Annotated in this window: 51 protein-coding genes and 1 pseudogene (1 of these 52 cut by a window edge); 18 read left to right on the forward strand and 34 right to left on the reverse strand. The window is 67.1% G+C overall.

From position 1 onward, the window contains the following. Both CFB82_RS23690 and CFB82_RS23695 read right to left on the reverse strand, forming a co-directional pair. A partial coding sequence (locus tag CFB82_RS23690; protein WP_218829056.1) for a hypothetical protein occupies positions 1-234 on the reverse strand: 234 nt, incomplete at its 3' end. Positions 235-246: 12 nt separating this feature from the next. Beyond that, positions 247-1,266: pseudogene (locus CFB82_RS23695) on the reverse strand (MFS transporter); the annotation flags it as partial. A 229-nt stretch (positions 1,267-1,495) separates the two neighbouring features. Here CFB82_RS23695 and CFB82_RS23700 point away from each other — a divergent pair. After that, positions 1,496-3,055, forward strand: coding sequence for a methyl-accepting chemotaxis protein (locus CFB82_RS23700; RefSeq protein WP_089485516.1), 1,560 nt, complete (start codon positions 1,496-1,498; stop codon positions 3,053-3,055). Positions 3,056-3,111: 56 nt separating this feature from the next. Here the strand turns inward: CFB82_RS23700 and CFB82_RS23705 are convergent, their stop codons facing one another. Together CFB82_RS23705 and CFB82_RS23710 are read right to left on the reverse strand one after the other, a co-directional pair. Next, a complete protein-coding gene (locus tag CFB82_RS23705; protein WP_089485517.1) occupies positions 3,112-4,779 on the reverse strand; it encodes an ATP-binding domain-containing protein in 1,668 nt (555 codons plus the stop codon). A gap of 127 nt (positions 4,780-4,906) precedes the next feature. After that, entirely contained in the window at positions 4,907-5,761 is an 855-nt protein-coding gene (locus CFB82_RS23710) for a helix-turn-helix domain-containing protein (protein WP_006485970.1), read from the reverse strand. 223 nt (positions 5,762-5,984) lie between these two features. Between CFB82_RS23710 and CFB82_RS23715 the strand changes: the two genes are divergently transcribed. After that, entirely contained in the window at positions 5,985-7,319 is a 1,335-nt protein-coding gene (locus CFB82_RS23715; RefSeq protein ID WP_089485518.1) for an NAD(P)/FAD-dependent oxidoreductase, read from the forward strand. Positions 7,320-7,401: 82 nt separating this feature from the next. After that, positions 7,402-8,496, forward strand: a complete 1,095-nt coding sequence (locus CFB82_RS23720; RefSeq protein ID WP_069251854.1) for a potassium channel family protein — start codon at positions 7,402-7,404, stop codon at positions 8,494-8,496. A 228-nt stretch (positions 8,497-8,724) separates the two neighbouring features. Here the strand turns inward: CFB82_RS23720 and CFB82_RS23725 are convergent, their stop codons facing one another. Further along, positions 8,725-9,654: a LysR family transcriptional regulator gene (locus CFB82_RS23725; RefSeq protein ID WP_256990453.1), complete on the reverse strand. Its 930-nt coding sequence runs from the start codon at positions 9,652-9,654 to the stop codon at positions 8,725-8,727. An 86-nt stretch (positions 9,655-9,740) separates the two neighbouring features. Between CFB82_RS23725 and CFB82_RS23730 the strand changes: the two genes are divergently transcribed. After that, on the forward strand, positions 9,741-10,613 hold the full coding sequence (locus CFB82_RS23730) for an NmrA family NAD(P)-binding protein (RefSeq protein ID WP_089485520.1): 873 nt from the start codon (positions 9,741-9,743) through the stop codon (positions 10,611-10,613). 184 nt (positions 10,614-10,797) lie between these two features. Here CFB82_RS23730 and CFB82_RS23735 read toward each other — a convergent pair whose 3' ends face one another. Next, positions 10,798-11,424 (reverse strand): TetR/AcrR family transcriptional regulator, encoded by a 627-nt coding sequence (locus CFB82_RS23735; RefSeq protein WP_089485521.1) that lies wholly within the window; start codon positions 11,422-11,424, stop codon positions 10,798-10,800. A 332-nt stretch (positions 11,425-11,756) separates the two neighbouring features. On the opposite strand from CFB82_RS23735, the gene CFB82_RS23740 reads away from it, so the two are divergent. After that, complete coding sequence (locus CFB82_RS23740) at positions 11,757-12,092, forward strand: H-NS histone family protein (protein ID WP_240159214.1); 336 nt, start codon at positions 11,757-11,759, stop codon at positions 12,090-12,092. An 81-nt stretch (positions 12,093-12,173) separates the two neighbouring features. Here CFB82_RS23740 and CFB82_RS23745 read toward each other — a convergent pair whose 3' ends face one another. The 3 genes from CFB82_RS23745 to CFB82_RS23755 form a co-directional block, all read right to left on the reverse strand. Next, complete coding sequence (locus CFB82_RS23745; RefSeq protein WP_089485522.1) at positions 12,174-12,377, reverse strand: cupin domain-containing protein; 204 nt, start codon at positions 12,375-12,377, stop codon at positions 12,174-12,176. A 14-nt stretch (positions 12,378-12,391) separates the two neighbouring features. Beyond that, on the reverse strand, positions 12,392-13,150 hold the full coding sequence (locus CFB82_RS23750) for an SDR family oxidoreductase (RefSeq protein WP_089485523.1): 759 nt from the start codon (positions 13,148-13,150) through the stop codon (positions 12,392-12,394). 140 nt (positions 13,151-13,290) lie between these two features. Continuing rightward, complete coding sequence (locus CFB82_RS23755; protein WP_089485524.1) at positions 13,291-14,235, reverse strand: LysR family transcriptional regulator; 945 nt, start codon at positions 14,233-14,235, stop codon at positions 13,291-13,293. 166 nt (positions 14,236-14,401) lie between these two features. Between CFB82_RS23755 and CFB82_RS23760 the strand changes: the two genes are divergently transcribed. After that, positions 14,402-15,616, forward strand: coding sequence for an FAD-dependent monooxygenase (locus CFB82_RS23760; protein WP_089485525.1), 1,215 nt, complete (start codon positions 14,402-14,404; stop codon positions 15,614-15,616). A 140-nt stretch (positions 15,617-15,756) separates the two neighbouring features. On the opposite strand, the gene CFB82_RS23765 is transcribed toward CFB82_RS23760, so the two are convergent. Together CFB82_RS23765 and CFB82_RS23770 are read right to left on the reverse strand one after the other, a co-directional pair. Continuing rightward, entirely contained in the window at positions 15,757-16,692 is a 936-nt protein-coding gene (locus CFB82_RS23765) for an alpha/beta hydrolase (protein ID WP_089447907.1), read from the reverse strand. 61 nt (positions 16,693-16,753) lie between these two features. Beyond that, positions 16,754-17,851, reverse strand: coding sequence for an OpgC domain-containing protein (locus CFB82_RS23770; protein ID WP_089448440.1), 1,098 nt, complete (start codon positions 17,849-17,851; stop codon positions 16,754-16,756). Positions 17,852-18,233: 382 nt separating this feature from the next. On the opposite strand from CFB82_RS23770, the gene CFB82_RS23775 reads away from it, so the two are divergent. Next, the gene (locus CFB82_RS23775) at positions 18,234-19,388 is read left to right on the forward strand and encodes a porin (RefSeq protein ID WP_069251848.1); all 1,155 of its coding nucleotides are present in this window, start codon (positions 18,234-18,236) and stop codon (positions 19,386-19,388) included. 45 nt (positions 19,389-19,433) lie between these two features. On the opposite strand, the gene CFB82_RS23780 is transcribed toward CFB82_RS23775, so the two are convergent. Continuing rightward, positions 19,434-20,345 (reverse strand): LysR family transcriptional regulator, encoded by a 912-nt coding sequence (locus tag CFB82_RS23780; RefSeq protein WP_069251847.1) that lies wholly within the window; start codon positions 20,343-20,345, stop codon positions 19,434-19,436. 140 nt (positions 20,346-20,485) lie between these two features. On the opposite strand from CFB82_RS23780, the gene CFB82_RS23785 reads away from it, so the two are divergent. After that, entirely contained in the window at positions 20,486-21,502 is a 1,017-nt protein-coding gene (locus tag CFB82_RS23785) for an aldo/keto reductase (RefSeq protein WP_089485526.1), read from the forward strand. Between the two features lie 255 nt (positions 21,503-21,757). Beyond that, positions 21,758-22,498, forward strand: coding sequence for a sulfite exporter TauE/SafE family protein (locus CFB82_RS23790; protein WP_179255447.1), 741 nt, complete (start codon positions 21,758-21,760; stop codon positions 22,496-22,498). A gap of 112 nt (positions 22,499-22,610) precedes the next feature. Here CFB82_RS23790 and CFB82_RS23795 read toward each other — a convergent pair whose 3' ends face one another. From CFB82_RS23795 to CFB82_RS23805, 3 genes are all read right to left on the reverse strand, one after another. Next, the gene (locus tag CFB82_RS23795; protein WP_089485527.1) at positions 22,611-24,785 is read right to left on the reverse strand and encodes a hypothetical protein; all 2,175 of its coding nucleotides are present in this window, start codon (positions 24,783-24,785) and stop codon (positions 22,611-22,613) included. A gap of 496 nt (positions 24,786-25,281) precedes the next feature. Next, positions 25,282-25,668, reverse strand: coding sequence for an ester cyclase (locus CFB82_RS23800; RefSeq protein ID WP_089485528.1), 387 nt, complete (start codon positions 25,666-25,668; stop codon positions 25,282-25,284). 46 nt (positions 25,669-25,714) lie between these two features. Next, positions 25,715-26,611: a LysR family transcriptional regulator gene (locus CFB82_RS23805; RefSeq protein ID WP_089485529.1), complete on the reverse strand. Its 897-nt coding sequence runs from the start codon at positions 26,609-26,611 to the stop codon at positions 25,715-25,717. A 511-nt stretch (positions 26,612-27,122) separates the two neighbouring features. On the opposite strand from CFB82_RS23805, the gene CFB82_RS23810 reads away from it, so the two are divergent. From CFB82_RS23810 to CFB82_RS23820, 3 genes are all read left to right on the forward strand, one after another. Next, positions 27,123-27,983, forward strand: a complete 861-nt coding sequence (locus CFB82_RS23810; RefSeq protein ID WP_089485530.1) for a peptidoglycan DD-metalloendopeptidase family protein — start codon at positions 27,123-27,125, stop codon at positions 27,981-27,983. Between the two features lie 210 nt (positions 27,984-28,193). Beyond that, positions 28,194-29,093 (forward strand): class A beta-lactamase, encoded by a 900-nt coding sequence (bla, locus tag CFB82_RS23815; RefSeq protein ID WP_089485531.1) that lies wholly within the window; start codon positions 28,194-28,196, stop codon positions 29,091-29,093. A 106-nt stretch (positions 29,094-29,199) separates the two neighbouring features. Beyond that, entirely contained in the window at positions 29,200-30,072 is an 873-nt protein-coding gene (locus tag CFB82_RS23820) for a LysR substrate-binding domain-containing protein (RefSeq protein WP_069251840.1), read from the forward strand. A 34-nt stretch (positions 30,073-30,106) separates the two neighbouring features. Here the strand turns inward: CFB82_RS23820 and CFB82_RS23825 are convergent, their stop codons facing one another. After that, positions 30,107-30,442, reverse strand: coding sequence for a type 1 fimbrial protein (locus CFB82_RS23825; RefSeq protein ID WP_069251839.1), 336 nt, complete (start codon positions 30,440-30,442; stop codon positions 30,107-30,109). 391 nt (positions 30,443-30,833) lie between these two features. On the opposite strand from CFB82_RS23825, the gene CFB82_RS23830 reads away from it, so the two are divergent. After that, positions 30,834-31,442 carry a helix-turn-helix domain-containing protein gene (locus CFB82_RS23830; RefSeq protein WP_089485649.1) on the forward strand — a complete coding sequence of 203 codons (609 nt, stop codon included), beginning with the start codon at positions 30,834-30,836 and terminating at the stop codon, positions 31,440-31,442. A gap of 77 nt (positions 31,443-31,519) precedes the next feature. Here CFB82_RS23830 and CFB82_RS23835 read toward each other — a convergent pair whose 3' ends face one another. From CFB82_RS23835 to sapR, 12 genes are all read right to left on the reverse strand, one after another. Continuing rightward, a complete protein-coding gene (locus tag CFB82_RS23835; protein WP_089485532.1) occupies positions 31,520-31,774 on the reverse strand; it encodes a GlsB/YeaQ/YmgE family stress response membrane protein in 255 nt (84 codons plus the stop codon). 155 nt (positions 31,775-31,929) lie between these two features. Continuing rightward, positions 31,930-32,829, reverse strand: coding sequence for a fimbrial protein (locus CFB82_RS23840; RefSeq protein WP_256990455.1), 900 nt, complete (start codon positions 32,827-32,829; stop codon positions 31,930-31,932). 93 nt (positions 32,830-32,922) lie between these two features. Continuing rightward, positions 32,923-35,520 carry a fimbria/pilus outer membrane usher protein gene (locus CFB82_RS23845; RefSeq protein WP_089485534.1) on the reverse strand — a complete coding sequence of 866 codons (2,598 nt, stop codon included), beginning with the start codon at positions 35,518-35,520 and terminating at the stop codon, positions 32,923-32,925. Between the two features lie 197 nt (positions 35,521-35,717). Further along, positions 35,718-36,458: a fimbrial biogenesis chaperone gene (locus CFB82_RS23850; protein WP_089485535.1), complete on the reverse strand. Its 741-nt coding sequence runs from the start codon at positions 36,456-36,458 to the stop codon at positions 35,718-35,720. A 112-nt stretch (positions 36,459-36,570) separates the two neighbouring features. Then, positions 36,571-37,122 (reverse strand): fimbrial protein, encoded by a 552-nt coding sequence (locus tag CFB82_RS23855; protein WP_089485536.1) that lies wholly within the window; start codon positions 37,120-37,122, stop codon positions 36,571-36,573. A gap of 415 nt (positions 37,123-37,537) precedes the next feature. After that, a complete protein-coding gene (locus tag CFB82_RS23860) occupies positions 37,538-38,314 on the reverse strand; it encodes an ABC transporter ATP-binding protein (RefSeq protein WP_089485537.1) in 777 nt (258 codons plus the stop codon). After that, positions 38,311-39,225, reverse strand: coding sequence for an ABC transporter ATP-binding protein (locus tag CFB82_RS23865; protein WP_089485538.1), 915 nt, complete (start codon positions 39,223-39,225; stop codon positions 38,311-38,313). Before CFB82_RS23865 ends, CFB82_RS23860 begins: the two co-directional genes overlap by 4 nt. A gap of 1 nt (position 39,226) precedes the next feature. Beyond that, a complete protein-coding gene (nikC, locus tag CFB82_RS23870) occupies positions 39,227-40,141 on the reverse strand; it encodes a nickel transporter permease (RefSeq protein WP_006753506.1) in 915 nt (304 codons plus the stop codon). A 66-nt stretch (positions 40,142-40,207) separates the two neighbouring features. After that, a complete protein-coding gene (locus CFB82_RS23875; RefSeq protein WP_089485539.1) occupies positions 40,208-41,278 on the reverse strand; it encodes an ABC transporter permease in 1,071 nt (356 codons plus the stop codon). A 10-nt stretch (positions 41,279-41,288) separates the two neighbouring features. Continuing rightward, complete coding sequence (locus tag CFB82_RS23880; RefSeq protein WP_089485540.1) at positions 41,289-42,890, reverse strand: ABC transporter substrate-binding protein; 1,602 nt, start codon at positions 42,888-42,890, stop codon at positions 41,289-41,291. A gap of 46 nt (positions 42,891-42,936) precedes the next feature. Then, a complete protein-coding gene (gene ddpX, locus CFB82_RS23885; RefSeq protein ID WP_089485541.1) occupies positions 42,937-43,500 on the reverse strand; it encodes a D-alanyl-D-alanine dipeptidase in 564 nt (187 codons plus the stop codon). Positions 43,501-43,524: 24 nt separating this feature from the next. After that, a complete protein-coding gene (sapR, locus tag CFB82_RS23890) occupies positions 43,525-44,406 on the reverse strand; it encodes a sap1 transcriptional regulator SapR (RefSeq protein WP_089485542.1) in 882 nt (293 codons plus the stop codon). A 238-nt stretch (positions 44,407-44,644) separates the two neighbouring features. Here sapR and CFB82_RS23895 point away from each other — a divergent pair, with 238 nt between their 5' ends. From CFB82_RS23895 to CFB82_RS23910, 4 genes are all read left to right on the forward strand, one after another. After that, positions 44,645-44,893: a helix-turn-helix domain-containing protein gene (locus CFB82_RS23895; RefSeq protein WP_089442206.1), complete on the forward strand. Its 249-nt coding sequence runs from the start codon at positions 44,645-44,647 to the stop codon at positions 44,891-44,893. A gap of 3 nt (positions 44,894-44,896) precedes the next feature. Further along, complete coding sequence (locus CFB82_RS23900; RefSeq protein WP_089485543.1) at positions 44,897-46,228, forward strand: type II toxin-antitoxin system HipA family toxin; 1,332 nt, start codon at positions 44,897-44,899, stop codon at positions 46,226-46,228. 390 nt (positions 46,229-46,618) lie between these two features. After that, complete coding sequence (locus CFB82_RS23905) at positions 46,619-47,875, forward strand: oxalate decarboxylase family bicupin (protein WP_089485544.1); 1,257 nt, start codon at positions 46,619-46,621, stop codon at positions 47,873-47,875. An 84-nt stretch (positions 47,876-47,959) separates the two neighbouring features. After that, a complete protein-coding gene (locus CFB82_RS23910) occupies positions 47,960-49,267 on the forward strand; it encodes an Nramp family divalent metal transporter (RefSeq protein WP_089485545.1) in 1,308 nt (435 codons plus the stop codon). Positions 49,268-49,286: 19 nt separating this feature from the next. Here the strand turns inward: CFB82_RS23910 and CFB82_RS23915 are convergent, their stop codons facing one another. The 6 genes from CFB82_RS23915 to CFB82_RS23945 all read right to left on the reverse strand — a co-directional run bounded on the left by CFB82_RS23915 (position 49,287) and on the right by CFB82_RS23945 (position 55,444). Continuing rightward, positions 49,287-49,601, reverse strand: a complete 315-nt coding sequence (locus CFB82_RS23915) for a hypothetical protein (RefSeq protein WP_089485546.1) — start codon at positions 49,599-49,601, stop codon at positions 49,287-49,289. 157 nt (positions 49,602-49,758) lie between these two features. Further along, a complete protein-coding gene (locus CFB82_RS23920) occupies positions 49,759-51,348 on the reverse strand; it encodes an ABC transporter substrate-binding protein (protein ID WP_089485547.1) in 1,590 nt (529 codons plus the stop codon). 136 nt (positions 51,349-51,484) lie between these two features. Continuing rightward, positions 51,485-51,820 carry a sugar ABC transporter ATPase gene (locus CFB82_RS23925; protein WP_089447886.1) on the reverse strand — a complete coding sequence of 112 codons (336 nt, stop codon included), beginning with the start codon at positions 51,818-51,820 and terminating at the stop codon, positions 51,485-51,487. A 255-nt stretch (positions 51,821-52,075) separates the two neighbouring features. Next, entirely contained in the window at positions 52,076-52,405 is a 330-nt protein-coding gene (locus tag CFB82_RS23935) for a hypothetical protein (RefSeq protein WP_089485548.1), read from the reverse strand. A gap of 173 nt (positions 52,406-52,578) precedes the next feature. Then, positions 52,579-54,138 (reverse strand): DHA2 family efflux MFS transporter permease subunit, encoded by a 1,560-nt coding sequence (locus tag CFB82_RS23940; protein WP_089485549.1) that lies wholly within the window; start codon positions 54,136-54,138, stop codon positions 52,579-52,581. A 403-nt stretch (positions 54,139-54,541) separates the two neighbouring features. Then, a complete protein-coding gene (locus tag CFB82_RS23945) occupies positions 54,542-55,444 on the reverse strand; it encodes a LysR family transcriptional regulator (protein ID WP_089485550.1) in 903 nt (300 codons plus the stop codon). 145 nt (positions 55,445-55,589) lie between these two features. Here CFB82_RS23945 and CFB82_RS23950 point away from each other — a divergent pair, with 145 nt between their 5' ends. Next, positions 55,590-57,040: the 5' portion of an FUSC family protein gene (locus CFB82_RS23950; protein WP_089485551.1), read on the forward strand. Its footprint extends 610 nt past the window's final position; 1,451 of the gene's 2,061 nt are visible here — the first part of the coding sequence; its start codon is at positions 55,590-55,592; its stop codon lies off the right edge, out of view.

Consider the following 57,040-nt stretch of genomic DNA (forward strand, 5'->3'; position numbering starts at 1 on the left):
CTCATACACCGCCTCCAACGTCAGTTCCTGTCGTCTGGCGATCTCTTTCGCTCGCACGCCGTCGCTGAACATCAGAATCGTCCGCGACCGGTCTCGTATTCGCCAATCACGACGGCTTCTCGCCATCGCTTCAAGCTTTGTACGTTCTTCCTGCGTCAGTTCCAGCGCTTTCAATGCCATCAGCTTCGTTGCTCGTCCCGTCCAGTTCGAACCATGATTGTAGAGACATTTCATGTCGAAGGCTTACGAGCCGAGCCGCGAGATCAGCCGGCCGCTGACGATCGACGTCACGAGCATCCCGCCCATCATCGGCAGCAGCTGCATCCCGGCCTGCGACGGCGTCGAGCCCTTCACGACCTGCAGGTAGAGCGGGATGAACGTGACCGAGCCGAACAGCGCGATCCCGACGACGAAGCCGATCAGGCTGACCAGCACGAAGGTGCGATGACGGAACAGCGCGAGCGGCATGATCGGCTCGGCCGCGAGCCGTTCCTCGTAAATGAAGCCGCCGATCGCGACGACGCCGAGCACGAGCGTCATCCACAGCTGCGGCGACGTCCACGGCAGCAGCGAGCCGCCTTCGCTGGTGAAAAGGATCACGCAGGTGAGGGCGGTGGCGAGGAACGCGGCGCCCATGTAGTCGATCCGGTGCTTCACGTGCGCGGTGTGCGGCCGGGACGCGACGCCGATCACCGCAAGCGCGAGAAAGCCGAGCGGCAGGTTGATCGTGAAGATCCAGCGCCACGACAGGTGCTCGACCAGGAAGCCGCCGAGCAGCGGGCCGATGATCGTCGCGAGGCCGTACACGCCGCCGAACATCCCCTGGTAGCGCGCGCGGCGATCGGGCGGCACCAGATCGCCGATCGCGGCCATCGTGACGACCATCAGGCCGCCGCCACCCAGCCCCTGCAGCGCCCGCAGCACGATCAGCTGCGTCATGTCCTGCGCGACGCCGCACAGCGCGGAGCCCGCCAGGAACAGCACGATCGCGGCCTGCAGCACGATCTTGCGGCCGTACAGGTCGCCGAGCTTGCCGTACAGCGGCAGCACGACGGTGGAGGAGAGCAGGTACGCAGTGACGACCCACGACAACTGGTCGAGCCCGCCGAGCTCGCCGACGATCGTCGGCAGCGCGGTCGACACGATCGTCTGGTCGAGTGCGGACAGCAGCATGACGAGCAGCAGCGCGGCGACGATCAGCCCGGTCGGCGCGTCGCGGCGGGCCGTTTCGGCGGCCGGCGGAGTGAGGAGGGTGTCGGTTGTCATCGAGTTATCTGCCATGGCAGGGAATTGCGTCGAATATAGCCATGGATAGTTGACGGGTCAATTTCTGCCCAGCCTCGATGTGTTGCAGCCGTAACAGGAGATTGCCGGCCCGGAAAATTGACCGGGATCAGGGGAAAGCGGGGACGGACTCAAGTTTTTTGCAGGCAAACCGTAATCCAGAGTGCTGCGGACCGATTGCCGCGGCACTTTTCACCGCTCACGTCCCGTCATGAACCTGAACGCCCTGTTTTCCCGTTTCTCGATCCGCACGCGGATCTTCTCCACGCTCGGCCTCGTCGCCGTGCTGCTCATCGTGTCGGGGCTGATCGGCCTCGCCGGCATGCAGAGCTCGAACCGCGCACTCGACGAGGCTTATACGCAGCAACTGGCTGCGAAGACCGCGCTGTCGGCGGCCAGCCTGAACCTGACGATCGTGCGCACGACGCTCGACCGCGCGATGCTGCATCCGGAAGCGCCGGAAGTGCCCGATCTCGTCAAGAAGGCCGAGAGCTATCTCGGGAAGGCCGACGCCGCCTGGCGCGGCTACGCGTCGATGCCGCACGACGGCGACGAAGGCCCGCTCGCGAGCCGCCTCGACGCCGCGCGCCAGGCGCTGATCGGGCAGGCGCTGAAGCCGATGATCGACGCGGTCCGCGACGGCCGTCGCGACGAGGCCGACCGGCTGCTGATGTCGGTTGCGCCGCCGCTGTCGGTCGCGCTCACGCAGGCGACCGATGCGCTCGACGCATACCAGGTCGCACGCGGCAAGGATGTCTACGACACCGCGCAGACCTATTACGGCTGGATGCGCGCCGGCGCGATCGCCGGTATCGCGTTCGGCCTGGCCGCGTGCCTCGGCTGCGCGATCGGCCTGCATTACGCGATCACCCAGCCGGTGAACCGGCTGCTGTCGCATTTCCGCCGCCTGTCGGACGGCGACCTGACGTCGGAAGTGCACTGGTCGTCGCGTGACGAGATGGCCGAGTTGGTCAAGGGCGTGACCGGCATGCAGCGCAGCCTCGCGGATACGGTCCGCCAGGTCAGCCAGGGTTCCGAAGCGATCTCGACGGCGACGCACCAGATCGCGGCCGGCAATACCGACCTGTCGCAGCGCACCGAGGAACAGGCGTCCGCGCTGCAGGAGACGGCCGCGAGCATGGAGCAGCTCACCGCGACCGTGAAGCAGAACGCGGACAATGCGATGCAAGCGCAGGCCTGCGCGGATACCGCGAGCGAGATCGCCACGCGCGGCGCGACGGTGGTTGGCGAAGTGATCGGCACGATGAACGAGATCGACCAGAGCTCGCAGAAGGTCGCCGACATCATTGGCACGATCGAGGGCATCGCGTTCCAGACCAACATCCTCGCGCTGAATGCGGCAGTCGAAGCCGCGCGCGCGGGCGAGCAGGGCCGCGGCTTCGCGGTGGTCGCGGGCGAGGTGCGCACGCTCGCGCAACGCTCGGCGTCGGCGGCGAAGGAAATCCGCACGCTGATCGGCGAATCGGTGGAACGCGTCGCGACCGGCTCGCGGCTCGTCGGCACGGCGGGCGCGACGATGCAGGACATCCAGCAGGCGATCGGCCGCGTGACGGGCATCATGACCGAGATCGCGGCCGCGTCGAACGAGCAGCGCGACGGGATCGAGCAGGTGAACCGCGCGGTGTCGCAGATGGATCAGGTGTCGCAGCAGAACGCGGCGCTCGTCGAGCAGGCCGCGGCGGCCGCCGCATCGCTGGAAGAGCAGGCCGACGGGCTGCGCCGCGCGGTCGGCGCGTTCCGCGTCGCCTGATCGGCCGAGGGCGGCGACGGGGCGGGCGCGTGCCCGCCTGCCGTCCGCCCGTTACATCAGACGGCCGCGAGTTGCGCGGCCGCGCGCGACGACGCGACGATCAGCAGCTTCATCGTCGCGCGCGTCGCGCCGACGAACAGCTTGCGCGCGGCACGCGCGTCGAGCGTGTCGAAGTCGACCTCGGTGAGGATCACGCACGGCGCCGACTGGCCCTTGAAGCGGTAGATCGAATCGAGCAGCACGTCGCCTTCGCGATACTCCGGGTTGCCGAACAGGTCGTACTTGCCGGTGAAGCTCTTGAGCCGGTGCGGGCCGAGCTGGTCGAGCGGCGCGAGCACCGAGCCCTCGCGGCCGCGATACGACAGCACCGCGATGTCCTGCTTGCGGAAGCCGAGCGACAGCGCATGCGTGATGGCCCGCTTGGTCGCGTCGATGCAGGCGTCGGCCAGTGCGTCTCCCGACGCGCCTTCTTCCCCGTACGACGACACCGACGGATCCGAACCGTCGAACGGGCTGCCCGAGCGCAGCTCGGCCGCCAGCGGCTCGACCCGGCCGACGATGTCGCGCACGAATTCGAGCAGGTCGCGCGGGCTGCGGTAGTTCGTGAGCGCCTTCAGCGTGACCCAGCCCGGCAGCGCGACGGGCTCGCGCATGTACAGGTTCTGCAGCGGATCTTCCAGCCACCACCATGCGCCATCCGGCGCCAGCAGGCGTTCCAGGGCGGCCGCCCACGGCGCATGGAAATCCTGCCCTTCGTCGACGACCAGCACGTCGAAGCGCCAGTGCTCGGGAATCGGCGTTTCGGCGAAGCGCGCCTCGAGCCGCTCGAATTCGCCGGGCACCTGGAAGTCGGGCGTGTAGCCGCCGTCGCGCGCGACCCAGTCGCATAGCTGGTGGTAGTTCGCGATTTTCGCGCCGGGCGGCGCGATGCGCGCGATGTAGTCGGCGAGTGGCCGGTTGAAACACACGTAGAGCACGCGCTTGCCGGCCGCGACCGCATCGCGCATCGCCTGCACGGCGAGCTGCGTCTTGCCCGAGCCGGCCGTGCCGGTGACGCGCAGCCGGAACGGCGCGAATTCGAGCTGGCGCGCCCACGCGGCGAGCCCGCCCGACAGCCGCGTGACGAGCGTGCCGGCCTGCCCGACGAGCGCGCTCGTGTCGGGCGTGAGCGCGAGCTCGTCCGCGAGGAAATGGTGGAGCTTCGGCGCGTTCGGAAAGTGTTCGTCGTCCTCGGGCAGGATCTGCAGGATCACCTGCGCGAGCTGCGCCTTGCGCGACGCATCGACGATGCGGTCGGCCGCGACGCCGGCGATCGACGCGTCGCGGATCGAGTAGTCGGGGCAGTACAGCAGCGCCTCGACGCCGTAGACACCCGCGCCGAGCGCGGCCGTCAGGCGCCGATGCAGCGTTTCCTGCGTGCGCGCGAGCTGGATCGGGACATTGCGTTCCTTCTGCAGATAGACCTTCACGAGCCCCTTCGGCGTTTCGCGCAGGAAGCCGGCCTTCTGCTCGATCAGCAGCACGCGGCCGGCCGGGCTCACGACGACGAACGCGGCCTCGCCGAATACCGAGAACGCCTGGTCGGCGCGGGTCCAGTGCACGCCGTGATACACGGTGTAGCTGTCGGGCAGCGCGTGTTCGAGCGCGGCGAGCGTTTCGCGCTCGCGTTCGGCCGCGCCGGTCGCGGCGAGGCTTTTCCAGTCGTCGGGGATGAGGCGGGCCATGGCGTCGGGCGGCGGATGCCGGCGTGGGCGTGAACGGGTGCGGCTATTGTACTGAGCTATGCACCTGTTCACGACCGCCGTACCGCGCGGACGCCGGCCGTCCGGAGGAAGAACGGCCCCGGGGACGTTACCCGCGGGCGAGCCGTTTCGCGAGATCGGCGCTGAGGATCGCCATGCGCGCGGGCTTTTCGTAGCAGACGACGTCGAACGCGCGGATCACTTCGCTGATGTCGGCTTCGCTCGCGCGGCCGGTGAGCAGGTCGCCGGTCAGCACGAAGATCGGTGCGCCCGGGTTGTCGGACGTGCGCACCGCCTTGATCGCGGTGGCGGCCGTGCTGTCGTCGAACAGCCATTCGGTGAGGACCGCGTCGAACGCCTGGCCCTGCAGCGCGTCGACGAACGGCGCGAGGCCGTCGAATGCGGCGGTCGCGAAACCCTGGCGTTCGAGATAGCGGCACAGCTCGGTCGCGCTGACGCGATCGGGGTCGATCACCGCGACGACGAGCTTGTCGCTCTCCGCGCGGCGCGGATAGATCTCGATCTTGTGTACGTCGTACGCGTTCTGGTACAGCACGCCGGTGTGGCGCAGCACGCGCCAGCGGCCGTTTTGTTCATACGCGACGAATTCGGGGCGCGCGCCGGCTTCGAGCGGCGCGCCGATCCAGGCGGTGCACGGAATCTCGGCGACGCCCGCGTAGAGGACGGCTTCCTGTGAATAGGCGCCGACCATGCCGGGGTCGAGCGTTTGCGCGCCGAACAGCTGCGCGGCGGGTTCGCCGTACGCTTCGGCGACTTTCTTGATCTGCGCGAGCGTCCAGGGGCTGCTGCCGCGCAGTTTGCGGTGGCCTTGCGAGAAACTCAGGTCGAGGATGCGGCACAGCTCGGTGGTCTGCTGGCGCTTGCCGATGCCGTTGCGGGTCATCAGCTCGCGCACGCGCTCGGCAACCGCGAGGGAATCCGTGGTGATTGCTTCAGTGGTCATGCTACGGGAACGGATCGTGACGTTCAGAACGACGCCTTGCGGCAGTCTCGACGGACAGTCTTCATGACGTCCAGGGGCGAGCCGACCGGCCACGCGCGGAAAAGATAACTTTACCGCAAAATGGTCGTTATTCAGCGTGGTGGAACGTGCGTTTGTGTGAAAGGTGTGTCACGACGTTACCGCCGCCGCCGCATTCGGATGCATTAACGCCTGACAGGAAACAATGACGACAACCTATCCGCTGCATGATGCCCTGACCCTCGCCGACACGCCATTCCCGCACGAAGCCGACGTCGTGATCGCCGGCGCCGGCATCATGGGCTGCGCAGCCGCGTATTACCTGGGCCTGCGCGGCCTGAAGGCCGTCGTGCTCGACAAGTCGCGCATCGCCGGACAGCAGTCGACCCATGCGTGGGGCTTCGTGCGGCAGCAGGGTCGCGAAGCGGCCGAGGTGCCGCTGATGATGGCCGGCATCAAGATCTGGGAAGCGTTAGAGGAAACCCTCGATTTCGATCTCGAATGGCGGCAGGGCGGCTGTCTTTATATTGCGGACAACGAAACGGACTGGGCGTCGTTCAACGCGTGGCTCGCCGTCGCGCGCGAGCACGGGCTCGACACGCGCACGCTGACGCGCGCGCAGATCGACGAGCGCGTCAGCGGCCTTTCGCCGCAGGCACGCACGCTCGGCGGACTGTACACCGCGACCGACGGGCAGGCCGAGCCGCGTCGCGTGGCCGCCGCGTTCGCCGCGCGTGCCGCCGAGGCGGGGGCGCGCTTCTTCGAAGGCTGCGGCGTGACCGCGATCGAGACGGCCGGCGGTGCAGTGGTCGGCGTCGTGACCGAGCGCGGCACGATCCGCACGCGGCGCGTGATCTGCGCGGCCGGTGCGACCAGCTTCCGGCTGCTCGATGGCGTCGGCATCCGGCTCCCGCAACAGGCCGTGCGCGGCACCTGCATGCGCACCAACGTGGTGCCGCCGGTGTCGGCGTCGACGGTGTGGGGCCACGGCCTCGGTATCCGGCAGCGCAAGAACGGAGCGATCAATCTCGCCGACGACACGCAGGTCGACGTCGACCTGACGCTCGGCCACCTGCGCGGATTGAGCCTGTTCTGGCCGGAGTTCTGGTCGCAGCGCGACAAATTCCGGCTGCACGTGAACGGGGCCGCGTGGCGCGATGCGCTGGCCCGCATCAACGGGGCGGCCGGGCCGATCGAGCCGCGCGATCCGCAGCCGCAGCCGAATCGCGCGCATGCGCCGCGCGCGCTCGCGAAGCTCAAGGCGATCTTTCCCGCGCTGAAGAACGCGCAGATCGTCGAGGCCTGGGCCGGCCTGATCGACGTGCTGCCCGACGGCATTCCGGTGATCGATGCGCCGGGCGCGCCGTCCGGGCTCGCGATTGCGACGGGGTTCTGCGGGCACGGTTTCGCGATGGGGCCGATCGTCGGGCGGCTGCTGGCCGAATGGATCGACACGGGTGCGCCGTCGCTCGACCTGTCGGCGTTTCGCGCGCAGCGCTTCGTCGACGGCACGATGATGCGGCCGCGCAGCATGCTGTAACCGACGCATCGATGCGATGACGTCGGCCGGCCGCGACCGACCCATCGTAGAATCGAGCCCGCATCCTTCAGGAGATTCCCCGTTGGCTTCGCCCTCCGCCCAGCGCCGCTCGTTGCGCTCACGCCTGCGTCGTGCCCGCAACCCGTGGCAGGCGCCGCGTGCGCGCACGCTGTTCACGCGTCCCGCGACGTCGCCGCGGCGCACGCTGCTGTTCCGGATCGGCGCGGTCGTGCTGCTGTGCACGCTCGCGTTCCTCGTGCTGTATCTCGATCGCGACGGGTTGCGCGATTCGACCAAGAGCACGCCGATGACCGTCGCCGATCTCGTGTACTTCACGATGGTCACGGTCGCGACGGTCGGCTACGGCGACATCGTGCCCGTCACTGCGCGGGCGCGCCTGATCGATGCGTTCTTCATCGTGCCGATCCGCATCGTCATCTGGTTCATTTTCCTGGGCACGGCGTATCAGTTCGTGATCCAGCGCGTCATCGAGGAATTCCGCATGAAACGCCTGCAGAAGCAATTGTCCGATCACATCGTCGTCTGCGGCTATGGCCTGTCCGGCTCGATCGCGGTGCGCGAACTGCTCGAGAGCGGCGTCGATCCGGCGACGCTCATCGTGATCGATTCGCAGCAGCAGGCGATCGAGGCCGCGACGTCGCTCGGCGTGGCGGGATTGCTCGGCGATCCCGCGCACGAGGATCTGCTGCAGCAGGCACAGGTGCGTGAAGCGAAGGCCGTGATCATTTCGGTGACGGACGATCCGACCGCGATCCTGCTCACGTTGTCGGTGCGCAGCATCGCGCCCGATACGAAGATCGTCGTGCGGATCCAGGAGAACCTGTACCAGCGGCAACTGCGGCAGGCGGGCGCCGACGTGATCGTGTCGTCGACGAAGATCGGCGCGCTGCTGCTCGCGGATGCCGTGCATAGCCGCTACATCGTGCCGTTCGTGAACGACATGCTGTCGACGCGCGGCCGCGCGACGCTGCTGGAGCGCGAGGCGATGCCGCAGGAGGTCGGCTGCATGACGAACGTCGTGCCGGGCGCGATCGTCGTCGGGCTCGATCGATGCGGGAAGATCTTTTCGTTCTATGAAGATCCGCCGTGCCGGATCGAGAAGGGGGACACGCTGGTCGTGATTCAGTCGGCGCGGATACCGGATCCGGATGTTTGAGCTTTCGGTGTCGAGTAAAGGGGCATGTTTCCAAACGCTTGAGGATGTCTTGTCGCGCGAGTGTCGATGTGCTCCTTGTCGTGTAGGCGCGATGCAGGCAATCAGCGTCGGCCAGGTGTAACGCGCCGTAGGCACTTGATCGGACAACACGCAAGGAAATCGCCGCCGTTCGCGCACGCGTGGCGTGCATCGGTTGGGTGGTTTCCATACGCCATGAGCGGTCGAGCGTTACGGCGCCATGTCCTGCGCAATCTCCGCGATCTGCCGGCGCAGCCATCCGTACGCCGGGTCGTCGTGCGTGCGCTCGTGCCAGATCATCGTCAACGCGAACGGTGCGACCTCGACCGGCAATTCGGCAAGCGTGACCGGCATCGACTGCGCGACGTGCTGCGCGAGACGGCGCGGCACGACCACCGTCATGTCGCTCTTCGCGACGACCATCGGCGCCACCAGAAAATGCGGCAGCCGCATCGCGATGCGCCGGTGCAACCCTTGCCGCGCGAGGGCCGCGTCGACCAGTTCGCCGCCGCGGCCGCCGATCGTCACCAGCACGTGCGACAGCGCAGCGAAACGCTTCGGCGTCAGCCGCGCGGACAGCGCCGGATGTCCGTTGCGCATGATGCAGACCAGGCTGTCGTCGTAAAGCTTTCGACGATAGACGCCGGCGGGCAGGGTGTCGTCGTCGAACGCGCCGAGCGCGATACCGGCCGTGCCGTCCACCACGAGTTCGACGTTGTTGCCGCGTGACGGCGGCACGTCGAGATCCATTCCAGGCGCGTGCCGTTCCAGCCGCGCATTCACGCCAGGTATCAGCGTCAGCGCCATGTGATCGAGGCTCGCGATCGAGAACTGCCCGCGTGCGGTGGCCGGATCGAATTCGGCCGGCGCGACGATGCTGGCCGCTTCCGTCAGCACGCGCGACACGCGCAAGGCGAGCGACGCCGCGCGCGGCGTGAACTCCAGCCCCTTGGGCGTACGCACGACGATGCGATCGCCGAGCAGCGTGCGCAGCCGGCCCAGCGCGCGGCTTGCCGCCGGCTGCGTCAGGCCGAGTCGCACGCCGGCGCGTGTGACGCTGCGTTCCTTGAGCAATGCGTCGAGCAGCTTGAGCAGGTTGAGGTCGACGGCACGCAAATCCACTTCGTGCATGCTGGACATGATCGGTATGCATTTGAGTTATGTGAAGCCAGCGTACATCATCGAAGCCATCGCTCCAACGGGTGGAGCGGCTGTCGGGAGACCACATGTTCGTCGTTACGGGTGTTACCGGGCGCACGGGAGCCGTCGCGGCCCAGGCGCTGATCGATGCGGGCGTCACGGTGCGGGTGGTCGTGCGCGATCGCGCGAAGGCGGCGCGCTGGGCTGCGCAGGGCGCGGAAGTGGCGGTTGCCGATCTGGCCGACGCTGCCGCGTTGACGCGCGCATTCGTCGGCGCGCACGGCGCGTATCTGGTCAAACCGCCCAACTATGCACTGGAGAACCTGTTCGAACACGCGGACGTGACGGCGCGCGCTGTCGCCGAAGCGGTGCGCGCGGCGGGCTTGCCGAAACTCGTGCTGCTGTCGTCGGTTGGTGCCGATCGACTGGACGGCACCGGCGTGATCGGAACCAACCGCACGGCCGAGCAACGGCTGGCTGAACTGGGTATGCCGGTCGTGTTCCTGCGCGCGGCGTATTTCATGGAAAACTGGGCGCGCGTCGTCGATCCGGCGCGTACACAAGGCATCCTGCCGAGCCTGCTGGTGCCGGTCGAGCGCGCCATTCCAATGGTCGCGACCGAGGATATCGGCCGCATCGCGGCGGACCTCCTGCGTGAAGACTGGGCGGGCATCCGGAAGATCGGCCTGGAAGGGCCGGTTGCATATTCGCCCGCCGACATCGCGGCAATCTTTGCGCGCGCGCTGAATCGACCGGTGCGGCCGGTGGCGCTCGAGCCAGCGGAGTGGGCTGCGGTACTCGCGATGAATCCGTTCTCGAGCGTGGCGATCAACGGATTCATCGAACTTAATCACGGGCTGAACAGCGGCCACATCGACTTCGGGAGCGACGATACGGTCGAGCTTCGGCAAGGGCGCGTGCCGTTCGAAGAGGTCGCCGAGGCGATTCTGCGGGCGTGATGCCGCACGTCCGCAGGCGGCGAGCCGCCGTGACATCGCGGCGTTCGTGAGCGGTGCCGCGGCACTGCCCGGATATGGGCGCCATCGCGCATGTCGAACGGCCGCAACGGACCGAACGGCAACATGTGCGATCCGGCTCCATCGCGGAGCCGGTCATTTCCCTGTCGCCCGCGACCTTCCCCGGTCAACGCACGGGTTCGGCCACGGCCAGCAGGCTGCGCAGGAACACCATGATCATGTGCCCGATCGGCACCTCGGACAGGATCGACTGCTGCAGCGACAGGCCCTGCGAGAGACCCATGAACGCAACGGCCAGGACGGCCGGCGGTTCGGGCGGCACCTTCTTCAGCCGTGCGAAAATCTGTTCGATGCAATAGGCGAGGCCATCGCGATGGGCGTCCAGCAACGCCTGCGACGCGACGGCAAAAGCGGGGTTGCGTCGCCCCTGAAGCTTGAACTCGACGCCCAGCACCGACCACTCGGGCTCGGCATCGACGGTCCGCGACCAGACCTCCAGCGCATTCAATATGTCCTCCCCGGACGCGGACGGATCGCTCAGCGCCCGGGCGATGTCGGCCACTTGCGTCTTTGAACGCTCCCGTATCAGCTCGATGAACAACGCCTCCTTGCTTGCGAAGTTCGAATAGAACGCGCCCTGCGTATAGCCGGCCTCGGCCGCGATATCCCTGAGCGACGTGGCGCCGAACCCGCGGTCGACGAACAGCCGCTTCGCCGCGGCGAGCAAATGGGCGCGGGTCTGCAAGCGGCTTTCTTCGCGGGTCAGCCGCGGGGGACGGGAGGCCATGTTCATGGTCGCAAGGATATCAGTTGATATTTGAGATAGATACCATTACGATCGCGTTTCAAATATCACTCGATATTTGAAACGCAGGGCGCGATTGTGTCGCCGAATGTCTGCAACGGGGATCCCCGGGAGGACGTTCGTGTCGACGCGGGGCGCGCACTGTGTGCCGGTGCGTGGCGGCGTGTCGTTGCTCTCGTGTCGCGTGCTTCGATACGCCGACGCGAGCCGCTTGCCGATCGAGTGAATGTGGCCGTCACGGGGCGTCGTGAAACAGTCAGTTAGTCATGCGAATCATGTCGGTTCGCATGCAGATACGGATTCGGGGCAGGAAGCAGAAGATGAGCGCGAGCAAGACCTATGCGCAGCTCGTAGTCGAGCTGGCCGAACTGGACGAGGAAATCGAGCGCGCACGCGCGCGCGAACGCGTCGATGCGATCGCGGAGGTTCACTCGCTGATGGATACCTACGCGATCAAGCATCGCGACCTGGTCGGCCGCAACGGCAGCCGGGGTTCGTACATCGTGAAAGCGCTGCCGGCGCGCTATCGCGATCCGGCGAGCGGGAAGGAGTGGAGCGGGCGCGGCAATGCGCCGCTGTGGATCAGGGGCAAGGATCGTCGTCAGTTCGTCATCGTCAAGCCGCCGTCCACCGGCAAGAAAACCCGAACCCGTTGACGGACGGCGCCGGGCTACGGCGCCAGCGGCTTCGCCGGTGCCTGACCCGGCGGCGTCAGCATCACCAGCAGCGTCGCGCCTTCAGGCGATGGCGCCACGTACGCATGCCGCCGATGTGACGAGAAGAGCGCTTTCACCGGCGCGCAGCCGCCTCGGCTCGCCGTGCGCAAAGTGCAGTTCCAGTTCGCCCGACGGCACATGGCAGAACTCGTCGCCCTCGTGACCGGCGAGCCCGTCGGCTTCATCCACCGTGCGCACGTCGACCTGCATGCGCAGCGTGATCATCCGGCCGAACTGTCTTATCCCCGGCCGACGAACGGCATGGCCGTCGCCATGATCGTCATGTTCAGGATGTTCGTGTCCAGCGGCAGGTTCGCCATCTGGGCGATCGCGTTCGCGACATGCGTGACGTCCATGCGCGCTTCGGGCGCGAGGCTGCCGTCGGCCTGCGGGACGCCTTGCGTCATCCGTTCCGTGAGCGACGTCGCTGCGTTGCCGATGTCGATCTGGCCGCACGCGATGTTGTAGCGGCGGCCGTCGAGCGCCAGCGACTTGGTGATCCCGGTCACCGCATGCTTGGTGGCCGTGTACGCGATCGTGTCGGGGCGCGGCGCATGCGCCGAGATCGAGCCGTTGTTGATGATCCGGCCGCCCTGCGGCGTTTGCGCTTTCATCAGGCGCCACGCGGCCCGCGCACACAGGAAGACACCGGTCAGGTTCGTCGCGACGACGCTGTTCCACACGTCGAATTCGTATTCGTCGAGGGAAACCGGAGGCGCGTTGCGGCCGGCATTGTTGAACAGCACGTCGAGCCGGCCGAACTGCTGCGCGATCCGGGCGAACGCGTGGTCGACCGATGCTTCGTCGGTGACGTCCGCAGGAAACACGTGCGCGTCGCCGCCGGCGGTGCGGATCGCGTCCTGCGTGTCGCGCAACGATGCCTCGGTACGTCCGAGCAGCGCGACGGTGAAACCGGCCTGGGCGAGCGCGACGGCCGCCGCGCGACCGATGCCGGAGCCGGCGCCGGTGACGGCCGCGAATTTCGTGGAGACAGACATGGCTTGATTTCCTGCGGGTTGAAAGAGGGGCGAGGTGGCCGACGACCGGGATCATCGCCACTTCGGCAATGTAGTCGAAATGCGCGGTGCATGGATTCAATCGATAGCGTTAAGCACGCTCGATTGCGCGATCACGTCGACTACCTCTTCCGGCCAGGCATGGCCTTCCGCGCTCGCGTGCCTGACTCCGCAAACAGATCGACCACCACGCCGCGCAGCCACTTGTTCCCTTCGTCCTGATTGACCCGCGTATGCCAGAGCATGTGAATCGACGCGCCCGGCACTGTGACGGGCAATGCGCGCCAGCCCAGCGAAAACGGTGCGGCGAGCTGCTGCGCGAGATGCTCGGGCACCGTCGCGATCAGGTCGGTGCGCTGCAGGATATAGCCGACGCTCATGAAATGCGGCACCGTGAGCCGCACCTGGCGCGCCACGCGGCGGCGCTTCAGCCATTCGTCCACCTGCCCGTGACCGGTGCCGGCCGACACCACGACCAGATGCTCGGCATTGCGCCACACGTCGACCGTCAGCGGCGCGTCCTCGAGCGGATGCCCGCGCCGGAACAGGCACACATAGCGCTGATCGAACAGCCGGCGCTGATAGAAGCCGCCCTTGAGCTGCGGCAGCAGGCCGATCGCGAGATCGACGCGGCCATCGGCCATTTCGTCGCCGAGGTTGACGCTCGTGTCGCGCACGGTATTGAGCGCGATGCCCGGCGCCGCTTGCGACAGGTGTTCGAGCAGCGCGGGCAGGAACACGACTTCGCCGATGTCGGTCATGCCGATCGTCAGCGTGCGCGCGGCGCGCTGCGGATCGAAACCGGTCTCGGGGTTGAGCGCGGCGTGCAGCGTCGCGAGCGCGTGCGATACGGGTTCCGCGAGGCGCAGCGCGAACGGCGTCGGCACCACGCCACCGGGCCCGCGCACGAACAGCGGATCGCCGAGCCGGCGGCGCAGCTTCGCGAGTGCATTGCTCACGCCCGGCTGGCTCATGTTCATCTGCTCGGCGACGCTCGACACGCGCCGTTCCTGCATCAGCCGCTGGAAAAGCAGCAGCAGGTTGAGGTCGATATCGCTCAGTTCCATGGGTCGGGCCTCGCCGGGTTCATTGCATTCAGTGATGAAGCAGATTCCGGTCATTTTATTGCGGGATGAAAGTCGGCTCCCGAGAATGCCGATACGGCCCGTGCAATCGACATGACCGCAGCGCACGCCGCAGACCCCACATCGGAACATCGGAGACACCTTCATCATGCAGACGAACCTGAAGATTGCGATCGTCGGCGCCGGGATCGGCGGCCTGACGCTCGCGCTTGCGCTGCGCGAGCACGGCATCGACGCGCAGCTCTATGAACAGACGGAGGTGCTGCGCGAAGTCGGCGCGGCCGTCGCGCTGTCGGCCAATGCGACGCGCTTCTACGAACGCATGGGATTGCGGGCGGCCTTCGACGCGGTGTGCGCGGACATCCCGGGGCTCGTCTATCGCGACGGCCGCAGCGGCGCGGTGATCGGCCATCATCGCGGCGCCCCCGACTATCGCCGGCAGTTCGGCGGCGCGTACTGGGGCGTGCATCGCGCGGATCTTCAGGCGCTGCTGTCCAGGGCGGTCGGCCTCGACTCTATCCATCTGGGCCATCGGCTGACCGATCTCGCGCAGCATCCCGATCGCGTCACGCTGTCGTTCGACAACGGTGTGCGCGTCGACGCCGATCTCGTGATCGGCGCGGACGGCGCGCGCTCGATCACGCGGCGCTGGATGCTCGGCTACGACGATGCGCTGTATTCGGGGTGTTCGGGTTTTCGCGGCGTGGTGCCGGCCGCGCGGCTGAGCCTGCTGCCCGATCCCGAAACGCTGCAGTACTGGATCGGGCCGCACGGGCACCTGCTGCACTATCCGATCGGCGACGAAGGCGACCAGAATTTCCTGCTGGTCGAGCGCCATCCGTCACCGTGGCCGTCGCGCGACTGGGTGATGCCGTCGGAAGAGGGCGAGCAACTGCGCGTGTTCCGGGACTGGCATCCGGCGGTGGTGCAGATGATCACCGCCGTGCCGATCAGCCAGCGCTGGGGGCTGTTCCACCGGCCGCCGCTCGGCCGCTGGAGCCGCGGGCGCGTGACGCTAATCGGCGACGCCGCGCATGCGATGGTGCCGCACCACGGGCAAGGCGCGAATCAGTCGATCGAGGATGCGGTGGTACTGGCCGCGCAACTGGCGCAGGCCGGGCCGGGCAACTGGCGCGAAGCGCAGGAAGCGTACGAGCGGCTGCGTCGCGGCCGCACGCGCAAGGTGCAGTACGCATCGATCTCCGTGGCCGATGTGCTGCACCTGCCCGACGGGCCGGCCGCGCGGGCGCGCAATGCGCGTCTGGCCGAGCGCGACAGCGTGCTGCATCACCTGGACTGGATTCACGATTTCGACGCGCTGGCCGGGGAGCCGAGCGAACGGCAGGGCGGCACGTGGCTTTGACCTCGCAGTCTCGCGCACGCTGTCAGGCGCGACAGACGCCTCGAGGTGGTGTGCGCAGGATATGAGACTGATTGACCGCCCGCGGCTTGGCGATCAACGGCCAGCATGACGAAAACGGGTGGGGCCGTGCCCGCCCGCCGTCACTTCACGCATTCGAGCGCGTACTTCAACCCCTGCCCGAGCAGCCCGCGCCATACGTCCCACGTATGCCCGCCGTCGACGATGCGCAGCTCGGCCGGGTTTTGCGCGCGGCGCAGGTGCGTGAACAGCACGCTCGATTCGGCCTGGATGGTCAGGTCGTCGTCGCCGGCCGCGATGAACATCGGGATTCGCCAGCTGCGCGCGAAATAGCCGCGCATCAGCGCCGGGTAGTTGAGCTCGTGCCATACGCGCGGGTCGAACTGCCGGTCGCCGAACACACCGACGTAGCGCGCGGCGGAATTGAGCGGCGGCTCGTTCGCGTAGATCGCGGGGCTCAGCAGCATCGCGCCGCAGAACAGCCCGGGTTCGAGCAGCGAGAAGCGCAGCGCGCCGAAGCCGCCCATCGACACGCCGCCGATCGCGCGGCCCGCGCGCTGGTTCGACACCGCGAAGTGCGCTTCCACCTCGGGCAGCAGGTCGTTGAGGAACGCGCTCTGCATCTTCTCCTTGCGGTCGACGTACCAGTCGGTGCCGCCCTGCGGCATCACGATCACGACCGGCGGGATCTCGCGGCGCTCGATCAGCGTGTCGGCGGTGGCCTGCAGCCGGCCCTGCGTGACCCAGTCGTTCGCGTTGCCGGCATTGCCGTGCAGCAGGTACATCACCGGGTAGCGCGCGCCTTCCGGGTTGTAGCCGGGCGGCAGGTAGACCGTGTACGACCAGTCGCGCTTCAGCGACGCCGACCGGAACGTGCGCAGCACGATGCTGCTGCCCGGATTGAGCGCGGGCTCCTGGGCGGCCGACGGGGTCGTCGCGGTCTGGACGGCCGGCGGCGGCGGCGCGGGCGCTGCCACCGGCGCGGGCGGCGTGGCGCGGGCGGTGGCGATGGAGCCGGCGATCAGGGCGAGGGCGAACGGAAGGGCGAGTCGGCGCATGGCGAATCGTTTCAGGAGAGGCGCCGGCTATCGTAGCAGCGGCGCGTGACGGCGCGGCGCGTCATCGCCGCGAACGGAACGGCAGCCGCGCGACGAGCGGCCCGTAGAGTTTGGCGACGAGATACAGCAGGCCCATCGCAACGACGTCGGCAATCAGGCCGAGCTTCACGTCGAGATAGCCTTCGGTCGCCTGGTAGAGCACCGAATCGACCGCGAGCGAGATGGCGGTGCCCGCGACGAAGCACAGCAGCCCCTGCCGGCCGATCGTGCCGATCCACGGCATCGCGTGCGCGACCTTCTTCATCCAGCCGAGGTGGACCAGCTTGGCCGCGAGCCATGCGATCGCGAGGAAGTTCGCGAGCCGCAGCGCGCCGAGGTTCTGCTTGATCGACGGATCGGTCGGGAACGGCTCGATGCGCAGCCGGTAGTACGCGCCGGCCGCGACGATCGCGAGCGCCGCGGCCGTCAGCAGCCAGCCCTGCGGCTTCGGCGCGAGCGTCTGGTAGACGGGCTGGCAGCGCGCGATCACGCCGAGCACGAACAGGAACTGCCATGCGAACGGATTGAAGTCCCACGGCGCGCCTTCGACGGTCGGCAAAAAGCGCGCGACGTGCGGCGCGGCGACCCACAGCGACCCGCTGAACGCGAGCAGCAGCCACGGCTGCGTGCGGGCGAGCGGCAGCGCGAGCGGCACGAGTAGCGCGAAGAACGCGTACATCGGCAGCACCGACGCGAGGTACGGCTGGCGGCGGAACAGCAGGATGTCGCGCAGCGCGGCGAGCGGCTTGTGAAGCAGGCCGTCGAGATCGTTGGTCGGCATGTTCGGGCCGTCGATCGCGAATGCGTTCAGCGCGGCCGTGATCAGCAGCATCAGGCCGGCCGTCACGAGGAACGCGCGGTAGATCTCGAACGCGCGCCGGATGAAGCGCTGGCGCGCGGCGGCTTCGTCGTGACGTTCGGCGAGCGAGTTGTACGCGATCGCGGTGGCAAAGCCGCCGAGGAACACGAAGACCTCGGCCGCGTCGCACAGCGCGTAAGCGTGCAGCGTCACGCGCGACAGGATGCTGCCGCCGATGTGGTCGACGACGATGACGAGCAGCACGAGGCCGCGGAAGAAATCGAGCTCGGCGTAGCGGCCGGCCCGGGCCGGTGCGGTCATCGGACCGCCTCCCGGCGCGGGCCGCGGGCGCGGCCGGCACGCGCCGCGCATGAATCGGGGGGAAGCATGACTTCGTGAAGAAATGACGAACGGATGCGCATTGTGCCACCGATGCGGTGCACATCGGGTTTACGCGAATGGTCGGCCGTCGTGCCGCTGCCGTTAAGCCGGGTCAGGCAGTCTGCGCAACGGGGCAGTTGGACGAGCGCAACGGTTTGCGCAGGGTTCATCGGCCCCGATGGACGGACGGTTTGCGACGTGACACCATTTTGACCTCACGCGGCCGCACACCGCGTCGTCCGCCCTGCGGGCCACACATACAACAGACCAAACATTCGCCGAGCGCTTGACCCTGCCCGGCCCCCGGCTCCGGAGATCCGTCATGAAGAAGCACGTCATTTTTACCGCCGCGCTAGCCGCTTTCGCCGCGCCGGTCTTCGCCCAGAACAGCGTGACGCTGTACGGTGTGATCGACGAAGGCTTCAATTACACGAACAACGTGAACGTCAATGGGGTCGGAAAAACGAACTACCAGTTGGCGAGCGGTTATGCGCAGGGCAGCCGCTGGGGCCTGAAGGGCAGCGAGGATCTCGGCGGCGGGCTGAAGGCGATCTTCACGCTGGAAAACGGTTTTGACGTGAACAACGGCCGGCTCGGCCAGGGCGGCCGCATGTTCGGCCGCCAGGCGTTCGTCGGGCTGAGCGCGCCGCGCTTCGGCACGCTGACCTTCGGCCGTCAGTACGACTCGGTCGTCGACTATCTCGCGCCGCTCACCGCCAACGGCAACTGGGGCGGCACGCTGTTCTCGCACCCGTTCGACAACGACAACACGGACAACTCGTTCCGCGTCAACAACACGGTCAAGTATGCGAGCGCCGACTGGAACGGCCTGACGTTCGGCGGCACGTACAGCTTCAGCAACAGCACCGGCTTCTCGAACAACCGTCAGTACAGCCTCGGCGCGCAGTACTCGCTGGCCGGGCTCCAGGTTGCGGCTGCCTACCTGCAGGCGAACAACCCGGGCGTCGGCAGCGCGGGCGCGATCTCGGCCGACGATGCGAACTTCGTCGCCGACCGCCTGCGGATCTTCGGCGGCGGCGTCAACTACACGTTCGGCCCGGCCACGGTCGGCTTCGTCTACACGAAGACGGACGTGAAGAACCCGGTGTCGACCGTCTACCTGCCGGCGTCGACGTTCGCCGGCCTCGGGCTGACCGCGACGAAGTTCCAGAACTTCGAGGTCAACGGCAAGTACCAGCTCACGCCCGATTTCTATCTCGGCGCGCAGTACGTGTACACGGACGGCAAGTATGATGCCGCGGCCGGGACGTTCAAGCCGAAATACCACACGGTCGGCCTGATGGCCGACTACAGCCTGTCGAAGCGCACCGACGTGTACCTGCAGGGCGCATGGCAGAAGGTGGGCGGCGACAAGACCGGCACGGCGGCCGACGGCGGCTACGTGGTCGGCACGGACGGCCCGTCGGCGTCGTCGAACCAGTTCGCGGTGCGCGCCGCGATCCGCCACAAGTTCTGATCGGGCGGGCGGTGCCGAGGCCGAGCGCCTCGGCGCCGGCTGCCGTCAGTCTGCCCGCGGGTTGCCCCCGAGCGTTTCCGCAAGCCAGTCGACGAAGATCCGCACGCGCGGCGCGAGATGCCGGCCGGTCGGAAACACCACCGACACGGGCAGCGGCTCGGCATTCCATTCCGGCAGCACCTCGACCAGCGAGCCGTCGGCGAGCAGCGGCCCGAGCCCTTCGCGCGGCGCCTGGATCAGCCCGAGGCCCGCAAGACAGCACGCGAGATACGCCTGCGAGCTGTTGACCGACACGACGCTGCGCATCTTGACCGCGTGCAGCTGGCCCGAATCCATATCCGCATATTCCCAGTCCAGCTCGCGGCCCGTGCGGCTCGAGAAATAGCCGACCGCGACGTGGTCCGGCAGTTCGTCCGGCGAGCGCGGCGTGCCGTGCCGCTCGAGATACGCGGGCGCCGCGCAATTGATCTGCGCCAGTTCGCCGATGCGCCGCGCGACGAGCGACGTATCGGACATCGCGCCGACCCGCACCGCGCAGTCGATGCCATCGGCAACGAGATCGACGAAGCGGTCGGTCGTGCCGATCACGACGCGCAGGTCGGGGTAGCGCGCGTGGAAACCCGGCAGCGCCGGAATGACCTGGTTCAGCGCGAAGCGCTCGGGCAGGTCGACGCGGATCGCGCCGCGCGGCGTCGTGCCGGCGTCCTCGAACAGCGTCTCCGCATCGTCCAGATCGGCCAGCAGCCGCATGCAGCGCTCGTAATAGGTCGCGCCTTCGGCCGTCAGCGCGACGCGCCGCGTCGTGCGCTGCAGCAGGCGGACCTTCAGGTGCTTTTCCAGATACTGGACGGCGTTGCTGACCGTCGGGCGCGGCAGTTGCAACTGCTCGGCCGCTTTCGTGAAGCTGCCGAGATGGGCGACGCGCGCGAAGATGCGCATTGCTTGCAGATGATCCATGCGGGGCGGGTGCGTGGGTGGAGAGGAGCAGGCTCCATTGTTAATCAGCGTCGAATGGTTTGGTTGAGTGTTTCGCGTTTGTCGCGCGCCGCGATGCGCCCAGAATCCGGCCTGTTCATTCATCACTCGAGGAAACGGATATGGAAACGCGTGAACTGGGCCGTACCGGCCCGCGGGTGTCGGCACTCGCGCTCGGCTGCATGGGGATGTCGGACTTCTACGGCCCGGCCGACCGCGACGAAAGCATCGCGACGCTGCACGCGGCGCTCGACCACGGCATCACGATGCTCGACACCGGCGATTTCTACGGGATGGGCGACAACGAGATGCTGATCCGTGATGCGCTGCGCGGCCGGGCACGCGACCAGGTGCTGATCAGCGTGAAATTCGGCGCGCTGCGCGATCCGGCCGGCGGGTTTGCCGGCTACGACGCGCGGCCGGTGGCGATCCGCAACTTCGTCGCGTACTCGCTGAAACGGCTCGGCACCGACTACATCGACATCTACCGGCCGGCGCGCGTCGATCCGGCGGTGCCGATCGAGGAGACGATCGGCGCGATCGCCGATCTCGTGAAGACCGGGTACGTGCGCCATATCGGGCTGTCGGAAGCCGGCGTGGACACGATCCGCCGCGCGGCCGCCGTTGCGCCGATCGCCGACCTGCAGATCGAGTATTCGCTGCTGTCGCGCGGTATCGAGACCGGGATCCTGCCCGCGTGCCGTGAACTCGGGATCGGCGTGACGGCCTACGGCGTGCTGTCGCGCGGGCTGCTGGGCGGGCGCTGGAGCACGGCGCGGGAAGGCGAGCGCGATTTCCGCGCGGCGAGCCCGCGCTTCCAGGGCGAGAACCTCGCGCACAACCTCGCGCTCGTCGACGCGCTGCGTGCCATCGCCGACGAGAAGGGCAGCAATCCGGCGCAGGTCGCGATCGCGTGGGTGCTGTCGCGCGGCGGCGATATCGTGCCGCTGATCGGCGCGCGCAAGCGCACGCAGCTTCAGGACGCGCTGCAGGCGATTGATATGCAACTAACGGTCAATGACATCGCTCGCATCGAAGCGGCGGTTCCCGCCGGGGCGGCTGTCGGTGAGCGTTATCCGGCCGCACAGATGGCGCACCTCGACAGCGAGCAGGGGCGGGGGGCATCTCACGGGGACTGATCGGCGCGGATCGGCGCCTGTTTAGGAGCGGTCCGCTGTATTCGGCCCGGATTCGGATGCCGGGGCCGAAGCCGTTCGGGTTCGACAACACCGAGGGTGATGCATGGTCCGGCCCTGCCGCGCGACAGCACACGGGCGCAGTCGCGCCGCCGCTCCATCCGGCAAGCCCTAGCCAGCCTCAGGCAAAACCAGATGGCGGGCGGCGCGATCGGGGTTCACCATCGGCGCCGTACTCAACCGGACGGAATGCCTTTCATGCACATTCATACGCTGACGATCATCGCGGTGGTCTTCCTGCTGGCCGGCGCGGTCAAGGGCATGATCGGGCTCGGGCTGCCGACGATCGCGATGGGGCTGCTGACGCTCGCGATGCCGCCGTCGGCCGCCGCGAGCCTGCTGCTCGTGCCGTCGTTCATCACCAATGTGTGGCAGTTGTGGCTCGGCCCGTCGTTCGGGCCGCTGCTGCGCCGGCTTTGGCCGCTACTCGCCGGCCTGACGATCGGCACGCTGACGGGCGGGCTGCCCGCGCTCGCGGCCGGCAGCACCTGGACGCATGCGGCGCTCGGCGTGGTGCTGATCCTCTACGGGCTGTGGGGGCTGGCCGCTGCGCGGCTGCCGGCGCCGGGCCGCCATGAAAAATGGCTGTCGGCCGTGGTCGGCTACCTGACGGGTGTCGTGACGGCCGCGACCGGTGTGTTCGTCGTGCCGGCCGTGCCGTACCTGCAGGCGCTGCGGCTGTCGAAGGACGACCTGATCCAGGCGCTCGGGCTGTCGTTCACCGCATCGACGATCGTGCTCGGCCTGCAGTTGCGCGTGACAGGGGCGTTGGAGACGGTCGATCTCGGCGTGTCGGCGCTCGCGCTCGTGCCGGCGCTGGTGGGCATGGCCGGTGGGCAATATGCGCGGCGCGTGATGAGCGAGAAGGCGTTCAAGCGCTGCTTCTTCGTCGGACTCATTGCGCTCGGCGCGTATATGGCAGCTTCGGGGTGGCTGTAAGCGGGCATCGCTGACGAGCGCGATGCCCGCTGTCCGCTGTCCGTGACGCGCCCGAAGCCGGTTTCGACATCAGCCGGCTTCGGGCGCGTTCACCGGACGCGGGTCACATCGCTCAGGCCGGATCGGCGTACTTCAGCGTCCACCCGAACGTGCGGGTCGCACCCGCGCCGAGTGCAAACGGCTTCGTCGTGCAGGCGAAGTTCGAATGCAACTGGCCGATCGGCGTCGTCGACAGCGGATTCGTCGTGCCGTTCGCCGTGTCGAAGGCCGACAGCGCGCAGGTGTCGAACCCGGACGCCGCATAGCCGGTCGCGGCGCTGTTCGCGTAGGTTACCGACACGCCGTCGCCGTTCGCCTGCGTCGACGCGAAATCCGCGAACGATGTGAAGTCCGTTTCGACCGACAGGTTGCCGGTGAGCGTGCCCGTGCTCAGCGTATCGCTGCGGGCGACCGAGCCGTGCGCGAACGTCAGCACCGTGTGTACCTGCAGATCGAGATCCGTCGTGTACGCCGCATTCTTCGACGCGAGCCGGAACTTCGCGGTATCGAACGACACGATCACCTGGCCGTTGCCTTGCTGGACGTTCAGGTTCTTGTAGTACGTGACGGGAATGTAGGTCTTCCCGTTGTACGACACCTGCGGCACCAGCAGTGCGTAGCCGAGATCGGTCGTGCCGTAGATCAGCTTGTCGGAGAACGGCACCGGGTAGTACGGCGTGTACGAGTTGTAGTCGGGCGCCTGGCTGAGGTTCAGGTTGATCACGCGCCGGCCGTCGCGCACGGTGACGAGCGCCGCGCTGTACGGATGCGCGGTGTCGCCCGGCTGGTTGTACCAGGTGAGCGTGTAGCGCGGCAGCGCGTCGAGCCACGCGTTGTAGTCCGTATCGGCCATCGGCGCCTTGCCGCCGAAGCCGAGCTTGTTCCACCACGCGTTCACGTACAGGTACTGGTGCAGCAGGCTGAAGTTCTCGCCCATCACGCGCGGCTTGCCGCGATAGGCGTCCGTGCCGCGGCCCTTGACCCACATGTTCACCGAAGGTGTGGGCAGCGACGGGTCGTACCAGTACGTGTCGAACCGATGCGCGGCCTGGTAGATGAACGCATACGCGACCTGCTTCTCCTGGTCGGTCAGCACGCCGGCATTGGCCGCGGCCGTCAGCACTTCCATGAACGCCGAATCGCCGTACGGGCCGATCGAGCGGCCGTAGTTGAAGCCCTGGCCGTTCGCGTTCAGCTGCGGCAGGATCAGGTCGACCGACTTGCGCAGATAGCCCTTCAGCTCGGGCGTGAGGTTCGCCTCGTTGCCCATCTCGAACGTGCGCTCGGTCACTTCACCGATCAGCAGCGTGCTGTAGCGGTCGAAGCGCGCCTGGTCGTAATAGGTCGTGTGCGTGTTCGACGCCTCGTCCGAGAACCCGCCCGACGAGTCGTTGCGGATATGGTTCGTGAGCGTATACAGCAGCGCGTCGCGCGCGCCCATCGTCGCGACCGACGGATCGGTCTTCGATGCAAACGACGGGCTGCTCCAGCCGAGCTTCTGGCGCAGTCCGGCGATTCCGTAGGACACCGCATAGTAGTTCTGCGCGGTGTTGAGCGAAGCGATGTCGATCGGCGTGCCGGCCGCGGGGCACGTATCGGTCTTGCCGCTCGCATCGGGGCCGAACATGTCGCAGAAGGTGAGCCGCCGCTGCAGCGTCGCGAGCATTGCGTCGCTGAAGACTTCGTTGAGCATCCCGTGCGCCTTCAGGTTGTTCAGCGCGACGAGGTAGTAGTACTCGCCCCACGAGGTATTCGCATACGTGTAGTTGCTGCCCGACTGCGCCATCATCGCGGTCGTGATCGTCTGGTACGTCGCGAGGTAGCTGGCGTATTGCGGATCGTTCTTCGACTTCATGTCGATCAGGATGTACGACAGGCCGAGCGCGAGTTTGCCCGGCAGGAATTTGTCGCCGGTGTTCGTGTCGAGCACGTGGACCGGCGTGCCGTCGCCGAGATCCATCACGACCTGCGTGAAGTCGGGTGATTTCCGGATCAGGTCGAACAGTGCGCGCATCTGGCCCATCATCGTGACCGGAATGTTCGCGCCGGCCGGCACGCTGGTGTCGGGCGCGCCGTAGACGAGCGCTTGCAGCGAGTTCGACGCGAGCGTCGGTGTCGTGGACGGGGGCGGCGAAGATGACGAGGGCGGCGGCGTGTCGGTCACGTCGTTGCCGCCGCAGGCGCTGACGAACAGGACGGAAAGGGCGCTGAGCGCGGCGCCGAGCGCGAATCTGCTGCGCGGATGCATTGTGTCTCCAGTTTTGAATAGTGATGAAGCACGGGCGGGGGTGGCCGTTGCCGCGCTCGATGCCCGTACCCGGCCGCCGTCCTGCAACCCTGATCCCTGAAGACGGACGGCCTGAATTACCCATCGAGCGGGCAAGCGTTCTCCCTGCACGGGCCGTGACCGGCGTCGCGCGAAGACATTGGAAAACGTTTTCCAAATTTAGGCGGCGATCGGCATGATGTCAATGAACTTTCGCGTCGGACGGGGCGGGAAAAACCCGGATGGGGGGCAGCGGAGCGTGAAGGGTTGGAGCGAAATGTTGAAGAATTTACCGGGTTTTCTTCGTGATGAGATGAAGTGAAGCGCGGGATACCGATGCGGACACGACGAGCAGAATGACTATCCGGCGATGCGTACTCGCCGGGATTTGAGAGAAAACGTTATCCATAAGGATCGAGATGAATTCGACGGACATCGGGGCATGGTGGCGACCGGCAGCCACGCCGTTCCGGCGAGACTAAAGCTGTGCCTCGATCGCGGCCTTGTCGATCACCGACCAGACCTGGCGGATCTTGTCGTCATGAAATTCGTAGAACACGTTCTCGCAGAACGTGACCTTCCGGCCGTCGACGGCGAGCCCCATGAACGTCCCGCTCGGCGAACAGGCGAAGCGCAGCCGGCATGCGATGTGCGGCGGCTCGCACACGAGCAGCCGGATGTCGAAGCGGAGGTCGGGAATGCCGCGGAAGTCCTGTTCCAGCATCGCGCGGTAACCGGCGAGGCCCACTGGCCGGTTGTTGTGAATCACGTTATCGGAGACGTATTCGCCGAGCGCCGGCCAGTCTTGCCGGTTCAGGCAGTCGATGTATGCGCGGTAGCGGGTTGCAAGATCGGTGTCGGTCATGGCCGTGCCTCCGTGTGTCGACGGGATGAGTCGGATGCGGCGCGTGTCATCGCGGCGTGGTTTCGCCGGACAGGAACGCGACGAACTCGCGCGTGTACTTCGGCAGCGCATCGAACGACCGCGCGCACAGCTTCAGCCGCCGATGGCTCCACGCATCGGACAGCTCGACGAGCCGCACGTCCATCGTCTGCATCGCGCGCTCGGCCGCATGGCGCGACACGATGCCGATGCCCACCCCGCTCGCGATCACGCGGCAGATCGCATCGAAGCTCTTCAGTTGCACGCGATAGCGGATCCGCTTGCCGAGTGCGCGTGCCTGGTCGGCGAGATGCACCTGCAGCGCGCTGCCGTCGGTGAGGCCGATGAAGTCGGCATCGACGATCGAGTCGAATGCGACCTTGTCCTGCGACGCGAGCGGATGCGCGGCCGGCACGACGACGATCAGCCAGTCCTCGCGGAACGGCTTCTGTTCGAGCCCGCCGAGCCCGACCGAATCGGCGACGATGCCGACCTCGGCCGTCTTGTTGCGGATCGCATGCACGATCTCCTGGCTCGAGCGCTCCTCGACGCTGATCGACAGCTTCGGATGATGCGGCAGGTAATCGGCCAGCGCATCGGGCAGGTATTCGCTCAGCGACGCCGTGTTGCTCAGCAGCCGGATATGCCCGCGCAGCCCCTGGCCGTATTGCTGCAGTTCGCCGCGCATATGGTCGATCTGCTGCAGCACGGTGCGCGCGTGGTGTTCGAGCGCGCGGCCCGCGTCGGTGGCCTGCGCGCCCGACTTGGTCCGGTGCAGCAGCGGCACGCCGAGCTCGTCCTCCATGCCGCGGATGCGCTCGCTCGCGGCCTGCAGCGTGATGTGGGTCCGCTCGGCGCCGCTCGTGATCGTGCCGGCCTCGCAGATGTTCAGGAAGAGCCGCAGGTCGGTCAGGTCGAAACGCATGATGGGTGGGGCGATCGTATTGGAATGGCCGATAAGTTAGCAGGGAACCGCGGCCGCGGTCTCAGGCGCAGCTTGAGGCCCGATTCGCCGGTTCCGCATTTTCGGGGCACGATCGATGGCGGATCATGGCCGCACATCAACCGGGGAGCCTGTCATGCAGATCGATCCGTCGTGGGGCGTGTCGTTCAAGATCGCGTTGCACGTGCTGTTCCTGTGCATCGGCATCGCGTGGGCCTGTTCCGAACTCGCCGCGTGGTTGCGCTGAACGTCGCGGCGATCGCCGCCTCGCGCCTATTGAAACAAATCCGTCATAGTGTCCAGAGACGAAAATTCTTCCGCTTTCCTGCAAAAAGGCCATCAAGTTTTCCTGAATCGGACCGTATTACCGGTAGCGAATGCCGGCCGGCATCCGGTTCGTGATCGTTTGTCATCATTGTTTGCATCCGGTTACACGTCGGCCGTTCCGTTTTTGAGATGCTTGAAAGATTGTCAAACCGGAGTCGGATCGTCCATGAAAACGCGCGAGATTCACCGCAACGCGGCGTGGCTGCCAGGCTTGGCCGCCGTGCTCGTCATGGCCGGTTGTGCAAGCACGCAGTCCGTTCCGCCGAGCGACACGCTGGCGGGACAGTCGTCGCCGTCGAGCCAGCCTGCTGCTGCGCCGTCGGCCGCCACCCCGCCGCCGGCGCCGATTCTCATCGCGCAGAAGTACGTCGTGAAGCGCGGCGACACGCTGACGGGCATCGCGTCCGCGAACGGCTGCAGCATTGCCGACCTGCGCACCTGGAACAAGCTGGGCGCGAACGGCAGGCTGCGCATGGGGCAGGCGCTGCGCATCGTCAAGCAGCAGCCGTTGCCGGCGCCGGGTGCGGCCGGCACGCAGGCGGCCGCATCGTCGGCGTCGGGCAATGGCGCAGCGGGCAACCCGGCCGCCACGCAGACCACCGCGTCGAGCGCGAGCGACCGTCAGGTCGTCAAGGAAACGAAGCGGCATGCGGGTGGCGTCGCGCTCAAGTGGCCCGCGAGCGGCAAGATCGTCGACGGGTTCCGGCCGGGGCAGAATCGCGGCATCCAGATCGCCGGCCGGCCGGGCGACCCGGTCCGCGCCGCGGCCGATGGCCGCGTGATGTACGCGGGCACCGGCCTGAACGACTACGGCAGCCTGATCATCGTCCAGCACAACGCGGATTTCCTGACCGCCTATGCACACAATCGCAAGCTGCTCGTGAAGACGGGCGACATCGTGCGCCAGGGCGACGAGATCGCCGAGATGGGCGACCTCGACAATTCGCGTGTCGCGCTGCTGTTCGAAGTGCGACGCGACGGCAAGCCGGTCAATCCGATGCCGTACCTGCCTTCGTCGCAAGGGTGAAGCGGGGCCGTTTCGCTGGAACGTCGCGGCGGTCGCTGCTACGCTAGGGTCTGTTCATGCGAGTCCCGCGCTTCGCGGGGCCGACGGTCGTCTTTCGGGGATGCGCGGCGAATGCCGTCGCGGGCCGACTGTCGGCGTGATCGGGTGCGCTGCTTCACCGCGTGTCCGAGCTGCTTCGTGCCACCGATTCCGACAGAACTCACGACATTCATGGAACACTCTCCGACACGCCGCTCGCTGTTGCTTGCCGCCGTTGCCGCGCCGTTCGTCGCCGCGTGCACGTCCGCGCCGGTCGCCGACCAGGGGCGCGCCCATACCGCCCAGGCTGAATTGGCCGCGCTCGAGAAGGCCTCGAATGGCCGGCTCGGCGTCGCGGCGCTCGATACGTCGAACGGCGTACGCATCGCTCACCATGCGCGCGAGCGCTTCCCGCTGTGCGGCACCTATGCAGTCGTCGCGGCCGCCGCGATGCTCGCACGTGGCTCGCTCGACGCGTCGCTGCTGCCGCGCCGCATCCTGTACCGCCGCTATGAAATCGTGTCGGGCTCGCCGATCACGGAAAGCCACGTCGACACGGGCATGACCATCGAGCAGCTTTGCGTGGCGATGCTGCAGTCGGGCGACAAGGGCGCCGGCAACCTGCTGATGGGCGTGCTCGGCGGCCCGCAGGCCGTCACGTCGTTTGCGCGCGAGAGCGGCGCCACGTCGTTCCGCCTCGATCACTGGGAACCCGAACTGAACAACGCGGCGCCCGACGACGAACGCGACACGTCGACACCGGTCGAGATGGTCGACACGCTGCAGCGGCTGCTGCTCGGCAACACGCTGCAGGAGCCGCAGCGCACGCAACTGACGGAATGGATGGTCGGCGGCGCGCGCGGCGCGACCGGCATCGCGGCGGGTGTGCCGCCCGGCTGGCGCATCGCGGACAAGGCCGGCACGGGCGGTTACGGCACGACGACCGACGTCGCGGTGCTGTGGCCGCCGTCGCGTGCGCCGATCGTGATGGCCGTGTCGTTCACGCAGCCGCAGGCCGCCGCGGCGGCCCGCGCGGACGTCGTCGCGTCGGCGGCGCGCATCGTGGCGGGCGCGCTCACCGCGACGGCCTGAGCGTCCCTCGCCTCGCGCAAAGCCGGCGTTTGGCTTATCGTGTCGGACAGCGCGCGCCAGTGTTGGCGCGCGATCCTTCCGCGCCGTTTTTCCGTTTGCCTTCTCCATGCGCCGACTTCCGCCCCTGCACGCGCTGCAGATCTTCTCGACGGTGGCTCGCCACCGCAGCTTCACGCGCGCGGCCGAGCAGCTGTGCATCACGCAGGGCGCGGTAAGCCGGCAGATCCAGACGCTCGAGGCGCATTACGGTTTTCCGCTGTTCAAGCGGCATGCGAAGGGCCTCACGCTGACGGCGGAGGGCGAGCAGTTGCTGCCGGTGGTCAACGAGAGCTTCGCGCGGATCGAAGACATTTCGATGAGGCTCACGCGGCAGCGCACCGATCTCGCGCTGAAGGTGCCGACCTGCGTGATGCGCTGGATGCTGCCGCGCATCATGCGCTTCCAGGGCGAGCATCCCGATCTCCATGTGCAGATCACGACCGCGTGGCAGCACGTCGTCGATTTCTCGACCGAGCCGTTCGATGCGGCGGTCGTCTACGGCACGTCGCCGGGCGCCGGCGTGTTCGCGCTGCCGCTGTTCGACGAACGGCTGACGCCCGTCTGCGCGCCCGAATTGCGGCAGAGGTCGCCGCTCGACGCGATCGGCGATCTTGCCCGCCATACGCTGCTGCATCCGACCCGCGACCATCGCGACTGGCGCGCGTGGCTCGATCATGCGGGCGAGCGCAGTGTCGATCCCGCGCGCGGGCCGACGTTCGACACGCTCGACCTCGCGACGAATGCGGCGATGCAGGGCTTCGGTGTCGCGATCGGCGACGTGACGCTCGTCGACGACGACGTCAGCGCGCGCCGGCTCGAACGGCCGTTCGACATCGTGCTCGAGACGGGCGCGCGCTACTTCTTCGTCTATCCCGAGAACCTCGGCAACCAGCAGAAGATCCGCGCGTTCAGCGACTGGATCGCGCGCCATCGCGATTGACCGGCGACGCACGTGCGTGCGCCGGCGAACGGCTTTACTGGTACGTGACGACGGCGATCATCGGTGCCTGGTTGTTGCCCGGACGGTTCGGTAAAACGATTGCGCGCGAAGCCTGAGTAAAGGTCGTGGTCTTGATGGCCTGCTGGCTCGCGGCGTCGACGAACGCGATCTGGCCGGTGGCCGGGCGCGGGCAGTCGGGGCGCACACGCGCATGCGCTATGTCGGCCGCGTCGAGCGCGAACGAGCAAGGCGGTTCGACGATCATGCCGGTGAAGTGGATGATGCCGGACGCGCCGGCGGCGAAGGACGAGGACATGCCCAGAAGCGAGGCAGCCAGGACGAACGAGGCGGCGAACAGGCGATGCTTCATGACAGGCTCCAGAGAGGAAGCGCGTCGCAGCGGGGCCGCTCGGGTGGCAGTCCGTCAACGCTGCGATGCTAAGTGCGTAAACGGCAAGTCCATCTGTTCTCTTGAATGAAAAAATCGCAATTTTTGGATAAAGGCAAATGACGCGGCAATGCTGAATTCAATGTATGCCGTATTTGCGAGATAACAAGTTCGGGTAAAGCCGGTGTAGTAAGCTCAACGGAAATGCGCTTGTCCGACGCCGGTCGTCACGGCAGGTCGTTGCGGGATCAACGAATTGATGCATGGATGAAGCGATGCACGGGCGAATTGCCATGCGCCCAAAGAAAACGGCCGCTCGTGAATGAACTGCACCCCAAAAGTTGGACTAGATCCAACCTTTGGGGTGTTTTTCATGACGAAGTACGACGAACGTTTTCGGCGTCGAGTGGTTCAGGCGTATCTGGCTGGAGAGGCCGGCACCAAGACACTTGCTCACCGTTACGGAGTGGGCAGGACGATGGTGCGACGTTGGGTGGCGAGCTATCGCGAGCATGGTGAACAGGGGCTGCGCAAGAAGCACAGCCACTACGATGCGCGATTCAAGTTGTCAGTCCTTCAGCGGATGTGGCGAGATGAGCTTTCATATGCGCAGGTGGCGGCGCTGTTCGGCATCCGCAATGAACGAAGCATCCCGATCTGGGAGCGTCTGTATCATGAGGGTGGTATAGATGCTTTGACGCCTCGTCGCCGAGGGCGTCCTCCAAAGATGACCACCTCACCGCCACAGAAACCCACCGAAGATGCCGTGCAAGACGAGCGCACCCGCGAGGATAACGCAGCCATGGAGAGCTTCTTCGGCACGCTGAAATCCGAGTGCTATCGGCTGACGCGCTTTGTGAACGTGGAGCAGTTGCGAGATGCGTTGAGCCGCTACATCCACTACTACAACCACGAACGCATCAAGCTCAAATTAAATGGGCTGAGTCCCGTGCAATACAGGACTCAGTCCTCGGCCGCTTAGATTTTAACCGTCCAACTTCGTGGGGTGCAGTTCATGAACGAGCGGCCGTTTTTACACGGAGCGGTGTGATGGTGCGATCAGCCCGCGCGCTTGCGCACCGCGCCGACGATCACGAGCAGCACGATCGCGCCGATGATCGATGCGATCCAGCCTGCACCCTGGCCCGGCGCATACCAGCCCGCGGCGCGGCCGACGTAACCCGCGACGAGCGAGCCGACGATGCCGAGCGCGATGGTCATCAGGATGCCCATCTTGTCGTCGCCGGGCTTGAGCGCACGGGCGAGGAGGCCGACGATGAGCCCGACCACCAGGGTTTCGATGAGTTGCAGCATGAATGCCTCCCTATTGCTGTTGAGTGGTTGACGAAAGGAGATGGACTTGTCCGGCGCACCGGGGTTCCGGTGGGAGCCGAACAGGTACGCGACGGGCCGAGTATCGCACGCCGCCGCGTCATGCGGATGTCAGGGCCGCCCCGGCGGCGCGTCGTTCATTGATAGTCGAGCAGAACCTGCGCCGCGGCATGAACCGAACCGCCACCGATCTGCGCGCCGGTCTGCAGGTAGGACGCACGGAGCCGAATCGACGGCGATCCGCCGGTGACCGGGTTGTAGCTCGTCACGGTGTGCGACTTCCTCAGCGGCAGCGGCTGGCCCGTCGCGGCGTCGGCGATCTGGATGCCGATGCCGCTGGCCGTGGCATCCGGGCGCAACTGCATTCCGCCGGGGGACCCGGTGACCATGTCGTCCAGCGGCGCCAGTTGATAGCCGATCCGGTTGTATCCGGCCGGGCAGTTGTTCAACTGCACCTGAAAGTCCGTCGCGCCGGCGGTTGAACCGACACCCTTGAACACATGGTGCTGCACGGGCGGCAGCGTAACCGTCTGGTCGGGAATCGAGCACGTTCCATTGATGAAGCTGACCTTCGCGGCGAGGAAGACCGGGGACGACGCGCCGAAGATGCCGGACTTGTATTCGATCGTGTAATAGGCGCTGAGCGCACCCGAATTGAGCGATCCGTCTTGCGGCTGCCGACTGTCGCGGAACAGCATGACTTCGAGCGTATTGCGCAGCGTCGTCTTCGTCGACGAGACGGCCACGTTACCGTCGACGAGCATGCGCGTCGACAAGCCGGACACATTGGTTTCCAGATCGGGGCCGTCGGACACCCACACCCCGCCGTTGGGGTACATCCTGATACCCGTGATCTGGCAGGTGCTCGCGCCGCATACGTCCTGCGGCGTGAAGTAGTGACGCGCGACGACCACGCCCGGCGTGGCGTTTCCGGGGCTGGAAACGGTGGCTTGCCCGAACGCATAGAGGGTGGCGGCGATCGCGTCGGTCGCGAAGGCGACGGATGCGAGCACGAGCGCGGAGGCGCCCGCGAGCATGCGGAGCGGGCGGCGAGCGACGCGCACCGCGGCTGCCGGGGGCGTGGTTCGGGTCAATGCGGACGATTGGCGAATGTGAGACATAGGGATTCCTTACTGAATGCCGGCGGTCGTCGAATCGGACTGGCAGGTGCTCTTGACGGTCTGTATGCCGGGCAATGGCTGGCGACGCTCCGCAACCGGCAGCGCATAGGCGATCCGGCAGACGGAGCGGGCATCGGCGCCCCACTGAACAGTCAGCGAACCGCTGTCGTCGAGCCCGCGCGCGAAGATCTTGCTCGCCTGGCCGACGACGCCGACTTCCTTGCCGTTCTCGTCGTGCACGACGGCGCCGAACGGTAGCGGCGTGCCATCTGCCTGGCGCGCCTGAACGAGCGCCGAGCGGCCGGTGTCGGTCGCGAACCGGATCAGCGGCACGGCACCGGCACGCGGCGCGATCTGCCGGCTGGTTTCCTTCAGATCGACATCCATCGAAATGCCTTTCGGATCGAGCGCGATCGTATTGAGGCTGTAAGGCGTCAGGTATGGCACGACCGCGTAGCCGTTGCCGTCGATCTTGACGCCCGCCGCGTTCGTGACGCGCGCGCCGGCCGCGCCGGGCGCTTCGACGATCGCGAACGTCTCGGATACCGGTTGCGAGAACGTGATGCCGCCGCGATGCGCGACCAGCGCGCCGCGCACGCCGAGCGAGCCCTGCTGGAAGTCCGTGCTCGCGCCGGCGCTGGCGTTGATTTCCGCCACGCGCGTGCGGTACGTGATGTTGCCGCTGCCGTCCGTGGACGAATTCGATCCGGACGCGTGGTTCGCGCTGACGCTGTACGACAGCGCGTGGTCCTCGCCGAGCGATCCGGACAGCGTCGATTGCAACCGGGTGCGGCCGAGCGTATCGCGCGACACGTTGCCCGTGACGGTCATCGGGCGCTCCCGGCCGAACGGGATCGTGACGCTGGCGTAATAGAGCGTGCCCATGTCGCCGCCGGCATTGCGCTGCCGCGTGGCCGTCAGGCTGTAGGAAATGTTGCGGAACTGGTTCGTGTAGCCCACCGAGTAGTTGACGTCCGAGCCAGGGCGGTTCCAGTAGTTGACGGCCGATGCCGTCGCATTGATGCGGCCGCCGGTCGTGCCCAGGCGCTGCGTGAGCGCCAGCGACGCGCGATTGCGCTGGCGCCAGACCGACTGCGCCGAGCGGCCGTCGCGCGCGGCGTCGCGCGCCTGCATCGCGTCGTTGAGACCGAAATAGCCGTCCGTCGAATAGCGATACGCGGCGAGTGCGATATCGGTGCCGGTCGCATCGACCGACTTCGCATAGCTGACGCGCACGCTCGAACCGCTGTAGCGCTTCGCGCCGGGGATCGAGGTCAGCGCATGCGTGACGTCCGCGCCGAACGCGCCGAACGACGTGTTGAACGCGGCGCCCAGCATCGCCGACGCGTAACCGCCCGCGAGCGTGACGCCGCCGTAGCCCGTCAGCAGGTTGGTCAGGCCGCGCTGATACGTGACCTGCGTGAACAGCGGCTGGCTCGATCCGTGGGGATTGCGCAGCGTGCCCGCGACGAAGCTGTAGCGGCTGATGCCCGGCCGCAGCGACATCGGCACGGCGGCGTAGGGTACCGAGAACGAGTGCACGGAGCCGTCGGCTTCGGTAACCGACACCTGCAGGTCGCCGCCGTACCCGGTCGGATAGAGGTCGTCGATTTCGAAGTTGCCGGGCGCGACGGTCGTCTCGTAGATCGTCACGTCGTTCTGGCGGATCGTCACCTTCGCGTTGCTGTTCGCGATGCCGCGCACCACGGGCGCATAGCCGCGCAGCGAGTCGGGCAGCATGCGGTCATCGGTCGACAGGCGCACGCCCCGGAACTGCGTCGAGTCGAACAGTTCGCCCGACGTGTAGCTTTCGCCGACAACGAGCTGCGACGACAGCGACGGCAAGTCGCGCTGGAGATAGGTCGCGATGTCCTGATACCGGCGCTCGCCGCGCGACGACCATGAATAGGAGCCTTCGTGGCGAAAGCGCCAGTTGCCGAGGTTCACGCCGCCGTTCAGGCCGAGATAGCCTTGCGTCTGCGCGGTGTGGCCGCTGGCCTTCGACGTATAAAGATTGAAGTTGTAGCCGAGCAGGCCGACGGTTTCGCCGGAGGTCCATTGATCGGGGCTCACGTAGCCGCGTGCCTTGCGCACGAGCGACGCCTGCGGGATCGACAGCCGCAGCGTCTGTCGCGGGAAGTCGAATGCCGCGCTGGCGCCCGGCACGACTTGCTCGAGTGGCAGGCAGGCGTCGTCGCCGTCCAGTCGCGCGAGGACCTCCGGCGCGAGCTTGCCGAAATCGACGCCGACGCGCTCGAGCTGCATGCGGTCGAAGCACGGCTGGGCGTCGCCCGCATCCGGCCCGGCCACGAAGCGCACGTCATAGCGGCCGATCCAGTCGGGACCGACATGGATGTCGGTGGTGTACACGCCGGGGGCCGTCACGTTGCGCTGGGCGAAGCGCGACACGTCGACATGCTTGCCCAGGCGACTCTGCAGGAATGCGCCGTCGAACTCGACTTGAGCAAGCGTGCTTTCGACGGCTGCCTGCGTCGTCGCGCGGCCATTGGCGGACCACGCGGCGACGCAGGCCGCCACCAGCAGATGGATCGGCTTGACGTGCGGCATGTCGGCCGCGCCGCGGCGAGGCAGTCGGGTCGGGGTCATGCGCAATACTCCACAAAGGTTCGGGGCGAGCGGGTGCGTTTCGCCGGCGCAGGCGCGACGGTGCCGCACCGCGCGGCGGCGAATGGCAAATCAGGGGTTTTCGCGGCAGTCGGTCGGAACGGCCGAAGCGACGGCGGACGAAACGGGGGAGAGCGCTCGGCGCGCGCCGTTGCCAGGCGCTGCCGGCCTCGGTCGCGTTACGGTGCGACGCTGACCGGACGTTCGATATCGGTTGCCCGGCCCCAGTCGTTGATGCTGCCGAACTCGACGGTTGCACTTGCGGCGGGCGCGCCGGCGAGATCCTTGATCGGGAACCGCTGCGTGCTTCGGGGCAGCACGTAACCCATGCCGGCGTCGTGCTTGCGGCCGCCGGACTTCAGCTGCACGTTGCCGAAATTGACGACGTACGGTGTCGGATTGCTGGCCTCGAGTGCATAGCCGCCGTCGCCGCGAACCACGCGCCAGTCGACTTGCATGGGGGCGTCGTCCGCGCTGCCGGCCAGCCCGGCGGGGCGATACATGAGCTTGATGCGTGAGCGGAACGCCAACTGGATGCGGTTGCGGTTCTCGGTCGCGGCGGCCTTCGGCGGCACTTCGAGCACGTTCAGCCAGAACAGCGATTCCCGGTCGGCAGGCAGCGGTTCGCCGGTATGCACGAGACGCAGCGTCTGGCCGTTGCCGGCTTCCATCCGGAACATCGACGGCGTGAGCGTGAACGGCACGTCGATGTTCTCCGGCAACGCGCGGCTGTCGCCTTCGTCGAGCCAGGCCTGCACCAGTGCCGGACGCTTGCTGTCGTTCGTGAGCTGGATCGTGACTTCGCGCTCCGTGGACGGGAAGATCACGCGTGTGCCGGCGATCACGACGCTCGCGTCGGCCTGTGACGCGAACGCTGTGACCGCGAGGGTCAACGTACGGAAGAGCTTCAACAGTTTCATGGGCGTGAGAATCGGATCGTTGGGGGCAGGGAGCGGGCGGAAACGGCGGTTTCCGCGTCGCGCGGCGTGACGGGCGGAGATCGCCGGAGCGGCGATCTCCACGCGCGGGCCCTTACTGATAGATGAGCGAGTACTCGACACGCGACGAGACGTCGCCGGCCTTCACGGCGCCTGCGGCGTAGTACTCGGCGAAGTAGTTCACTTTCGCCTTGCCGTCGGCATCGATCGCGACCATCTCGGTGTTCGCGCCGGTTTGCGCGCCGACCGGGATGTGGTTCTGCTGCGAATCCAGCACGTTGATCTGGACGCCTTCGGCGGACTTCGCGCCCGAGTCGATCGTCAGTCGACCGCTTGACTGATCGACGTTCGAGCCGTTCTCGAACACGACGCCGACCTTCACCGGGTTGTCGTCGCCGACCGTGCAGCCCGTCAGCGCAAGCGAGAACGCACTGCGACCGGCGACGGAGCCGACATCGGCGAGCGCGGTGGTGCTGACCGGCGGCAGCGGGACGGTGAGATCCGATCCGCCATCGACGCTGCACGTCGACGCGATGATGTTGCCGCGGAAGGTGACGCTGCCGTCAGCCGCGTGGGCGGCCGACGTAAAGGCCGCGCCGGCGGCGAGGAGCAGGAACGGGATTGCGCTGCGCTTGATGATTCGCATAGTTAAATCTCCAAATAAACTTCGGTTTTTGAAGGCGCCGATTGAATTTAAATCTCGGAATGGCGCGTTTCGGATCAAATTATGCGATCTATGTAAGGCGTTTGTAATTTGACGGGTGCTAATAGATAGCGATTTGATCTAGTACTCGTACTAATTTGTTTTTTGCCGGAGTTGGCAGGCGGAGGAGGGACGGCAGGAAGGGCTCGCGTGGGCGAGCATGCGATACCGGAAACCGGTCGCGAGGCCGATTTCGGCGGGGCGCTATTCGAAGCGAAGCGGAATTGGAATAACCGGCCGACGGAGCATGAGGGCGGCCGGCATGACGTGTCGCGCCCGGGTTATGTGATGCGACGCGCGCGGCTGCGCGCGCCGCGTCGCACTATCGTCGGGTGGTCGAGTGGTCGAGCGCCGCTCGTCAGGCCGCCGGCGCGTCGATCGCCGGATCCAGGCGGCGATAACCCTCGGTCGCGCGCAGCAGCGTGCGCGTGTAATCGCGTGCGACGTGGCCGGTGCGCACGTCCTCGATCCGCAGCTGTTCGACGATCTCGCCATGCTGCATCACCGCGACGCGCTGGCACAGGAAGCCGATCACCGCGAGGTTGTGGCTGACGAGGATCATCGTCAGGTTGCGTTCGCGATGCAGGCGGCGCAGCAGGTTCAGGATCTCCGCCTGCACCGACACGTCGAGCGCGGACGTCGGCTCGTCGAGCAGCAGCACGCGCGGCTCGACGATCAGCGCGCGCGCGATCGCGACGCGCTGCCGCTGGCCGCCCGACAGCTGGTGCGGATAGCGGAACCGGAACGCGGGGCCGAGGCCGACCTCGGACAGCGCGCGGGCGATGCGCGCATCGGTGTCGCCCATGCCATGGATCGACAGCGGCTCGCGCAGCGTCTGGTCGACCGTGAAGCGCGGATGCAGCGACGCGTACGGATCCTGGAACACCATCTGCACGTGACGGCGAAAGGCGCGATCGGGCGTGCCGCCCACCGGCCGGCCGTCGATCGACAGGCTGCCGGACGCGAGTGGCACGAGGCCCGTCAGCGCGCGCAGCAGCGTCGACTTGCCGGAACCGGACTCGCCGACGAGCCCGAACACCTCGCCGTCGCGCACCGCGAAGCTCGCGTCGCGCACGGCGTCGACGTGACCCGTGCGGGTCGGGAAGCGGATCGATGCGTGATCGACGTCGATCATCGTGCGGCCTCCTGTCGATCGGCGGGCGTGCCGGCGTGCGACGCGGGTTCGAGCCACGCCGGATCGCGCCGCAGCACGGGCAGTTCGTCCGGCGGGTTCGCGAGCGGCGGATTCGCCGCGAGCAGCCCGCGCGTGTACGGATGCGTCGCGTCGCGCAGGTCGCGCGCGGCGCAGGTTTCGACGACGCGGCCCGCATACATCACCGCGACGCGATCGCAGAACGACATCACGAGCGGCAGGTCGTGGCTGATGAACATGAGGCCCGTGCCGTGCCGCGCGATCATCGCATCGAGCACCGCGAGCACCTGCATCGACACCGCGACGTCGAGCGCGGAGGTCGGTTCGTCGGCGATCAGCAGGCGCGGGCCGGTCGACACCATCATCGCGATCATCACGCGCTGGCCCATGCCGCCCGACAGCTCGTGCGGATACGCATCGGCCACGCGCGCCGGATCGCGAATCTGCACGGCCGCGAGCGCATCGACGATCCGCTCGCGCAGCGCGCGGCCGCGCAACTTCGGCTCGTGCCGCCGGAACGCCTCGCCCATCTGCTTCGCGACGGTCATCACCGGGTTCAGCGAATACTTCGGATCCTGCAGGATCATCCCCATCTGACTGCCGCACAGGCGCCGGCGCTCGCCGGCCGACATCGCGAGCAGGTCGTGGCCCGCGAAGCGCATCGTGCGGGCCGACCAGCGTGCGGCGTCGGGCAGCAGGCCGAGCAGTGCGCGGCCCGTCAGCGATTTGCCGGAACCCGACTCGCCGACGATGCCGAGCCGTTCGCCCGGCGCGAGCGTCAGCGACAGGTCGCGTACCGCGTCGGACACGACGCCGTCGTGCCCGCGAAACCCGATCCTCAGGCCGTCGATCTCGCAGAGCGGCGCGGCGGCGTCGGTGGAATTCAGTGGCATGTCACGCTCCATGACGCGGATCGAAGACGTCGCGCAGCCCGTCGCCGAGCAGGTTGAACGCGAGGCTGACGAGCAGGATCGCCGCACCGGGCAGCGTCGCGACCCACCACGCGTCGAGCAGCACGTTGCGGCCCGACGCAACCATGAAACCCCATTCGGGGCTCGGCGGCTGCGCGCCGAGGCCGAGGAAGCCGAGGCCGGCGACGGTCAGGATGATGCCGGCCATGTCGAGCGTCGCGCGCACGATCACCGACGACATGCACAGCGGCACGATGTAGCGCAGCAGGATCCGCGGGCCCGATGCGCCTTGCAGCCGCGCCGCATGGATGTAGTCGGCCTGCGCGATGCGGATCGTTTCCGCGCGCGCGAGCCGCGCATACGCGGGCCACGCGGTGATCGAGATCGCGACGACCGCGTTGATCACGCCCGGCCCAAGCGCGGCCGCGAACGCGAGCGCGAGCACGATCTTCGGGAAGGCGAGCGCGATGTCGGTGATGCGCATCAGCACGCTGTCGGTGAAGCCGCCGCAATAGCCGGCCGTCGTGCCGATCATCAGGCCGATCGGCACGACGATCACGACCACGAGCAGCGCGATGCCGAGCGTGAGGCGCGAGCCGCCGATCAGCCGCGAGAGTATGTCGCGGCCGAGCTGGTCGGTGCCGAGCCAGTGCGATGCCGAGCCGGGCGGCAGCAGGCGGTCGGACAGCACCTGGCGCAGCGGATCGTGCGGCATGATCAACGGGCCGACGATCGCGACGACGATCAGCGCGACGAGGATCGCGAGTCCGAACAGGTTGAGCGGATTGACCGCGAAGCGGCGCCAGCGGCGATAAGCGAGGCCGAACGCGGCCTGCGAGCGCGACGCGGGCGCATCGGAGAGAAGCCACGCGCGCAGCGTGAGACGCTCGGCATTCATGATCGGACGACCTTCGGCATGGACGAGGAAAGAAGCAGGGTGGAAGCGGTCATGTCGAAGCGGCCCTCAGCGCGCACGCGGATCGAACACGCGATACAGCGCGTCGGTCAGCAGGTTGACGGTGATGAACATCACGCCGATCACGAGCGTCGCGCCGAGCACCGCGTTCATGTCGGCGTTCAGCAGCGCGCCCGTCAGGTACGAGCCGAGCCCCGGCCACGCGAACACGATCTCGGTCAGCACCGAGCCTTCGAGCAGGTTGCTGTACGTGAGCGCGATCACGGTGAGCAGCGGCACCGCGATGTTGCCGAACGCATGCCGCCAGATCACGCGGCGCTCGGACAGGCCCTTCGCACGCGCGGTGACGATGTATTCCTGGCTCAGCTGGTCGAGCATGAACGAGCGCGTCATGCGGCTCAGGTACGCGACGGAGTAGTAGCCGAGGATCGCGGCCGGCAGCGCGATGTGCGACACCGCGTTGCGGAACACATCCCACTCGCCCGCGAGCGCCGCGTCGATCAGCAGGCTGCCCGTGCGCGCGTCGACCATCCCGTCGTACACGGGATCGAGCCGGCCGGGCCCGCCGACCCAGTGCAGCCGCGCGTAGAACAGCAGCAGCCCCATCAGCCCGAGCCAGAACACCGGCACCGAATTGCCGATCAGCCCGACGAAGCGCGCGATGTGGTCGATCGGCCGGTTGTGCTTCACGGCGGCCGCGACACCGAGCGGCACGCCGATCGCGATGCCGATCAGCGTTGCGATCGTCGCCAGTTCGAGCGTGGCCGGGAACACGCGCCTGATGTCGTCGAGCACGGGGTTCGCGGTCAGCAGCGACATGCCGAGATGGCCGTGCAGCACGTCGCGCGCATAGATCAGGAATTGCGTGACGAGCGGCTTGTCGAGGCCGAGCGCGATGCGCTCGGCCGCGTACGCCTCGGCCGATGCGCGATCGCCAAGGATCGCGAGCACGGGATCGATCGGCACCTTGCGACCGATCACGAACGTCAGCGCGAGCAGCCCCGCGAACGTGACGGCGAGCGTGAGCGCCCAGCGCAGCACGCGCAGGGCCCAGCGCACGGCCGGGCGCCGCGCGGGCAGCGTGCGTAGTGCTTCGAGGGAGGAGGCGGGAGTCGACATGCAGCGAATCTTATTGCTTCTTCAGGTTGCGGTACGACACGAGATCGTTGATCGGCCCGACTTCGAGCCCGCTCACGCCGGGCCGCGTCGCGACCTGCGCGACCTTCTCGAACATGATCACGAACGGCGAGTGCGCGAGCATTTCCTTCTGCATCGCCTGGTACCGTTGCGCGCGTTTCGCGGTGGTCGGTTCGGCGAGCGCGGTGTCGGTTTCCTTCGTCAGTTGCGGGATGTCCCAGCTGTTGCGCCAGGCCAGCATTTTATAGCTCGACTTGTCGGAATTGTCCGGGTTCCATGCAAAACCCTGCGCGTTGCTGTGCGGGTCGATGTAGTCGGCCGACCATTCGCCGATGTAGATGTCGTGCTGGCGCGCACGGTATTTCGCGAGCGTCTGCTTGTTGTCGCCGGGGATCAGCTGCACCTTGATGCCCGCCTGCGCGAAGTTCGCCTGCACGGCCTGCGCGATCTCCGTGTACGGATAGTCGTTGCGCACGTCCATCGTCACCGAGAAGCCGTTCGGCACGCCGGCCTTCGCGAGCAGTGCCTTCGCCTTCGCGACGTCGAGCTTGTACGGATTCGCGTTCAGCGTGCCGAGGAAGCCTTCGGGCAGGAAGGTCTGGTGGACCTTGTAGGTCGTCTTCACCACGTTGCCCTGGATGCCCGCATAGTCGACCAGCCACTTCAGCGCTTCCTGGACCTCCGGTTTCGCGAGCGTCGGGTTCTTCGTGTTCAGGCCGAGATACAGCAGCGTCGCCTGCGGCGAGGCCGACACCTTCGCCTTGCCGGATTTCACGACCGACGCCAGATCGTCGGGGCTCAGGTCGCGCGCCGCGTCGACATCGCCGTTTTCCAGCAGCAGGCGCTGGCTGGCAGCTTCGGGCACGTGGCGCAGCACGATGCGCTTCATCGCGAGCGGCAGACGGTAGCCGTCGAAGCGCTGCAGCACGACGCTGTCGCCGGCCGTCCATTTCACGAGCTTGTAGCCGCCGGAGCCGGCTTCGTTGGTCTTCAGCCATGCGTTGCCGAAGTCGTTGCCCTGCTGGTGCGACAGCAGCAGCTTCTTGTCGACCACCGATGCGGGCCACGAGCCGAGCACGTTCAGCACGAAGGTCGGTGCGTACTTCTGGTCGGTCGTGACCGATACCGTCAGGTCGTCGAGCTTCTTCACATTGGCGACGACGTTCGCCTTCGTGAGCCCGATGCCGGTCAGCACGGCGGCCGGGCCCTTGTCGAGCAGCACCGCGCGCTGGATCGACCAGGCGACGTCGTCGGCCGTCAGCGGGTTGCCCGAGTGGAACTTGAGGCCGGGGCGCAGCTTGAACGTATAGGTCAGCCCGTCGGTGCTCACCGTCCACGACTGCGCGACGTCGCCGTTGAATTTCGACGGATCGCGCAGATCGACGCGCACGAGCCGGTCGTACGTGTTCGCGACGTATTCCTCCGGCACCAGCTCGTAGATCTCGCCCGGGTCCAGCGTCGTGAATTCGTCGAGCAGCGTGGCCATCACGAACATGTCCTTCGGCGTTTCCGCGCGCGCGGCAGAAAGCGGAACGGCGGCGAGAACGGACGCGGCGGCCAGTGCCGCGACGAGCCGGGATGTCAGGAAATTCATGTGCGCTCCATCGGTTGTCGAACGTGAACGGGAAGTGGGACGTGCATCACATCAGGTGCCACGGGCCGCTGTCGGCATTGTCGATCTGCGGCAGCGCGCGCGAGCCCGGTAATTCGTAGTGCCACCACTCGCTGTCGATGTGCACGAAGCCGGCCGCATGCATCACGCCGAGCAGCAGCAGGCGGTTACGCTGCACGGCTGCCGGCAGCCCCGCATGGAAGTGGCCCGACTCGGCGACCATCTCGTCGAAGCCGGTACCCATGTCGAGCGGCTCGCCGTCCGCGCCGACGAGCGTCAGGTCGAGCGCGGTGCCGCGGCTGTGATTCGAGCCGCGGCCGAGATCGGCGATGAAGTTCGGATCGGGCAGGAAATCCCACAGCACCTGCTGCGCCTGCGGTGGCCGGTACGCGTCGTAGATGCGCAGCGTGAAGCCGGCTTGCGCCGCGATGTTCACCGCGCGGCGCAGTGCGGCTTCGGCCGGCTCCAGCAGTAGACAGTGCGCGCGGCGGTAGATCGGCTTGCCGGTCAGGTTGCGGTCGGTCGCGTAGACGAGATCGATGTCGACGCGATGCGTGGCGGACGTGATTTCAACGAGGCGGTGAGCGTTCATCGGCGGTTCGGAGGGCACTCGCATTCAGGATTCGAATTGATCGAACGTGCGCTGCAGTTCGCGGTTGCGCGCGACGCGCCGGTCGATCGCCGGACCGAGGCGGTCGACCACGGCCGTGATCAGCAGGTTGAACAGGCAGGTGAGCGGCGCGAGCGAATCCCAGAACTGGCCGACGTCGGTCTTCACCTGCAGCAGGTCGGCCGGCCAGTCGCGCGCCCACGGGCACGAGAGATCGGTGACCAGCGCGAACGGCTGCCCGCGCTCGGCGGCCGCCTGGCAATAGCGGCGCGCGCTGCGCGAATACGCGCGTGTATCGGTGACGATGCAGTACGGCCGCTCGAATTCGGAGTTCAGCGAATCGACGTACGAGCCCGACTGGCCGTCCGAATAGAACACGCGCGGGCGCAGGTATTCGAGGTAGCTGCTGAACGCGTTGCTGATCCCGCGCGTCGACTGGATGCCGAGGATGAACACGGCGTCCGCATGCGCGATCCGGTCGGCCACCTGCGCGAACACCGGGCCTTCGGCGAGCCGGTACACGTGGCGGATCGCATCGAGCTCGCGCTCGAGCGACGACGCGAGCGGACCCCCGCGGCGGTTGCCGTCGGGTTCGGCCGGCTGCGTGCCGGTGGCGCGGCGGTATTCGTCGAGCCGGTCGGTGATCATCCACGGGCGGTCGCCGCCGCCGCGCAGTTCGCGCTTCAGGTCGTCGAGGTTGCGATAGCCGACGCTGCGCAGAAAGCGCCCGACCGAGATGCCGCTGGTGCCGGCCTGCTGCGCGATCTGGTCGGCCGTCTCGAGCCCGAGCCGGTCGAGGTTCGCGAGCATGTAGCTCGCGATGCGCTTGGCCGTCGGCGTCAGCTCGGCATAGCGGGATTCGACGGTACGGGCAAACGCGCAGGTCATCGGCTGTTAGATCGTTGTCGTCGGGTGATCGATTGTCATCCATCTAACAAAGCCAAAATCATCCGCGCCAGCGGATAAAAACTATGGTGTGAGGATAGGTGATAGGGTTGAAAGGGCGCGCGAGCAGGGCGGCAGATTATTCCTGACAGGCATATTTTGCGTTTATGTCTGACAGGAATAATTTGCGTTTATGCCTGACAGGAATATACTGCGTTTATTGTCTCCAGGAATCCACACCGTGAATTTCATCGTCAACACGCCCGCGCAACTGGGCGAGATTCTGTCGTCCGCGCGTCAGGCCAAGGGCCTGACGCAGGCCGAAGCAGCGATGCGGATCGGCGTGGGCCAGTCGCGCCTGTCGTTGCTCGAATCCACGCGTACCGAAAGCCTGTCGCTTAGCCAGTTGCTCGAACTGACCGCGTTGTACGGTCTCGAACTCAGCATCCGCACGAAGGACGGGCGCGGCTCCGCCGACGTCGAGTGGTAAGCGATGGGCCGCAAATCGCATACTCGCGCATTGTCAATCTGGGCAAATGGCCAGAGGGTCGGCACGTGGCGGATTCCCGCGCGCGGCGACATGGAACTGCTGTACGACGCAGGCTGGAAGCAGTCGACCGTCGGCCGCCCGTTGTCGCTGTCGTTGCCGTTTGGTGTCGGCGACGCGCCGCTGCGCGGTGAACGCATCAATCACTACTTCGACAACCTGCTTCCGGACAGCGACGTCATTCGGCGCCGCTTGGCCGCAAGGTTCGGCATAGCGACGACCGAGCCATTCGATCTTCTCGCCGCGCTCGGTCGTGACTGCGTCGGGGCGGTGCAATTGCTTGGCGAAGACGATGTGCCGACCGGCCTGGATCGTATCGACGGCACGCCGTTGTCGGATGACGACGTTGCACGTGTGCTCGACCAGGCAAGCGGCGTGGTGGTCGCGGCCGGCGACGACGATTTCCGGCTGTCGCTGGCCGGTGCACAGGAAAAGACTGCGCTGCTGTTTCACGACGGGCGATGGATGCGCCCGCATGGCGCGACGCCGACGACGCATATTCTCAAGTTGCCGCTCGGCCTGGTTGGCAACAAGCGGGCCGACCTCACGGCTTCAGTCGAGAACGAGTGGCTGTGTCTTGCGATCCTGCGCGCTTTCGGCTTGCCGGCCGCCAATGCGGAAATCGTGCAGTTCGGCGCGTACAAGGTGCTGTCGGTCGAGCGTTTCGATCGTGCGTTGCATCGCGACGGCGGGTGGCTGTTACGGTTGCCGCAGGAGGACTTCTGCCAAGCGCTCGGCGTGCCGCCGCACCTGAAGTACGAGTCGCACGGCGGCCCCGGCGTGCCCGACCTGGCAAGTCTCCTGCGCCGTTCGGAAACGGCGCGGGAAGACCTCGACACACTGTTCGCGGCGCTGATCGTTTTCTGGATGCTCGCGGCGCCGGACGGGCATGCGAAGAATTTCAGTCTGCGCCTGCTGCCGGGCGGCCGCTTTCGCCTGACGCCCCTCTACGATGTGATGTCGATCTGGCCGGTCGAAGGCGACGGCGCGAACCAGTGGTCATGGCACAAGGCGAAGCTGGCGATGGCCGTGCACGGCAAACGCAAGCACTACGCGATGCGCGACATTACGCGGCGCCACTTCAGCGCGATGGCCGAACACTGTCTGCTCGGTGATATCGCGACGCCGATCGTCGAGCGCCTCATCGACATGACGCCGCAGGTGATCGAATCTGTCGGTGCGGCGCTGCCTGCCGGTTTTCAGACGCGGGTCGCGGAACGCATTCTGGGCGGACTGCAGTTCGCCGCGCAACGGCTCGAAGAAATGCCGCGGGAATGAAACGCATCCCGGACGGGTTGCCCGGCGTTCGTCGTATTCGCACGCCTTCGTCCAGATGATCGGTAACGCATCGCGATCGGGCTGACACATTTCATCCTCTTCCTGTCGCCATTCCAGGCGTCGCCGCCGCGCCCGGTCGCATTTCCACCTTCACCTGACACGGCCGAGTCATCGGCATCGGCCGCCTGCATCCCGGACCTCGTCGTGCCTCAATCATTACAAAATTAAAGCGAATCAGATTAACTCATTAATTCAGGTTAATAATTCATTTAATTTTTGGATGGATTTGTATTTAACTTGCGTCACGGGATGTTCGATTTTCGATAATCCGAAAAACGGCATGTGTTCCGTAATGAAAATTCACTCAATCGCAGGCATGAAGAGGAAACCATGACGAATCTTTCTCGACGCAAGATGCTGGCGGGAACGGCCGGCGCCATTGCCGCGGCGGGTATCGCCGTATCGGCCAAGGCTGCCTCGTTCGGTAATCCGGACCGACCGCCGGAAGGCGCGGTGAATGCGCGCAACCGCCAGAGCCTGACCGACCCGGGGCCCAAAAACCCGGCAATCGCAAATCAATTCCCGTCCTTTCAGGATCCGCCGGCCACCGATATCAACGGCATGCCGTTATTCTGGGCGTCGTTCAATAATGCCCATAAGCGCATTCAAAATGGCGGATGGGCACGCGAAGTCACGCAGGACGATTTTGCGATTTCCGAAACCATTTCCGGCGTCAATATGCGCCTCACACGCGGCGGCATTCGCGAGATGCACTGGCACCAGCAGGCCGAGTGGGCCATCATGCTCGACGGCCGCTGCCGGATCACGGTGCTCGACGAACTCGGCCGGCCATCGGTGCAGGACGTGAAGACCGGCGATCTCTGGTATTTCCCGCCCGGCCTGCCGCATTCGCTGCAGGGCCTCGGCACCGACGGCGCCGAATTCCTGCTCGCGTTCGATAACGGCCGCGCGTCCGAATTCAACACGCTGCTGCTGACCGACTGGGTCGCGCACACGCCGCCCGACGTGCTGGCGCTCAACTTCGGCGTGCCGGCCGACGCGTTCAAGAACATTCCGCTCGACAACCTGTGGATCTTCCAGGGCGACGAACCGGGCCCGCTGGCGGAAGCGCAGCGCGCGTCGGCGTCGTCGGCCGGGGCGCCGCCGCATCCGTTCGTCTTCTCGCTCGGCGACATGAAGCCGGTCAGAAAGACCCGCGGCGGCGAAGTGCGGATCGCGGACAGCACGAACTTCAACGTGTCGACCACGGTCGCGGCGGCGCTCGTCACCGTGCATCCGGGCGGCATGCGCGAGCTGCACTGGCACCCGAACGCGGACGAATGGCAGTACTACCTGCAGGGCGACGCACGGATGACCGTGTTCGACACGGGGCCGAAGGCGCAGACGGCCGACTTCCGCGCGGGCGACGTCGGCTACGTGAAGAAGAGCCTCGGGCACTACGTGCAGAACACCGGCAGCACCGATCTGGTGTTCCTCGAGATCTTCAAGACTGACCGCTATGCGGAAGTATCGCTGTCCGACTGGCTCGCGCATACGCCGCCGCAGCTCGTCGAGGCGCACCTGAACGTCGCGCCGGACGTGATCGCGCAGTTTCCGCGTAACCGTCCCGACGTCGTGCCGCTGTAACGCCGCCGCCTCGGCCGGCAGGCGGCATGCCGGCCACGGCGCCAAAAATTCAGGAATCCTTCCTCATTCGAACGGAACCTCACCATGATTCCCGTCACGAGCAAACCCGCCGGCGGCTTCGCGCTGCCGGATTTGTCGACCGCGCACACCGACGGCGCGGCGCGCGCCGCGCTGGAAGGGCGCCGCACCGGCGTCGCCGCGCTGCTGCCGTTCGTCGGCCCGGCCGTGATCGCGTCGATCGGCTACATGGATCCCGGCAACTTCGCGACCAACATCCAGGCCGGCGCCGCGTACGGCTACCGGCTGCTGTGGGTCGTGCTGGCCGCGAACGCGATCGCGATGCTGTTCCAGGCGATGTCCGCGAAGCTCGGCATCGTGACCGGCCGCAATCTCGCGGAGCTGTGCCGCGACCGCTTTCCCGCGCCGGTCGTGTGGGGCATGTGGGTCGCGTCCGAGATCGCCGCGATGGCGACCGACCTCGCCGAATTCCTCGGCGGCGCGCTCGCATTCGGGCTGTTGTGCCACCTGTCGCTGTTCACGGGGATGATCGCGACGGCGCTCGCGACCTGCGCGATCCTCGCGCTCGAAAAGCGCGGCTTCCGGCCGCTGGAAGCCGCGATCGCGGCGCTGGTCGGCGTGATCGGCGCGTGCTATCTCGGCGAGCTGCTGATCGCGCCGCAAGATTGGCATGCGGCCGCGTTCCACCTGGTCGTCCCGCAGATTCCGGACCACGCGGCGCTGACGATCGCGGTCGGGATCATCGGCGCGACGATCATGCCGCACACGCTGTATCTGCATTCGGGTCTCACGCAGGATCGCAACGCGCCGCGCGACGACGCGGAGCGGCGGCGGCTCGTGCGTTTCTCGAACCGCGAGGTCGTCGTCGCGCTCGGGCTGGCCGGGTTCGTGAATCTCGCGATGGTGATGATGGCGTCGTCGGCGTTTCACGCGAGCGCGCCGGGCATGACCGACATCGGCGACGCGTATCACACGCTGATCCCGGTGCTCGGGCCGGCGGCCGGCGCGCTGTTTCTCGTCGCGCTGCTGACGTCGGGCGTGTCGAGTTCGGTGGTCGGCACGATGGCCGGGCAGGTCGTGATGCAGGGCTTCATCCACCGCCGCATGCCGGTCTGGGTGCGGCGCGCGGTGACGGTCGTGCCCGCGTTCGCGGTGGTCGCGCTCGGCTGCGACGTCACGCGTGCGATGGTCGCGAGCCAGGTCGTGCTGAGTTTCGTGCTGCCGCTGCCGATGATCGCGCTGCTGTTGCTGTCGGCGCGCGCGGACGTGATGGGTGCCTACGCGATGCGACTGCCGCTGCGGATCGTCGCGGGGGCGGCGACGGTCGTGATCGTCGGGTTGAATGCGTACCTGGTGTGGGCGGCCTTCAATTGAACGGCAGCGGGCCGGCAGCCTACTGCTGCATGTCCGGCGCCTCGCGAAGCCGCCAGATGTTGTCCCACAGCCATTGGAACACGGCCTGGTAGACGCCGGCCGTGGTCATGTCATGCAGCACGATCTTCTTGCGGGCCAGCGGGCCGAAGCGGTTCAGTTCGGCGAGCGTCTGCTCGTACGTATGCGTGGTGTCGATGAACAGCAGGTCGGATGCCAGCGGCTCCATCGCCAGATCGTCGGCGATCCTGAATTCGAAGTCGACCGACAGGTCTCGCGCGACCAGCTCCAGTTCGTGCCGGATGCGGAAGTGCTCGTCGGAGATGTCGACCGACACGCGAAGCGACTTCGGTGGTGGGCGCCATCGCCAGGACCCGCCGGCCCCCACGGCGCCGGCCATTGTAGATCGCCGGCCGTCGCCCGGCACCGCGCCGGCACATCGGTCGCGGCGATTACCCGCGCGCCGGCAGGGCCGGCCGCGCGGGCAGCCCCGATTACTTCGCGAGCGTGCGGTATGACACGAGGTCGTTGATCGGCCCGATTTCCGGCCCGGTCACGCCGGGGCGCGTCGCGACCTGCACGACCTTCTCGAACATGATGATGAACGGCGAGTTCGCGAGCACGGCCTTCTGCAGCGCGTCGTAACGCTGCGCGCGCTTCGCGGGCGACGGCTCGACGAGCGCGGCCTCGGTGTCCTTCGTCAGTTGCGGAATGTCCCAGCTGTTGCGCCACGCGAGCATTTTCGTCGGCGACTGGTCGGAGTTGTCCGGATTCCACGCGAAGCCGCGTGCGTTGCTGTTCGGGTCCATGTAGTCGGGCGACCACTCGCCGACGAAGATGTCGTGCTGGCGCGCGCGATACTTGCCGATCGCCTGCTTCGCATCGCCGGGAATCAGCTTCACGCGGATGCCGCCCTGCGCGAAGTTCGCCTGCAGCGCCTGCGCGATCTCGAGGTACGGATAGTCGTTCGGCATGTCCATCGTCACGTCGAAGCCGTTCGGCAAGCCGGCCTTGGCGAGCAGCGCCTTCGCCTTCGCGACGTCCTGCTTGTATGGCCGCGCGTTCGACGCGCCGAGGAAGCCTTCGGGCAGGAAGGTTTCATGCACCTTGTAGGTCGTGCTGACGATGTTGCGCTGGATGCCGTCGTAGTCGACGAGCCATTTCATCGCCTGCTGCACCTCGGGCTTCGCGAGGTTCGGGTTCTTCGTGTTCAGGCTCAGGTACAGCAGCGCGGACACCGGCCACGACGTGACCTTGATCTTGCCGGCCTTCGTCAGCGCGGCGAGGCTGTCGGGGCTCAGGTTGCGCGCGGCGTCGGCGTCGCCGTTCTCCAGCAGCAGCCGTTGCGCGGATGCTTCGGGCACGTGGCGCAGCACCACGCGCTTCATCGGGTACGGCGTGCGGTATTTCTCGAAGCGCTGCAGCACGATGGTCTCGTTGGGCGTCCACTTGACGAGCTGGTACGGGCCCGAGCCCGCGTCGTTGGTCCGCAGCCACGCGCTGCCGAAATCGTTGCCTTGCTGATGCGACAGCAGCAGCTTCTTGTCGAAGACCGATGCCGGGCACGCGCTCAGCACGTTGAGCACGAAGCTCGGTGCGTACTTGCGGTCGGTTTCGAGCACGACGGTCTGCGGATCGACCACGCGCACCTTCTGCATCACGTTCGCCTTCGTGAGGCCGAGATCGGCGAGCACGCCGGCCGGCCCCTTGTCGAGCAGGATGGTGCGCTGCAGCGACCACGCGACGTCGTCGGCGGTCACCGGGTTGCCGGAATGGAACGTGAGGCCGGGGCGCAGCTTGAACGTGTAGGTCACGCCGTCGGCGCCGACCGTCCACGATTGCGCGATCTGCCCGTCGAAGCGCGTCGGGTCCTTCAGGTCGACGCGCACCAGGCGTTCGTAGGTGTTCGCGACGTATTCGGACGGCACCAGCTCGTAGATCCCGCTCGGGTCGAGGGTCGTGAATTCGCCGAGCTGCGTGGCGACGACGAAGATGCCGGGCGGCGTGGCTGCCTGCGCCGGCAATGCCGGAACAAGCGCGACGAGCGCGGCGCTGACGAACAGGCGGGACAGCAGGTGCTTCATGCGGGCTCCGTTGAAAGGGAATCGTGGGTGCGATTCTCTCATCGACGGCTGCCCGGATGAAAATATTCGGCGTGCGCGCCGGCGGGGTGGCGCGCAGGAACGAGCCGGGCGGGCGCCCGGCATCGGCAGGTTTAGATCAGATCGCGCAGCGCGCGACCGCGAAGCGCATCGCTTCCTCGGCCGGCTCGTTGCCCGAGCCGCGCACGACCTTGATGACCGAACCGTTGCCCGACGGCGTCAGCGTGACGAAGTACGAGTTCGAGCCGACGGAGATATCGGTCACGCCGTTGTGCTGCGATTGCTCGGTGCCCGACAGGCGGCTGTCGAGGCAGTTGGCGACCGCGTAGGCCGGACGTTGCGACGACACGTAGATCATCGGCGCTGCACCGGAGGCGGAGCCCGAGTCGGACGAGGGAGCGGAACCGCAGGCGGCGAGCAGGGCGGCGGGAAGGAGCAGCAGGAATCGTTTCATGGTGGGTCGTCGTGTGTCTCGTATCGAGGCTGGGGCGCGGGGTAGGCGAAACGCGAAGCTTCGCGACGAAACCGCCCGGAATCGGGCCGTTTTTGACGGACGACGATGCGACAGGCGGCTGACGACGGAGTATACCCGCAGCGTTTGACGGCGTTGGGACGTTGAAACGATTCGATACAACAAGCACCCGCTACCGCATCGCGGCAGCGGGCGTTTCAGGTGATGGCGAATGGGCACTTGCCGGTGTTGTCGATCTTATTGGCCGATCTGGTGGCTGACCGCATTTTCCTGCTGGTTCAGCACGTGCTTTTCGCTCTTCGTGATGTGGCTGCGATCCTGCGCAGCCATGTCCCGCTCTTCCCGGCGGATCTTGCGGTCGTCACGGTGCAGGCGCGCGGCCTCGGCGTGCGACATGTCGCCTTCCTTCACTTCGTGATGGATCCGGCGATTCTGGTTGGCGAGGCGCTGGTTGACCGCTTCGCGGCGCGGATGCGCTTGTTGCCACGGCGTGTCGGCGAACGCGGTGCCGGTCAGCACCGACATCAGGGTCGCGGCAATCGCGAGATGGCGGGTAAGGGCTCGCATGGTGCTTTCTCCTGTCGTTGCGCTCCGGATCGTGGGCGCTTGTCCAAAAAACGCGGAGCGGGCACCGGCTGTTGACGTTTCGGCCTGTATCGATTGCAAGTCTTTATTACGTCTGCGCGTTGCGGTGCGGCCCCGGCGCGTGCAGTACGGGGCCCGACCGTCGCGCATGCGGATCAATGCGCGCCGGCCGCCGCCGCATCGGCATCGCCGCCGCCCGAGCGCACCGGCTTCGTGATCCAGATGAGCGGAATGATCGCGATGAAGATGATCGCCGACACATAGAAGATGTCGTTCAGCCCCATTACGGCCGACTGCGAATCGACCGACGCGTTGAAGAACGCGAGCGCCGAATCGGAGCTCAGGTGCAGCATCGAACGCGTCGTGTCGACCTGCTGCGTGAAGACCGGATTGGTGACGCTCGCCTGTTCGGTGAGCCGCACGTGATGCAGGATCGTGCGGTCGTTCCATGCGTTGCTGATCAGCGACGTGCCCACCGCGCCGCAGAACGTGCGGCCGAAATTCGACAGGCCGGCGGCGGCCGGGATCTTCTCCGGCGGCAGCCCGGACAGGATGATCGACGTCAGCGGCACGAAGAACATCGCCATCGGGATGCCCTGCAGCAGCGTCGGCAAAATGAGATCCCAGCGCGACACGTCGGTGTAGAAGGTCGTGCGCATCATGAACACGACCGCGAAGCCGACGAACGCGAGCGTCGCGATGTAGCGCGGATCGGTGCGCGGCAGCAGGCGCCCCATGACCGGCGTGAGCAGGATCGCGAACACGCCGAGCGGCGCGGTGGCGAGCCCGGAATCGACCGCGCGGTAGCCGAGATAGCCCTGCATCCACTGCGGCAGCAGCACCAGCGTGCCGAAGAACATCCCGTACGCGACCGAGATCGCGATCGTGCCGCCCGCGAAATTGCGCTGCGTGAACAGCCGCAGGTCGACGATCGGGTTCGCCTCGTGAAGCTCCCATACGAGGAAGAACGCGAAGCCGATCAGCGCGACGATGCCGAGCGTGACCACGACGGGCGAGTTGAACCAGTCGAGATCCTTGCCCTTGTCGAGCATGATCTGCAGCGAGGCGACCCACAGCACGAGCAGCAGCAGGCCGATCGTATCGATCGGCATGCGTTTCGTGGCCGATTCACGGTCGCGGAACACGATCCACGTGACGGCGGCCGCGAAGAAGCCGACCGGGATGTTGATGTAGAAGATCCACGACCAGTTGTAGTCGTAGGTGATCCAGCCGCCGAGCGACGGCCCCGCGATCGGGCCGACGAGCGCCGTCATCGACCACAGCGCCAGCGCGCTCGACGATTTCTGCCGCGGCCACGCGCCGAGCAGCAGCGCCTGCGACAGCGGCGCGAGCGGCCCGGCGACCGCGCCTTGCAGGATCCGCGCGGCGAGCAGCGTCGGCAGGTTCGGCGCGATCCCGCACAGCCACGACGCGAACACGAACAGCAGGATCGACGTGACGAACAGGCGCACCTGGCCGAAGCGCTGCGTGAGCCAGCCGGTCAACGGGATCGACACCGCGTTCGCGGCCGCGAAGATCGTGATCACCCACGTGCCTTCGTCGACCGACACGCCGAGGTCGCCCGAGATCGTCGGAATGGCGACGTTCGCGATCGACGAGTCGAGCACGTTCATGAACATCGCGAGCGATACCGCGATCGTGCCGATCGCGAGGCGGCCGCCCGATAACGGGGCTGTAGTTGACGGAGAGGACATGGGTTTCCTGCTTAAGGGGCGTAAGGTGCGGAACGGATGCGGCCCGTTGCGGCGGGCACGCGCGGCCGCGCACGCGCGCGCGAAAGCGACGCACGGACGGCGCGGCTGCTGAACGGAAGGAAGCACGGCGCGCGCGACGCGGCCCGGTAGAGGGAGCCGACGCGTGCGGCGTGCTGCTCGATCGAATGCACGAAGCCGTGGCGGGCTTCGGGAGGCGGAATGCTGCCGGTCAGGAAGGCGGGACGCGCGTGACGCGCCTGCGGGCAGCGGTCAGGCGGCTGCCGTCGCGTGTGGAATGGTTTTGCATCGCGACAGGCTAACGATGTGGCGAGCCGCCATCAACACGTGCCGGCTCATTAATCGATTTCGCTTGCTGCAATAATCGCCGGGCGAACCGTGCCGGTTACGGTGCGGTGCGCCAATCGTCGAACACTTCGGCGAGGAATTCGACGAACGCGCGCACCTTGCTGTCGAGCGTCGCGCGCCGCGGATACAGCACGTGCAGCTCGACGTCGTCGGTCCGGTGCCAGTCGGGCAGCACGATTTCGAGCTCGTTCCGCTCGAGCCGGCGGGCCGTGTAGTGCGTCGAGGCCAGCGCGATGCCGCCGCCGCTGGCGGCCTGGCGCAGCACCGTCACCGATTCGTTGGTGATCAGCACCGGCCGCACCGGCACGTCGGCCACGTCGCCGGCCGCATTGGTGAGCCGCAGCGTGAGGCCGGGCGCGTCGCGGCCGACGAGCAGCAGGTCGTGCTGCGCGAGATCCTGCGGCGTGGCGGGCCGGCCGACGCGGTCGAGATACGCGGGGCTCGCGGCAAGCTTCGCCTGCGACCAGCCGAGCGAGCGCGCGATGTAGCTGGAGTCGGTCAGCACGCCCGCCCGCAGCGCCACGTCGAAGCCATGCTGGACCAGATCGAGCGGGTTGTTGTCGTAGATCAGCACGAGCTGGACCAGTGGGTAGCGCCGCCGAAATTCGGCCAGCGCCGGCTCCAGCTCGAACAGGCCGATCGAGTAGGGCACCAGCACGCGCAGCATGCCCTCCGGCGCCGTGCGCAGCGCGCGGGCCTGACGGTCGGCGTCGAGCAGGATGTCCTCGGCGCGCAGGCAGCGCTCGTAGTAGTCGCGTCCGGCCTCGGTGACGGATACGCGGCGCGTGGTGCGGTACAGCAGCTGGACGCCGAGATCGTCCTCGAGCTGCTTGACCTTGCGGCTCACGCGGCTGAGCGGCATGTCGAGGTGCGTGGCGGCGGCGGTGAAGTTGCCGCGCTCGACCACGCGCAGGAATATCCGGATGCTTTCGAAGTCCATACGGGGTGCTTCAGTGTTCGACCTGCGCGCATCTTACCTTTGCTGGCCGGATCGTTTCATGACGCAGCGATTATCCCGCCCGGTGCAATAACGCATCCCGTCCGCGCCTCTTAGTGGCGGCGGCGCGCCCCCGTATGCTCGCCGCATGAAAATCGCCTTGCCCCATCTACCGCCGCTCGCGGCCGTGCGCACCGCGCTGCGCGACGCCCGGCCCACGCTGCCGCCCGGCGCCCTCGGCTTCGCATTGCGCAACACGGCCGCGTCGCTCCTCGCGCTCTACATCGCCTTCCGGATGAATCTCGACGACCCGAAATGGGCCGCATCGACGGTATGGATCGTCGCGCAGGGCAGCCGCGGGATGGGTTTGTCGAAGAGCCAGTACCGGATTCTCGGCACCGCGATCGGCGCGGCCGTCGCGCTCGTGCTGACCGGGGCCTTTGCGCAGACCCCCGAACTGTTCCTGCCGGCGCTCGCTGCGTGGATCGGCCTGTGCGCGGGCGTCGCGACCTTCCTGCGCAATTTTCGCGCGTATGCGGCGGTGCTCGCGGGCTATACGGCGGCGATCATCGCGATGGACGCCGTTTCCGCGCCGCTGCACGCATTCGATATCGCGATCGCGCGCTTCCTGTACGTCGTGGTCGGCATCCTGTGCGGCGCGGCGTTCGAGACGGTGTTCGCACCCGGTTCGCCGCTGCGCGACGTGCGCAAGCGGTTCGCGAGCTATCTGCAGCGCGCGGTCGCCGTCGGCGCGGGCGCGCTGCGTCGCGAGCCGAACGGCGCGGCCGTGCACCGGCTGTTCGCAGACGCGCTCGAACTCGACACGGCGGCCGAATACGCGGCCGCCGGCGCGCCGCCGGTGCGCAACGCGATCGGCCATCTGCGTACCGCCGTGCTCGGTGTGCTGGCCGCGCAGGCCGCCGGGCAGGCGCTGCACGAGCATGCGGTGCGCAGCGGCGACGCACCGGACCCGCTGGTCGCCGACGCCGCGCGCGTGCTCGACGGCATGGCCGCCGCGCACGAGCCGGGCGCGGAACTCGCGGCGCTGCGCGCGCGGGTGGACGACGCGGTGCGCGCCGAGGCGGCCGAACCGTCCGGCTCGGATACGTCGCGGCTGTTGACGCTCGACCGGCTGGCCGCGGTGCTGGCCGGATTCGAGCGGGCGTTCGCGGGCAAGGCGCTGGTCGACCGGGAGCGTCCGCCGGCGTCGCGCGTGCGCTATGCGTTCCACCGCGACACGGTGCTGGCCTGGCACAACGGCATCCGCGCGTTCATCGCGGTGCTGGCCGCGTCGGCGATCTGGATCGTCAGCGCGTGGCCGTCGGGCGCCGGCTTCGTCACGATCACCGGCGTGGTCTGCGCGCTGTTCTCCACGCGCCCGAACTCGGTGGGCGCAGCCATGGGCTTTCTGAAAGGCACCGCGTGCGCGGCGGTTGCGGGCGCGCTGTGCAATTTTGTGCTGCTGCCGGCGGTGTCGGGTTTCGAGATGCTTGCGTACATCCTCGGCGTGTTCATGATCGGCACCGGCATCGTGATGCGCAATCCGCGCACCGCCGGCATCGGCAGCGGCTTCTCGATCTTCTTCTGGAATTTCACGTC

The sequence above is a fragment of the Burkholderia sp. HI2714 genome (assembly GCF_002223085.1).
Classification (GTDB): Bacteria; Pseudomonadota; Gammaproteobacteria; order Burkholderiales; family Burkholderiaceae; genus Burkholderia; species Burkholderia lata_D.

Bases quoted from the DNA above. Each gene is read 5' to 3' on its own strand.
- CFB82_RS23700 (WP_089485516.1), top strand. From the start codon at position 1,496: ATGAACCTGAACGCCCTGTTTTCCCGTTTCTCGATCCGCACGCGGATC.
- CFB82_RS23705 (WP_089485517.1), bottom strand. From the start codon at position 4,779: ATGGCCCGCCTCATCCCCGACGACTGGAAAAGCCTCGCCGCGACCGGC.
- CFB82_RS23710 (WP_006485970.1), bottom strand. From the start codon at position 5,761: ATGACCACTGAAGCAATCACCACGGATTCCCTCGCGGTTGCCGAGCGC.
- CFB82_RS23715 (WP_089485518.1), top strand. From the start codon at position 5,985: ATGACGACAACCTATCCGCTGCATGATGCCCTGACCCTCGCCGACACG.
- CFB82_RS23725 (WP_256990453.1), bottom strand. From the start codon at position 9,654: ATGTCCAGCATGCACGAAGTGGATTTGCGTGCCGTCGACCTCAACCTG.
- CFB82_RS23730 (WP_089485520.1), top strand. From the start codon at position 9,741: ATGTTCGTCGTTACGGGTGTTACCGGGCGCACGGGAGCCGTCGCGGCC.
- CFB82_RS23735 (WP_089485521.1), bottom strand. From the start codon at position 11,424: ATGAACATGGCCTCCCGTCCCCCGCGGCTGACCCGCGAAGAAAGCCGC.
- CFB82_RS23740 (WP_240159214.1), top strand. From the start codon at position 11,757: ATGAGCGCGAGCAAGACCTATGCGCAGCTCGTAGTCGAGCTGGCCGAA.
- CFB82_RS23745 (WP_089485522.1), bottom strand. From the start codon at position 12,377: ATGATCACGCTGCGCATGCAGGTCGACGTGCGCACGGTGGATGAAGCC.
- CFB82_RS23750 (WP_089485523.1), bottom strand. From the start codon at position 13,150: ATGTCTGTCTCCACGAAATTCGCGGCCGTCACCGGCGCCGGCTCCGGC.
- CFB82_RS23755 (WP_089485524.1), bottom strand. From the start codon at position 14,235: ATGGAACTGAGCGATATCGACCTCAACCTGCTGCTGCTTTTCCAGCGG.
- CFB82_RS23760 (WP_089485525.1), top strand. From the start codon at position 14,402: ATGCAGACGAACCTGAAGATTGCGATCGTCGGCGCCGGGATCGGCGGC.
- CFB82_RS23765 (WP_089447907.1), bottom strand. From the start codon at position 16,692: ATGCGCCGACTCGCCCTTCCGTTCGCCCTCGCCCTGATCGCCGGCTCC.
- CFB82_RS23770 (WP_089448440.1), bottom strand. From the start codon at position 17,851: ATGACCGCACCGGCCCGGGCCGGCCGCTACGCCGAGCTCGATTTCTTC.
- CFB82_RS23775 (WP_069251848.1), top strand. From the start codon at position 18,234: ATGAAGAAGCACGTCATTTTTACCGCCGCGCTAGCCGCTTTCGCCGCG.
- CFB82_RS23780 (WP_069251847.1), bottom strand. From the start codon at position 20,345: ATGGATCATCTGCAAGCAATGCGCATCTTCGCGCGCGTCGCCCATCTC.
- CFB82_RS23785 (WP_089485526.1), top strand. From the start codon at position 20,486: ATGGAAACGCGTGAACTGGGCCGTACCGGCCCGCGGGTGTCGGCACTC.
- CFB82_RS23790 (WP_179255447.1), top strand. From the start codon at position 21,758: ATGCACATTCATACGCTGACGATCATCGCGGTGGTCTTCCTGCTGGCC.
- CFB82_RS23795 (WP_089485527.1), bottom strand. From the start codon at position 24,785: ATGCATCCGCGCAGCAGATTCGCGCTCGGCGCCGCGCTCAGCGCCCTT.
- CFB82_RS23800 (WP_089485528.1), bottom strand. From the start codon at position 25,668: ATGACCGACACCGATCTTGCAACCCGCTACCGCGCATACATCGACTGC.
- CFB82_RS23805 (WP_089485529.1), bottom strand. From the start codon at position 26,611: ATGCGTTTCGACCTGACCGACCTGCGGCTCTTCCTGAACATCTGCGAG.
- CFB82_RS23810 (WP_089485530.1), top strand. From the start codon at position 27,123: ATGAAAACGCGCGAGATTCACCGCAACGCGGCGTGGCTGCCAGGCTTG.
- bla (WP_089485531.1), top strand. From the start codon at position 28,194: ATGGAACACTCTCCGACACGCCGCTCGCTGTTGCTTGCCGCCGTTGCC.
- CFB82_RS23820 (WP_069251840.1), top strand. From the start codon at position 29,200: ATGCGCCGACTTCCGCCCCTGCACGCGCTGCAGATCTTCTCGACGGTG.
- CFB82_RS23825 (WP_069251839.1), bottom strand. From the start codon at position 30,442: ATGAAGCATCGCCTGTTCGCCGCCTCGTTCGTCCTGGCTGCCTCGCTT.
- CFB82_RS23830 (WP_089485649.1), top strand. From the start codon at position 30,834: ATGACGAAGTACGACGAACGTTTTCGGCGTCGAGTGGTTCAGGCGTAT.
- CFB82_RS23835 (WP_089485532.1), bottom strand. From the start codon at position 31,774: ATGCTGCAACTCATCGAAACCCTGGTGGTCGGGCTCATCGTCGGCCTC.
- CFB82_RS23840 (WP_256990455.1), bottom strand. From the start codon at position 32,829: ATGCTCGCGGGCGCCTCCGCGCTCGTGCTCGCATCCGTCGCCTTCGCG.
- CFB82_RS23845 (WP_089485534.1), bottom strand. From the start codon at position 35,520: ATGACCCCGACCCGACTGCCTCGCCGCGGCGCGGCCGACATGCCGCAC.
- CFB82_RS23850 (WP_089485535.1), bottom strand. From the start codon at position 36,458: ATGAAACTGTTGAAGCTCTTCCGTACGTTGACCCTCGCGGTCACAGCG.
- CFB82_RS23855 (WP_089485536.1), bottom strand. From the start codon at position 37,122: ATGCGAATCATCAAGCGCAGCGCAATCCCGTTCCTGCTCCTCGCCGCC.
- CFB82_RS23860 (WP_089485537.1), bottom strand. From the start codon at position 38,314: ATGATCGACGTCGATCACGCATCGATCCGCTTCCCGACCCGCACGGGT.
- CFB82_RS23865 (WP_089485538.1), bottom strand. From the start codon at position 39,225: ATGCCACTGAATTCCACCGACGCCGCCGCGCCGCTCTGCGAGATCGAC.
- nikC (WP_006753506.1), bottom strand. From the start codon at position 40,141: ATGAATGCCGAGCGTCTCACGCTGCGCGCGTGGCTTCTCTCCGATGCG.
- CFB82_RS23875 (WP_089485539.1), bottom strand. From the start codon at position 41,278: ATGTCGACTCCCGCCTCCTCCCTCGAAGCACTACGCACGCTGCCCGCG.
- CFB82_RS23880 (WP_089485540.1), bottom strand. From the start codon at position 42,890: ATGAATTTCCTGACATCCCGGCTCGTCGCGGCACTGGCCGCCGCGTCC.
- ddpX (WP_089485541.1), bottom strand. From the start codon at position 43,500: ATGAACGCTCACCGCCTCGTTGAAATCACGTCCGCCACGCATCGCGTC.
- sapR (WP_089485542.1), bottom strand. From the start codon at position 44,406: ATGACCTGCGCGTTTGCCCGTACCGTCGAATCCCGCTATGCCGAGCTG.
- CFB82_RS23900 (WP_089485543.1), top strand. From the start codon at position 44,897: ATGGGCCGCAAATCGCATACTCGCGCATTGTCAATCTGGGCAAATGGC.
- CFB82_RS23905 (WP_089485544.1), top strand. From the start codon at position 46,619: ATGACGAATCTTTCTCGACGCAAGATGCTGGCGGGAACGGCCGGCGCC.
- CFB82_RS23910 (WP_089485545.1), top strand. From the start codon at position 47,960: ATGATTCCCGTCACGAGCAAACCCGCCGGCGGCTTCGCGCTGCCGGAT.
- CFB82_RS23920 (WP_089485547.1), bottom strand. From the start codon at position 51,348: ATGAAGCACCTGCTGTCCCGCCTGTTCGTCAGCGCCGCGCTCGTCGCG.
- CFB82_RS23925 (WP_089447886.1), bottom strand. From the start codon at position 51,820: ATGAAACGATTCCTGCTGCTCCTTCCCGCCGCCCTGCTCGCCGCCTGC.
- CFB82_RS23935 (WP_089485548.1), bottom strand. From the start codon at position 52,405: ATGCGAGCCCTTACCCGCCATCTCGCGATTGCCGCGACCCTGATGTCG.
- CFB82_RS23940 (WP_089485549.1), bottom strand. From the start codon at position 54,138: ATGTCCTCTCCGTCAACTACAGCCCCGTTATCGGGCGGCCGCCTCGCG.
- CFB82_RS23945 (WP_089485550.1), bottom strand. From the start codon at position 55,444: ATGGACTTCGAAAGCATCCGGATATTCCTGCGCGTGGTCGAGCGCGGC.